This window comes from Mesorhizobium sp. L103C119B0, from assembly GCF_000502235.1.
Classification (GTDB): Bacteria; Pseudomonadota; Alphaproteobacteria; order Rhizobiales; family Rhizobiaceae; genus Mesorhizobium.
This window is the reverse complement of record NZ_AYXE01000028.1, coordinates 1-42,185: the sequence shown is the minus strand read 5'-3', so window position 1 is coordinate 42,185 and position 42,185 is coordinate 1. Positions and strand designations below refer to the sequence as shown.

Sequence of the window (42,185 nt, the reverse complement as noted above, 5' to 3'; positions counted from 1 at the left end):
AATCAGGTGACGTGAACAATCACCAGCCTGCCATGACCGCCCCCTCTCAGCGAATTTGCAGAACTCTCAGCACACTACCTCGCGAAATAGATTATTGCGACGGCCAAGACACCGTAGACGATGTACCTGCGTTCATGGCGGCCGCGTTGGCAGTGGATAGGCGCCTTTGGTGCCGCGCCAGTGGGCGGCGGCAAATCCCAGCAGGACAAGCGCGAAGGCCTGATGGGTCAGCGCCATGTGCAGCGGCACCTGCATCAGCAGCGTGCCGATGCCGATCGAGGCCTGGACCAGCACCAGCAGAAACAGCAGCGTCGCGCGGCGTGCGTGTGTCGTGCCTGGTAAACGCCGGCGTGTCGCGATCATGTGCCAGAGCGCGACGGCAAAGACCGTGTAGGCGCCCAGTCGGTGGACGAACTGCACCGTCTTCGGGTTCTCGAACAAGTTGCGCCAGGCCGGCTCGAGCAGAAGCAAATCTGACGGGATCACCTTGCCGTCCATCAGCGGCCAGGTGTTGTAGCTCAGGCCGGCGTCGAGCCCTGCGACCAGCCCGCCGAGATAGATCTGGACCAGCGCCAGCAGCACGATGAAACCGGCCAGTCTTTGCGTCGACCGGCCGGCGGCAGGCTCCGAATGCGGCGCCAGCCCGCGCGCGACCACCATGGTGGCAGTGAAGATCAGGGCGGCAAGCGTCAAATGCGTCGCCAGCCGGTACTGGCTGACGGAGACGCGGTCGACCAGGCCGGAGGCCACCATCCACCAGCCGATGGCGCCTTGCAGGCCACCAAGCAGCAGAATACCGACCAGCTTTGGCCCAAGGCCGCGCTCGATGCGGCGCGTCGCCCACAAGACCAGCAACGGCAGGCCGAAGACCAGGCCGACACTGCGCGCCAGGATGCGGTGCGCCCATTCCCACCAGAAGATCGATTTGAAGGCGTCCAGGCTCATGCCCTTGTTGAGCTCGGCATATTGCGGAATCTTTTGATAAAGCTGGAATTCCTCCTGCCACTCCGCGTCATTGAGCGGCGGTATCACACCGTGGATCGGCTTCCACTCGGTGATCGACAGGCCGGAATTGGTGAGCCTGGTGGCGCCGCCGACCAGCACCAGCGCAGACAGCACCAGAAGCACGACATACAGCCAGCCGCGCACCAGCGCCCGATTTTTCAAGTCGCGATCGCGGTCAATGTAAGGCGCGGCGGCTGATATGGCGGCCATGGTTGGTCCCGGCAGGTTGACGTGGCGGATTGGTGAACCATCGCAACCCGGCTGACAAGACCGGACGGCGCGGCACGCCGTCGCGCCGCATCTCCCGGGTTGCACAGGCGCGCGGTTGGGCCTAAGCGGAGGCGATCAACGAGAACGCTCATGCCCATCCGCCTGAAAAAGCTGATCGGAACTTTCCTGCTGGTGGCGCTGGTCATCATCTATGCGCTGGTCGCGTCGATCATAGCGGTCGCGCAGCTGTCGCAATCCAGCCCGCTGGTGCACTTCCTGTTCTTCCTGTTCAGCGGCCTGTTCTGGGTGCTGCCTGCGATGGGCATCATCAAATGGCTGATCCTGGAGCCGCCGCCGAAAGGCTGAAGAGCCCGCCCCAGGTTAGATGGTGACCACCATTTTGCCGGCATTGGCCAGCGGCGTCGTTAAGCCCGACAACATGGTGCGGATATGGGCGACGCTCTGGTAGCGGCCGTTGATCGAAATGCGCGGCAGCGCGTGCAGGAAGCCGGCGTGCTCGGCGTGCAGCACGCCGTGGCGAGTGGTCACCGCCGAGGCGTAGCCGGCGTCGCGGGCAAAGCCCACTTCGCGGCAGCCGACAGCGCTGGCGTAACCATAGGGGTAAGCGAGATGACGGGGGTCTTCGCCGAGCTGCGCCTGCAGTTGGCGCCTGACGTCGACGATCTCATGGCGCGCATCGCCTTCGTCGAGCCGCTTCAGATTGCGGTGGTTGACCGTATGCGCGCCGATCGTCACCAGCCTGTGCCCGGCCACGGCGCGGATGTCGTCCCAGGTCATCAGCGTGCTTGGGCGCAAGCCATCGAGGTCGATGCCGTTCGAGTGCGCCAGATCGCGCAGCACGGCGCGCTGATCCTCCTCGCGCACCTCGAGCGTCAGATAGGCATGCAGACGCGCATTGGCGTGGAGTTTCTTGCCGTGGGTCGAGCAGTCTATGGTCACCGGCCCCTTCGGCGTCGCCAGCGTCAAACGCTCCCGCGCGTTGACGATATCCTCGACCACGTCCCACCATAAATCGGCGCTGCCGTCGATCAGACCCGGCGCGACATAGATGGTGATCGGCGCGTCGTGCTTTTCGAGCACTGGCAGCGCTTCGGTCATGTTGTCGCGATAGGCGTCGTCGGCGGTGATGGTGGCGAACTGGCCGTCCTTGCCGCCGGCCTTGATGCGCTCGATCGCCTCGTCGAGGGTGACGAAGGCATAGCCCCTCGACTTCATGTCGGCGACGAGAGCGTCGAGGAATCGCGGGGCGATGTTGAGGTGGCGGTTAACGCCGTCCGGCTTCTCCGGCGTGGCGGTGACCCGATGCAACATGAGGATGGCGCCAATGCCGCCGACAAACGGCTTGGCCAGCGGTGCAAGGCCGGTAAAGCGGGCGATATTAAGCGCCAGTTTCCGAACTGCCTCACCACCGTCGATCATTCATTCACCTTTTGCGCCTAGGCTCGATCCAAGCACGGAACGCGCCGACGCGAACTCCTGATCGCGACGAATACGCCTTAAGGATTGAGGTATGGTTGACGCCACCGCGTCATTTGACGGCAATCGGCTCGCCGCAAGCAAGGCGTCTGCGCGCACGCCGGCTGCCGACCAGACCAGTCTGTTGGTGTCGATCGCAGATGCTGCCGCGCTCGCCTCTTACGGCGAATTCTGCCGTTCGGCGCTGTTTGCGCCGGCGCAAAGCGCGGACTGGGTTCGTGCCTGGACGGCGCAGGCTAATCCCGATGCCGTCATTGCCACGCTGACAATCGAGGACAGGCCGGTCTTTGCACTGGCACTGGAAATCACGCGAACTGGTCCATTCCGCGTCGCCCGCTTCATGGGCGGGCGCCATGCAAACGGCAATTTCGCCGCCGCCGATCCGGCATGGCTGGCAAAGGCAGATGCTGGGGGGATCCGCAGGCTGGTGACGGCGATCGGCAAGGCGCGTCCCGACATCGATCTCGTTGCCTTGGAAAGGCTTCTGCCCGACCTCGATGGTGTTGCCAATCCGCTGGTGGCGTTCTCCAACTTTCCGAGCCCAAACCTGTCGCTCGCCGTCAATCTCGACGGTGGTTTCGATGCGCTGCTGTCGCGTGTGGGCGGCAAGCGCAAGCGCAAGAAGCACCGTTCGCAGACACGAAAATTCGAGGCGGTCGGCGTTCATCGCCGCATCGAGGCGCAGACACCCGAAGACGTGAACCGGCTGCTCGACGCTTTCTTCGAGATGAAGGAGTTCCGCTTCGCCAAGATGGGCATCGCCAATGTCTTCGGCGAGCCGGAGGTGCGGGCTTTCTTCCGTGCCCTCTTCGCCGGCGCGCTGGCCGAGGAGAAACCGGCCTTTGTGCTGCATGGGCTCGAAGTGGCCGGCAAGCTGCGTGCAATCACCGGCTCGAGCCGCTCGGGCAAACGCCTGATCTGCGAATTCGGCGCCATCGCCGAGGACGATCTCGGCCACACCAGCCCCGGCGATTTCCTTTTCTTCGACATCATCGAGGAAGCCTGCCAAACAGGCTTCGATGTCTATGATTTCTCGGTCGGCGACGAGCCCTACAAGCGGCTCTGGTGCGATATCGAGACCCAGCATTTCGAGGTGCTGGCGCCCCTGACGCTGAAGGGACGCGCCCTGGCGTCGGCGCTGCGGCAGGGCGCACGGGCGAAAGCCTTCATCAAGAACAACCCGACGGTCTGGAAGCTGACCAAGATGCTGCGCCGCAAGGCCGCCGGACAGGCAGCGCCCGCTCCCACGGACGACGAAAACTAGCGTTCAGAAATTCAGCGCTTCGCGGAGCGCCGGGCCGGCCCTGACCCGCAGGTCGAGATCTGCCTCGATGTGGTCGATATGGTGCAGCATCAGCCGGCTCACCAACCCGCAATCGCCGCTTTCCAGCGCGCCGACCATTTCCGTGTGCTCACTGTGTCCGCAGGCCGACACGCCGGATCGTCCGTAAAGGGCGATGACCAGCGACGAACGCGCCACCAGCTCCTCCATGAAGCGCTGCAGGATGGCATTGCCGGCGACGGAGGCGAGCAGCAGATGGAAATCGCCCGACGCCTTGATTTCGGAGCGCCGGGCGGTTGGGCCGCGCTCGGCGATGAAGCGGCCTTCCTCGTCGAGCTGCGCGCGGAACGCAGCGATATCGGTGGCTGTGACCCGCCCACAGGCGGCAATGGCTATGCCCGGCTCGATCAGCCGGCGCGATGCGAACACCTGGCGCGCTTCCTCGGGCGAAGGGTTGGCGACGAAGGCGCCACGGTTGCGCTCGGTACGCACCAGCCCCTCGAAGGACAGCATCTGCAGCGCCGCGCGCGCGACGGTGCGCGAGACGTCGAACAGCGTGCCGACCTCGCCTTCCGACAGCTTGGTGCCGGGCGTCAGCCGACGGTCGACGATGGCGTCCCGCAGATTGTCGCGAATCGCCTGGGCGCGATCCTGGTTGGCGCTGTCGGCGGAATGGATCTGATCGGCAATGTTCATGGCGATGATGGTTCCCAGCCTCTTCTAGCGCGACTCGTCGCCTGCGCACGAGAGGCAAAGTGGACACGAAGCCAAAAAAGATTGCATACGATTCTTGTGCAGATCGCGCACAATCGCCCATAATTTGTGCAATGCACAAGATAGCCTACCGGCTAGGCAGTGGGCAAGAACCCCGATTTCGCTGTCGATTCAAACGCTTGGGCCGATTGCCGCCGATTGGCACGCATAATGCATTGGTTAATGCGACCAAACGGGGAAGCCTGAATGTCCAAAGCCGCCGAGATCGACATCGTCTCCGTTTCGAAAGTGTACGGAACGACGACTGCCGTCGAGGCCATCAGCCTGAAAATACCGGCAGGCACCTATTGCTGCCTGCTTGGCCCCTCCGGCTGCGGCAAGACCTCGACGCTGCGCATGATCGCCGGCCACGAAAGCATTTCGTCGGGCGATGTCCGCCTCGGCAACATTGTCGTCACCGACCTGCCGCCGGCAAAGCGTGGCACGGCGATGATGTTCCAGTCCTATGCGCTGTTTCCGCATCTCGACCTTGTCGACAATGTCGCCTTCAGCCTGAAGATGAAGGGCGTCGACAAGGAGCAGCGCCGTGCCAAGGCGCTCGACATGCTCAAGCTGATGCAGATGGAGGCCTATGCGACGCGCCGGCCGGCGCAGCTTTCCGGCGGCCAGCAGCAGCGTGTTGCACTCGCCCGCGCTCTGATCACCGATCCCGAGGCGCTGCTGCTCGACGAGCCGCTGTCGGCACTCGACCCGTTCCTGAAGATACGCATGCGCGCCGAGCTGAAGAAATTGCAGACCTCGCTCGGCATCACCTTTGTCCACGTCACCCACAGTCAGGAGGAGGCCATGGCATTGGCGGACCTGATCGTGGTGATGAATGACGGCCGCATCGAACAGGCTGCGCCGCCACGAGATGTGTTCGAAAGGCCGGCCACCGCCTTCGTCGCGCGCTTCATGGGCGACCACAATGTCATCTCCGGCCGGGTCACCGGCGCGCGCGACGGCATGGTCGTCTTCGACGTCAATGGTGGCGCCTCGCTCGCCGCCCGCGGGCAAGGCCGGGAGGCGGGCCAGGAGGTGGGCACGCCGATCGACATCGCCATCCGCACCGACCATGTGCGCATCGGCGAAGCACCCTCTCCCGGCCTCGGCTTCACCGGCATCGTCTCCAACATCGAATATCGCGGCGCCACGGTGAAGCTGTCGGTCACCGGCGGCGGCATCGACGATTTCACCGTTATCATCGACGATTCCGACTTCTTCGCCAAACCCGTCGCCCTTGGCGACGCCGTACCGCTCGCCTGGGATTCCGAGGACGCCATCGTCCTCGGCCGCCTTCATTCATGAATTCAACGAAGCAAAACAAAAACAGGGAAATAGGAATGACAAAAACAGTAGAAACAAAGACCGGAATTTCGCGCCGTTCGTTGCTCAAGACAGGTGCGGCCGCCGTCGGCCTCGCCGCAGGCTCGGGCGCCATTACAGGCTTCCCGACCATCTGGGCGCAGTCCAACATCACGCTGCGCCAGTTCGGCACCGGCGTGTCGAACCTGAACGCGATCGCCGACAAGTGCAAGGCCGACCTCGGCATCACGCTGGAAATGACGGCGACCGATTCGGACGCGGCCGCCCAGCGCGCCGTGACCCAGCCCGACAGCTATGACATCGCCGACATCGAATACTGGATCTGCAAGAAGGTGTTCCCGAGCGGCGTGCTGCAGCCGATGGATGTCAGTAAGCTTAAATACTACGACGAACTGGTGCCGTTGTTCAAAACCGGCAAGCTGACGCCCGACAGCATCATTGCCCAGGGCACCGCGCCGCACACGGTCGGCTATGTCGAAGCGCAGGACTCAAAGACCTTCGCCAAGGCGCCGACCAAGTGGTTCACCATGGTGCCGACGATCTACAACGCCGATACGCTAGGCATCCGGCCCGACCTCGTCGGCCGCGACATCACCACCTGGGCCGACATCATGAACCCGGCCTTCAAAGGCAAGACCGCGATCCTCAACATCCCGTCCATCGGCATCATGGATGCGGCCATGATCATGGAGGCCACAGGCAACATCAAATATGCCGACAAGGGCAACATGACCAAGGAAGAGATCGACAAGACGATCGACTTCCTCATCAAGGCCAAGCAGGCCGGCCAGTTCCGCGCCTTCTGGAAGTCGTTCGACGAGAGCGTCAACCTGATGGCATCGGGCGAAGTGGTCATCCAGTCTATGTGGTCGCCGGCCGTCGCTGCCGTGCGCTCCAAAGGCATCGCATGCCGCTTCCAGCCGCTCAAGGAGGGCTATCGCTCATGGGGCGGCGGCCTTGGCCTTGCCGCCCATCTCAAGGGCGCCGAGCTCGACGCCGCCTACGAATACATCAACTGGTATACGTCGGGCTGGGTCGGCGGCTATCTCAACCGCCAGGGCTACTATTCCGCCAATATGGTCTCGGCCAAGAAGTTCATGTCCGAGGACGAATGGGGCTACTGGATCGAAGGCAAGCCGGCCAAGGGCGAGATCAAGGCGCCGGACGGCACCGTCATGGAAAAGGCCGGCGCCGTGCGCGACGGCGGCTCTTTCGAAGAGCGTATGGGCAAAGTCGCCTGCTGGAACTCGGTCATGGACGAGGACCGCTACATGGTGAAGCGCTGGAACGAATTCATCGCGGCGTAGAGCGGACGCGTTCACTGTGATGTTGCGATCCTTCGCGCCCCCCTCTGTCCTGCCGGACATCTCCCCCACTTGGGGGGAGATTGGCAGCGTCATGGCCGGCTCTTCGTTAGCAACGTTGGAGTTTGGCGAAGGCCGTTATGAGAGTTCGATCTCCCCGCTCGTGGGGGAGATGTCCGGCAGGACAGAGGGGGGCGCGAAGGATCGCAAGTCATCGCGATCACGCGGAGGATTTTCCCAATGACAGTCGCGCTCGAACGCCCCGCCATCGCAGCAGCCAAGCCCGCCAGACGCCGCCGCGTCTCCCTTGGCGCCGTCACGCCCTATTTGCAATCGGCGCCGCTGGCGGTCATCCTCGGTGCGTTCCTGCTCTTGCCAATCATCATGATCGTCGTCGTCTCCTTCTGGGACTACGACTTCGCCGCCATGTATCCGGATTTCCTGACGACGAACTATTCCGACGTGCTGGGATCATGGGTCACCTGGAAGACCTATCTCAACACCATCAAATTCGCTGCCATCGTCTGGGCTCTGACTTTGTTCATCGGCTTCTGGGTCGCCTATTTCCTCGCCTTCCATATCCGCACCACCGCCATGCAGATGGTGCTGTTCCTTGTCTGCACGGTGCCGTTCCTGACCTCCAACATCATCCGCATGATCTCGTGGATCCCGGTGCTTGGCCGCAACGGGTTGATCAACTCGACGCTGGTGCAATTGGGGCTGGTGCCAAAACCCATCGAATGGCTGCTCTATTCGGAATTCGCCGTGGTGCTGGCCATGGTGCATCTCTACACGCTGTTCATGGTAACGCCGATCTTCAACACGTTGATGCGCATCGACCGCTCGCTGGTCGAGGCCGCGCGCGATGCCGGCGCGTCCGGCTGGCAGGTCTTGTGGAACGTCGTCATCCCGCTGGCCAGGCCCGGCATGGCGATCGGCACCATCTTCGTCGTCACGCTGGTGATGGCCGATTTCTCCACTGTGCAGGTGATGTCGGGCGGCCAGAGCGCGTCGGTCGCACTGATGATGAAGAACCAGATGTCGCTGCTGCAGTATCCCGCAGCCGCCGCCAATGCCGTGGTGTTGCTGGTGTTGGTGCTCTTGATGGTCGCCGGCATCCTGCGCATCGTCGATATCCGCAAGGAGCTCTGAGGTGAGCCACGAAAAACGCACCCTCGAATTCTATGTGCTTGCGGTCTTCTTCACTCTGTTCGTGCTGTTCCTCTATGGCCCGCTGTCGGCGATCCTGATCCTTTCTTTCCAAGGCGAGACCGGCGGCCTCACCTTCCCGCTCAATGGCATGTCGCTGCACTGGTTCGCCAATCTGTTCGAGCGCCAGGCGGTCGGCGATTTCGGCGGCAGCTTCAAGCGCTCGCTCGTGCTCGGCCTCATGGTGATGATCGTCACCGTCGTCGTGTCGCTGTTGGCAGGGCTCGCTTTCCGGCAAAAATTTCGTGGCGCCACCGCTTTGTTCTACCTGGCGGTCGCCAGCCTCGTCGTACCCTCGATCATCATTTCGCTCGGCATCGGCGTCGTCTTCCAGCAGGTCGGCTTCCGCCCGGCCTGGTACACATCGGCCTTCGGCGCGCACCTGACCTGGACCTTGCCCTTCGGCGTGCTCATCATGTTCGCCGTCTTCAACCGCTTCTCGCCCGCCTATGAGGAAGCAGCGCGTGACCTGGGCGCCAACTCCTGGCAGACCTTCGCCCATGTCGTGCTGCCGATGATCGCGCCGAGCCTGATCGGCGTCGGCCTGTTCGGCTTCACGCTGTCCTATGACGAGTTCGCCCGCACGCTGATGACGTCGGGCACCTTCAACACGCTGCCGCTCGAGATCTACGGCATGACCACCAATGTCACGACGCCGGTGCTCTATGCGCTGGGCACGGTCACCACCGTGTTCTCCTTCCTGGTGATCCTGGCCACACTGGGCGCCATCCTCTATGTCGGCCGCAAGCGGGCCAGGGTTTGATCGTGCAGATACTGGTGGTGAACCCCAACACGACGGCGAGCATGACCGAGACGATCGCGGCGGCGGCGCGCGCCGTTGCCGGCGCCGGGACCGAGGTGATCGCGGTCACCTCCTCGATGGGTCCTGCCTCGATCGAGGGCTATTATGACGAGGCATTGGCCGTGCCCGGCCTTTTGATGGAGATCGCCGCCGGCGAACGTGCCGGGGCTCAGGCCGCCATCATCGCCTGCTTCGACGATACCGGCCTGGATGCGGCACGCGCCATGGCCTCTATTCCGGTCATCGGCATCTGCGAGGCCGCACTCAGTGTCGCCTCCTACATTGCCCAGCGCTTCACAGTGGTGACGACCACCGAACGCTCGCGTGTCCCTGTCGAGGGGCTGGTGCACCGCTACGGCATGGCCGGGCGTGCCCGCGTGCGCGCCGCCGACATTCCCGTACTCTCGCTTGAAGACGCTGCTTCCGGCGCTGTCGAGAAACTGCGCGCCGAGATCGCCCGCGCCATAGCGGAAGACCGCGCCGAGGCCATCGTGCTCGGCTGCGCCGGCATGGCCGACCTGGCACACCGGCTGCAGCAAGAGTTCGACCTGCCCGTCATCGACGGCGTCGGCGCCGCCCTCAAACAGGCCGAGGCGCTGATCGCATTGGGCCTGTCGACCTCGAAGCGCGGCTCCTATGCCAGTCCGCTGGCCAAGCCCTATCGCGGCGTGCTGAAATCCTTCTCGCCGGGGGTGGTCGCCGCGGAGTGAACGCTATGAAGCCTACCGTCCGCGCATTGTCTCCGCCGGAACTGACCGTTCTCATCGACTGGGCGGCGGCTGAAGGCTGGAACCCTGGCCTTGATGATGCCGCCGCGTTCCGGCCAACCGATCCTGAAGGGTTCATCGGCGCTTTTGTCGACAACGAGATGACCGCCGCCATCTCGGCTGTCGCCTATGGCGGCAACTTCGGTTTCATCGGTCTCTACATCTGCCGACCAGACATGCGCGGCAAAGGCCATGGCAAAGCAGTCTGGAATGCGGGCATGGCCAGGCTGGCCGGCCGAACGGTCGGCCTCGACGGGGTCGCCGCGCAGCTGGCGAATTATCGCCGCACGGGATTCAGCTCGGCGTACGAAACCATCCGCTTCAGCGGCCGTATCGCGACCCCGCCCGTCCGAAGCGAAGGGGTGCGCATGATAACCACGCAACTCGTGCCCGACATCATCGCCTATGACGCCCGCTGTTTCCCCGCGCCTCGACGAGCCTTCCTGCACCGCTGGGCGCAGCCGCCGCATTGCGGGTTCGCCGCGATCAGTTCACTCGGCACCATAGGCTACGCCGTGGCTCGTCCCTGCCGTTCGGGTTACAAGATCGGCCCGCTGTTTGCGGACGACACCGAGACGGCGATGCAGCTCATGGGCAGTCTGGCTGCCGCATGCGAAGGTGTCGACCTGCATATCGACGTTCCTGCCGAAAATTTCGATTTCACCGCGGCGCTTTCAGCAATTGGTTTCAGGCCGACCTTCACCACCACGCGCATGTACAAGGGCCCGCCTCCGAAGGTCGACTCGCGCCGAATATTTGGCGTGACGACCCTGGAGTTGGGGTAGATCCCGGCGCCGACTGACAGGCTTGGTTTTTTGGGAGCCGGCGGGCGATGGACGAGCCGATCCGTAGTAGCGCCGCCTAAGTCGAATTGTCTGATGTCTCAGGCGGCGCTACGTCGTCCCGGCACGGGGTTACCCGGCGTCTCGTGGCCGATCGGCGTCACCAGAGTGAGGTCGGGATAGCCGCTTTCGATCAGCTCGACGGCGGCCTGCGCCACCTCATCGTCCGCCTGCAGCATGGACATGAAGACCTCAGTGCTGTCGCCGACCAGTCGGCTGATGCCTTGCGCATCGGCCGGTCCGCATTCGACAATGACCAGATCATAGGCGGTGGTCAGCGACTGCATGATGATCGGCAGCCGGTCGGCGGCGCGCATGGCGCGAACCGGATCGGCGGTGCCGACGGGAACGACATGGCAGTCGGAATAGAGGTCAGCGTGAACGACGTCGCTGAACTGCGCTTCCGAAGCCAGCAGATTGGTGATGCCGGGGAAAAGTCCGCTGTCCAGCATCGGCCGCGAGGCGGCACCTGACGCCGTGAGATCGAGCAGCAGCACGCGCAGGCCAGCGTCGGAGACTTCGCGCGCTACCAGCACTGCCGAGGCCGCGGCCTCATCGCCTTCGGGCGAGACGAAGATGGCGCGCGCAGCACCGCTGGCGATCAGCTTCTCCGCCGCCTTCTCGACATCGATCTCGCCAAGGCTGGAGCGGACAGGTTCAGGTTCGGCTTGCGGTTCGGAACCGGCGATCGCTGCGTCCTCCTGCACTGCAGGAGCCGGCTCGGGCTTTGGCGCCAGTTCAGACTCCATGGTCGTCGGCTGATCGTCCACTTCCACGACCTCAGGAGCCGGTTCCGGGTCGACTACCGGCGCCGACATTGCCGGCATCGCAACCTGCTCGATACGCTCGAAGCGCGCCCCTGGGGCCGGACGCATGGCGCGGCCCGAAAACAGCTCCTGCAGCAGCGTGATGACCGACATCAGAACCAGCGAGCCGACGAAGGCGGCGCCGACGATCGGCACGAGCTTGGGGAAATAGGGTTCCGACGGCACGCGCGCCTCGGAAAACACGCTGGCATCGACCGGCAGATAGTTTTTGCGCGAGGACACTTCGCGGAAGCTCGCCATATAGGATTCAAGCTGCTGGCGCCGGACGTTCGCCTCACGCTGCAGCGCATCCAGCTGGACTTGCTCCTCGCCGGCGCGCGACGACGCCGCTTTCAGCTTGTTGACGTCCGATATCAGCTGGTTTTCGCGCGCCTGGGCGGTCTGCGCCTGCGTCAGCAACCCGCGCATGATCTTTTGCGCCTCGTTGCGGATCTGACCGTCGAGATCGGCTAGCTGCGACCTCATCGCCCGCAGGCGCGGATGGTTGTCGAGCAAAGTGGTGGAAAGATCGGCGATGTTGGTTCTGAGCTCGATCTGACGCTCGCGCAGCCGCTGGATCAGATCGGAAGACAGCACTTCGGGTACAGCGTCCAGCGAACCGCCATTCTGCAGGGCCTGGCGCACCCTTTCGGCCGTTGCCTCAGCCGAGGCGCGGCTGGCGCGCACACGCGACAGCTCGCTCGACAGTTCGGACAATTGCTGTGTCGCCAGCACCGAATTGTTGCCAGCCATCAACAGGTCCGACTGAGCGGAGCGGAAGGCCGCGACCTTGGCCTCTGCATCCCTGACCTGCTTCTGCAGATCGTCGATTTCCGGCCCGAGGAAGGCGGTCGCGGCGGCGTTCGACTTGGTCTTGGCGTCCGCCTGATAGGCCAGGTAGGCCTTGGCGATGGCGTTCGGAATGTCAGCGGCAAGCTGGGGATCTTCAGAGGAAAATTCGACGGCGATGACGCGGGTCTTTTCCACGCCATAAACATTGAGCTTGTCGCGCATCTTCGTCAGCACGCGCTCTTCGAGCGGAATTTCTTCCGGATCGCTCTTCAGCCCGGCAATGACCAGGAGCCGGGTGACCGGCGACATGCCGAGCGCATAGTTGAACTCGGGCTTGTCGCCCAGCTTAAGGTCGGCAGCCACCTGCTTGAGAATGTCGGACGAGGAAATGACCTGAACCTCGGTTGCTACACCTTCCGCATCGAGCACAGGTTTGTCGTCTTCATTGGTGCCGGCAGGCCGCGTAAAGGCCGATTCGCTCAACTGGATTTTCAGCTGCGTCGTGGCCTTATAATGCGGCGTGGCAAGCCACGCGAACGCGAAGGCGAGACCAGTGACGAGAAGCGTGATCACAAGAATGCGCAGCCAGTTCCGCGCCAGGCTGGCGAAGAGCTGTCTCAGGTCGACATCGACATCTGCGGCCGCGGACTGGTCAGACATGCATTCCTGCTCCGGACATGAGGCTAGATGGTAGCGTAAACAACTATGGTAACTCAGCCGTTAAGATCGCGGTAAGCAGCTGTTAGGGTTTGCTGACATCCGGTAAACAAAGCCAGCAAAACTATACGGCTTTTTGTCGATTGCCGCCAAATCGGCCGCGTCCCTTTACCGGCCATTAACCCTAACAGGATGATAACGAACCCAGATCCTTAAGGTTTGCCGCCGTGTCCTGGCGGCCATAGCGACGAAGGTGTGTGTCCGATCATGAAAAGCGCTGCTGGTCTGTTTCGCGCTCTGCTGGCCGTGTCGATGCTCGCCGGCTGCTCCAGCTACCGGCCGACGCCGGCGGCCTTCCACGAGGTACTCGACCAGCCCTATCGGCTCGGCGCCGGCGACCGTGTCCGCGTCACCGTGTTCGAACAGGACGGTCTGACCAACACCTACAGTGTCGATCAGTCCGGCTACATGTCCTTCCCGCTGGTCGGCGCGGTGCCGGCGCGCGGCCACACGGCCCAGCAGCTGGAAAAAGCGCTCGCCGACAAACTGCGCCAAGGCTATCTGCGCGACCCCGACGTGTCGGTCGAGATCGATCGCTACCGGCCGATCTTCGTCATGGGCGAAGTGGGCGCCGCCGGCCAGTATTCCTACGTGCCGGGCCTCACCGTGCAGAAGGCCATCGCGATTGCCGGCGGTTTCTCGCCGCGCGCCAACCAGGAAAGCGTCGACATCACCCGCGACATCAACGGCAAGGTGATGACAGGCCGGGTGGTTACCTCCGATCCGCTGCTGCCGGGCGACACGGTCTACGTTCGCGAACGCCTGTTCTGACATCAACGTGGCGGACCAGCTCAGGATCGTCCACTGCTTTCGCTCACCCGTCGGCGGGATCTTCCGGCATGTGCGCGACCTGACGGAGGCCCAGCTCGCCGCCGGACATGTTGTCGGCATCGTCTGCGATTCGACCACCGGCGGCGAATACGAGGAACGCCTGTTCGACCAGATGAAGGACAGCCTGGCGCTCGGCATCCATCGCACGCCGATGCAGCGCCATGTCGGGCCGGGCGACTTCGCCTCGGCCTGGCGCACTTACAGGATCATCAAGGAATTGCAGCCGGACGTGTTGCACGGACATGGCGCCAAAGGTGGCGCCTATGCCCGTCTGTTCGGCTCATTGTTGCGGGTATCTAGGTCTCGCGTAGCCCGCCTCTATTCGCCGCATGGCGGCTCCCTCCACTATGATGAAACGACGACGACCGGGAAGCTGTTCTTCGCGATCGAGCGCTTCATGGCGCGCTTCACCGACTGCCTGCTGTTCGTCTCCGACTATGAGCGGCGCACCTATCGCAGGAAGGTCGGCGAACCGCCTATCCCGAACACGCTGGTCTATAACGGCCTGCGCGCCGCCGAGTTCGAACCGGTGGTCGCACAGCCCGACGCGGCCGACCTGCTCTACATCGGCATGATGCGCGACCTCAAAGGGCCTGACATTTTCATCGACGCGCTGGTGCTGGCCGGGTCCCAGCTAGAGCGCCGCTTGACCGCGGTCATGGTCGGCGATGGCGACGACCTGCCGCGCTACCATGCGCAGGTGAAACGGCTGGGCCTCGGAAAACAGGTCCGCTTCTTGCCGCCGATGCCGGCCAGGGAGGCATTTTCGCTGGCCGATCTGGTCGTCGTCCCCTCCCGCGCGGAAGCCATGCCCTATATCGTGCTGGAGACGCTGGCGGCCGGCAGGCCGATGATCGCCACGGCCGTCGGCGGCATTCCCGAAATCTTCGGGGAGGGATCCCCTGCCCTGATCCGTCCCGATCCGCGCCAACTCGGCGACAAGATGGGTGAAGCGCTGCGCGATCTCGACGCCTACCGGCGCGCCATGCCCGATACGGCCAGCCTCAGGGCGCGATTCGGCGCCGATGTGATGGCCGCCGAAATCGAAAAGGCCTATTTCGCCGCGCTCAACAGATAGACGACCGTCCAAAACCACAAGTTGTCTCAAGGTTTTTTTAGCTCTCTTTCTGCTATCGTCATCGCGGAAGCTTGTGGGAACCCGATGAACGAGACCGACCCCACGCGCCGCTTTTCGGCCGATGCGGTGCGCAAATTCGACAGTCCTGCCGAGAGCCCCACGCCCGGCGGCATGAACAGTGTTGCCCGCCAGGTCGCCTCGCAATACCGGCGCGATACGATGTCGCCGGTCATGGTCAGCGGCGTATTGCGCATCGTCGAATTCGGCTTGCTGTTCCTGTCGGGGCTCGCGCTCTACTTCCACTTTGTCGGCTTCTTCAACTATCTCGCCTGGCAATATCCGCTGACCATTGCCGCGGCGTCATTCGTGGCCGTGGTGCTGCTCGACGTCAGCGATTGCTACCAGATCTCCGCCTTGATGCGACCGATCTCCAATCTCGGCCGCGTGCTGATGGTCTGGGCCGGCACCTTCGCGCTGATGGCGCTGACGGCCTTCATCATGAAAATGTCGGAGGATTATTCGCGTCTGCTGTTCGGCACCTGGTTTGTCGTCGGCCTGCTTCTGCTGTTCGGCCTCAGGCTGGTGATGTCGAAGCTGATCCGGCGCTGGGCGCGCAACGGCCGCATGGAACGCCGCGCCGTCATCGTCGGCGGCGGCAAGGCGGCCGAGATGCTGATCCGCTCGGTCGAGAAGCAGCCAGACAACGACATCCGCATCTGCGGCATCTTCGATGACCGCGGCGACAAGCGCTCGCCGCCGATCGTGGCCGGCTATCCCAAGCTCGGCACCATTTCGGAGCTGATGGAATTCGCTCGCATCGCGCGCATCGACATGCTGATCGTGTCGCTGCCGCTGACTGCCGAAACGCGCGTGCTGCAGCTGCTGAAGAAGCTCTGGGTGCTGCCGGTCGACATCCGGCTCTCGGCGCATTCGAACGCTTTGCAGTTTCGCCCGCGCGCCTATTCCTACATCGGCTCGGTGCCGATGCTCGATATCTTCGACAGGCCGATCAACGACTGGGATTCGGTCGCCAAGCGCGCCTTCGACATCGTCTTCTCGCTGATCGGCATCATCCTGTTTTCACCGGTGATGCTGGCGACGGCCATCGCCATCAAGCTCGACAGCAAGGGTCCGGTGCTGTTCAAGCAGAAGCGGCACGGCTTCAACAACGAGATCGTCGAAGTCTACAAATTCCGCTCCATGTATACCGACCGCTCGGACCCGACCGCCAAGCAGACGGTGACCAAGAACGATCCGCGCGTCACCCGCGTCGGCCGCTTCATCCGCAAGAGCTCGATCGACGAGCTGCCGCAGTTCTTCANAGAACGATCCGCGCGTCACCCGCGTCGGCCGCTTCATCCGCAAGAGCTCGATCGACGAGCTGCCGCAGTTCTTCAACTCGCTGTTCGGCACGCTGTCACTGGTCGGTCCGCGCCCGCATGCGATTGCCGCGCAGTCGCACAACCTTCTCTACAACGAGGTGGTCGACGGCTATTTCGCCCGCCACAAGGTCAAGCCCGGCGTTACCGGCTGGGCGCAGATCAATGGCTGGCGCGGCGAGATGGACACCAATGAGAAGATCCGCATGCGCACGGAATACGACCTCTATTACATCGAGAACTGGTCGATGCTGTTCGATCTGCGCATCCTGCTCATGACGCCGCTGCGGCTGCTCAACACGGAAAACGCCTATTGAGCGCGATTTCCCATGATGTGCCGCAGGCTGCGGTCAATGCCAAGCTGATCGCGCTGATATCCTCGGGCGCGGTGTTTTTCGGCGTCTTCCTGTCAGGCTTCGTCATCGACGAACCGGCGCCCTACGATCTTTTCATGCTCGGGCTGATCGGGGTGTGGGTGCTGTTTGGCCTGCGCATATCGCGCGCCGCCGTGCCGCTGCTCGTGCTGCTGATCACGATGAACATCGGCGGCATGATTGCCATGACGCAGATGGCCGATCTCGCCAACACACCGCTCTATCTCGCCGTCTCGCTGTTTCTCGCGTTCACCGCGGTGTTCTTCTCGTCGGTGACGGCGGTGCAGCCCGGCCTCTACCGGCTGATCTTCATCGCCTATGTCGTCTCCGCGGTGGTGACCTCGCTGCTCGGCATTGCCGGCTATTTCCACGCTTTCCCGGGCGCTGAAATCTTCACCAGATACGACCGCGCCCAGGGCGCCTTCCAGGATCCGAACGTGTTCGGGCCGTTCCTGGTGCTGCCCGGCATCTACCTGCTCTATCTCCTGTTGACCGGGTCGATCGCACGCATGCCGCTTCTGGCGGTGCCGCTGCTGATCATCACCGCCGGCATCTTCTTTTCGTTCTCGCGCGGCGCCTGGGGCATGTTCGCCGTCTCGGCCATCCTGCTCACCGGCGTCCTGTTCCTGCAAAGCAACAGCGGCAAGTTCCGGCTGCGCGTCATCGTCATGACCATTGCCGCCGTCACCCTGCTGGTGGTCGCCATGATCGTCATCCTGCAGCTGCCCGGCGTCGGCGAGATGTTTTCCAGCCGCGCCCAGCTCGAACAGAGCTACGACACGGCGCGCCTTGGCCGTTTCGCCCGCTACACGATCGGCTTTCAGATGGTGCTCGAACATCCGCTCGGCATCGGCCCGCTGGTGTTCGGCACCATTTTCGGCGAAGACACGCACGACATCTGGCTGAAGACGTTGATGGATTATGGCTGGCTCGGCTTCGTCTCGTTCCTGTCGCTGACGCTGTGGACGATCGCCGCCGGCTTCCGCATTCTTTTGCGCGACCGGCCGTGGCAGCCCTATCTGCTCTGCGCCTACGTCGCTTTCATCGGCAATATCGGGCTCGGCACCTTCATCGACATCGACCACTGGCGCCATGTCTACCTGCTGCTCGGCCTAATCTGGGGCGCGATCGCGCTGGAATACAGGCATCAGCGCGGGTTGCGGGCGGTGGCCGCAATCCGAACCGATGGGAAAGCCGCCGAGTTCGGATGACTTCGCCTTCGGAACCGACGATTCGTCTATCTCGCGATACCGGTCACCCGCTCGGGATACCGCACTGCCAGCATCGATTTGTTGGCGTGATCGGCAAAGATGGCGCTGACCTTTTCGGCGTCGAACCGCGCCCTGCGTTTGCGCTTCTCGTCGTTCAACAAGATGCCGCTGATGGCATCGAACTTGCGGCCAAAATTCTTCATCAACCCTCTCTTGAACGGCCAGCTGCGGCTGAAACGTCCGGCCCAGGGGGTGCCTTTCGCCAGGTCGCGATAGACAGCCATGGCGTCGACCTCGACACCGGCTGGCCGAGGCTCCCAAGGTTTGCCCCACGCGAAGTGCCGCGCATAGCACCTGCTGAAAGGGATCTGGCTGCTGTAGTTGGTCATCACGTTCCAGAACGGGTGCATCGTCTGCCATCGGCCTTCGAAGGCCACGTTCAATGCGCCCTGATCCATTCCGTAGACATGCTCGGACGCCAGCTGCCGCGTGCGCTCCAGAAGCCCCTCAGCCCTGAGCAGGGGCATGTTGAAGAGAAGAACGCCGGCGTTGAATTTCGGCGCTCCAGGCTGCATCGGCAGATGTTGCCTGTACTTTGCATCGAAGTAACTCTGCTCGTCGTGAGCCGCCAGCAACGGTGCATTGAGCGGGGTGTTGCAGAGATCGGCTATCGATCGGTTGAAAAGCACGTCGGCGTCTGAATAGGCGATGCGGTCGTATGGCTCGAATTCAGGCAATTGATCGGCAAACAGCCTGATGTAGGTCGCAAGGGTGGGATGCGTTCCACGGTTGAAGTTCGTCGCCTCCATGAATTTCGTCACGTCGATGATGCCGATCCTCCCATCGAGCAAACGCTCACCGGCAGACCGGTCTTCGGCGGAGATCATGCCAGTGTGCAGGATAAAGCCGTCGACCGGTGCCGAAACATCCAGGACGCGGCGAGCCGCCAGACAGGCAAAGGGGAAGAATTTTTGGTCGGCAGCAAAAAAGAAACATGATCTCTGTTGCATGCTACAATGCCCGCCCGTTGACTGTGGCCCGTCGTAGCGGCTCAAGCGAACCCTCCCAGTACTTCTGGGAAACTGACGGCCAGGGCCCCGGAATCAGCTTGCTCCGCATAGATCTTGTGGGTCTTGCGGCCATCATAGTAAGCCCGCCGTTTTTTTCTCTTATCGTTGAGCAGAAGCCCCCGAGCGGCATCGATCCGGCGCCCCAGCCTCTTCAGCACGCCCCGCTCGAATGGAATGCGTTGACGAAAGCGTTGAAGCCAAGGCGTGTCCTTCGCAAGGTCGCGATAGACCGCCAAGGCGTCGAGCTCTACGCCGACCTGGCCTCCCCATGGCTTGCTGCCTGAAAAATGCCGGGCGTATGCCTGAGAGAATCGATACTCTTTCGTGTAGTTGGACATCAAATTCCAGTTCGGATGCATCGTCTGCCACTTGCCTTCGAAAGCGATGTTTAGCGCGTTCTGGTCGTTCAGCTTTTTCTCAATGGCGACTTGACGGGTATGCTCCAAAAGCGATTGGGCACGCACAGATATCATGTCAAACAGCAGCACGCCCGAATTGAAGTACGGAGCTCCCGGCTGCATCGAGAGCTTCTGCCGATAGGTCGGCAGGAAATACATATAATCATCGTGGGCCGCCAGCAGCGGGGCCTGAAGCTTCTGGCCTGTCAGGTCGCCAATGTCTCGGTTGAACAACACGTCGCAGTCCGTGTACGCGATACGATCATAAGCTTCGAATTCAGGTATCTGGTCCGCAAACAGTCGAATGAACGCGGCAATGCCGCTGTCGCGAAATCCGGATCTCACCTTCTCCATGAACGACGAAACGTCGACCAGTTCGACTTGACCCTTGAGCAGGCGCCGCGCCACCCGCATGTCATCGTCGCCTGCGCCAACGTAAAGAATGAAGCCTGGCGTCGTCGCCGCCGAGACGTCCAATATTCTGCGCGCTGTCAAGCATGCATACGGAAAATAGCCCCCGTCAGCCGCAAGAAAAAAGCAGGAGTTCACGTCCAATCCTTTCTCGTCGCTCGAGCGCGAGCCATATCCCCTTGGTGCTTCATCGACAAGTTGGATGTTGGTGCTCACTGTTGAACGTTTGCCTGGATATTTGGGTGCGTCCCACTTTCTCAGCTATCCGCAGAGCCGCCGCGATTCCGCACGGTGTCGCCAAGCGAGGTGATATTCGTTCGGCTCGTTCACATGCGCCGTTTTAGCCCTTGCGCCACAACTCTCGAAAATATAAGGCTTTGCGCGGTCCGGAGTGTAGCGCAGCCCGGTAGCGCACTTGACTGGGGGTCAAGGGGTCGTCGGTTCGAATCCGGCCACTCCGACCAAACAACACAGGCGACTAGCTGCTTCCCCCAAGTGGCCATGCAATTTCTCAGCCCCACTGCAGCGACCAGCAAGATGCGTTCTTACGGTGTCGCACCGGCATGTCGCTCCAAGAAAAATTCGATCGGGCCGGTAAGAAAAGCAGCCTCCTGCTTGATCTTCTCGTCGCTCCATTCCCACCACCGGATCGCCAGCAACTTCCCAATGACATCATCTGAAAAGCGATAGCGGATGAGCTTGGCCGGGACCCCGCCGACGATGGCGTATGGCGGCACATCCCTGGTGACGACGGCCCCGGCCGCGACAATGGCGCCATCGGCGATGTGAATGCCTGGCATGATCAGCGCATCGCGGCCGATCCAAACATCATTGGCAATGGTGATGCCCACGGGTTCGCCACCGTGCTCAGTGGGATCAACTGATTCCATCAAGCGGCTATGGATCGGGAATGTGGTTGCAGCCCAGGGCGTGTGACTTCCCCCCGAACACTCAAAGCTGACATTGCCGGCCACCGAACAGAACGCCCCTATGGTCAACGGAGTGGCGGCAGACGTTCCAAACACCTTCCTCCGGCTCACCCCATAGGTGTGACGTCCGAGGATCACGCTTGAGGGCAGCCTGGATCGAAACGGATTCCTCATGCATAGCCACCCCGTCACAGTGACTTCCTATGCTTCTGATGCCACAAATCCAAGGGCGTCCGCCACAGACGATATCTACCGGCCTTTGCAACCTGCTGGCCGACTGGCACCGAGCCGTAAGCGTTAAAGAACGCATGTACGCGCGGCTCAGCGAACTGCTTTTTGCCTCGGGTGTTGTAGTGCCGGATCGGCAGGCGATGCGGGCTGATGGTTCGGCCATTTTGAGAAAGGGCTACCCCGAGGCAAAACTGCTTCGGCGCCCATGTGTCGGTCACCTCATGAACCACCTTGATAGCGGCGAAAGCGTCAACCATAGCACTGAGGCTTTCTCGGTGAATTCCAACGACGCCGCTGTTCCACATCGGCTCCTGGCCGGTCAAAACCTGGCCGCCGATGCTGATGTTCTTGCCCGGCAGCGCACGTTGATAGATGCGGTGCTTCCCTTCGCACAGGCGCATGATGGAGTGGATCGCAGAAATCGAGTGGAAGCCCTTCGACGGGTCACCCACCGGGTACATGTCGGTGTCCATGAAAAGCAGCCGATCAGCTCGCCGCAAAAGCTCACGCATCGTCCCGGCCTTGATGCCGAAATGATAGCTTCCACCGAAAGACCACTGATCTTTCTGTTCGGTCGTTATAAGCATTGTCTCAATGGGATAACCGCGAAAGAGTTCAGGCCTGTCCGTTGCGACAGTTATTCTGGCGGTCGGGCAATGGTGCAAAAGCTTGAGGGCGCTGAGCAGCGCGCCGCGATGGTAAAGCTCGTTCTCACCATAGGCGATGTAACCAAAAACGTCGTTCATTCCGCCACGTATAATGGGTCGTTCAATCTTCTACTAGCTGCGCTCGCAGTCGTTTTGCTCCCAGAAATCTCCTGCTGAAATCAGCCGACGATTCGCTACTGGCACACATCAACCCATTCGGCGCCGACAATCTGTGCCATGCGCTGCGGGCTGAGCCTTACAGCGGCGTTGGTGGCGCCGGCCGCGGGCACGACTTCATCGAAGGCGCGCAGCGAGACGTCGCAATAGATTGGCAGCGGCGCCGGCAGGCCGAATGGGCAGACGCCGCCGACGGGATGGCTGGTAATCGCGACAACCTCGTCGGCGTCAAGCATGCGCGGCTTGCCGCCGAAACGGTCCTTGAATTTGCGGTTGTCGAGCCTCGACATGCCGCCGGCCACGATCAGCATGGTCTCACCGCCGACGCGCAGGCAGATGGTCTTGGCGATCTGCGCCGGCTCCACGCCATGCGCCTCAGCCGCCAGCGCCACCGTCGCGGAACTCGCTTCGGTGACGAGCACTTCGACATCGGGCGCATGGGCAGCCAGGAAGGCGCGCACGGATTCAAGGCTCATCTCGGCATTGTCCCATTCGAAAACGGTTAGCGTTCACACTGGATAGCTTCACGCTCGGTCGGCGGCAACCTCCCCGCCCCTCGACGGCTGCAGCGGTACCAGGCCGGGCGGGTCGCGCCGCATGTCAGCAACACAAGGCGCATCCCCCGTGCGGGAGATGTGTTCGGGCTGCTGCATTGGTAGGTCGCAATGGATCAGGGCCGGCGCTGATGCTGTGCTCCCACGACCAACCGGAGAGATCATCATGCTCAAGCTCGCCTCGGCTCTGGCGCTGCTGCTTATCGGGACGGCGCCGCTGCTTGCCGACGACATGCCGATAAACGCGGACGCCATCAAATGGGGCCCTGCTCCTGCTGTCTTGCCCGCCGGCGCGGACATGGCTGTCATCGCCGGGGACCCCTCGAAGGATGGCATCTACGTGCTGCGGTTGAAGCTGCCGGCCGGCTACAGGATTGCCGCGCACAACCATCCCACCTCGGAATATGTGACGGTGATTTCCGGCAATTTTCATATCGGCATGGGCGACAAGCTCGACGAGACCAAGGGCATCGAACTGACCGCCGGCGGCTTCGGCGTAGCCCCACAGGGAATGAACCATTACGCCTGGACGACAAGCGCTACGATCGTCCAGGTTCATGGCGAGGGGCCGTTCGCGATCACCTACGTCAACCCGGCGGACGATCCGAGCAAGAAGTGACATTCGCCGTTGGGCGAATGCAACAAGCCCGCCAGGGCAAACCATGGCGGGCTTGTTGAACGACGCTTGGCCGTTGTTTATGAAACGGACCGGTTTTCCACAGGCGCCGTGGGCGCCGGGGCATCGATCAGGGCCGTTTCCGGCAATTGCAATGCTGCGGCGATCCGGCGAAGTTTCGTCGGATCGGTGTCCTTGCCGCTCTCTATGTCGGCAATCTCGCTGGTCGACAGACCGCAGGTCAGGGAAAGCTCTTCAATACTGTATCCCTTTGTCTCCCGGATGGCTTTGAGGCCGGGGTGCTCGAGCGCAACGTCGGCCGCCAGCCTGGAGAAGGGTTCGTGTTTTGCAGTTTGGGGCATTGGCAACTCCATGGGGCTAAAGAGTTTTGGATCAAATGATAGGGTGTTGCCTGAGAGCCGGGACAATGCCCGCTTGACGGCGATTTGCCAAGGCCCAAACCGACCGTCACAGCATCGTGAACCGGCGTCAAAACCGCAGGCGCCAGGGCACATATAGGATCTCCGCCCCGATCTCCCAATCAAGTTCTTTTGAAGGGCCGAACGCCGAAGTGTTCAGCGGTTTTGCGCCGCTCGCGCGTTAGCCTGATGTTGCTGGCAGCCGCATCGGGCCAGCTTTTCCCAAGAGGATCAGATCCATGACATTCAAGACATCAGCCATCGTGCTCGCCACGATTTCAGGCCTCGCTGGCGCGAGCATGGTCGCGGCGCAGGCCGCCGAGGCCGTGCGCATTCGCGGCACGGTGACCGCCTTTGCCGGAGCGACGCTGACGGTGAAGACCCGCGAAGGCGCTACCGACGCCATCGCGCTGGCTGAAGGGTGGAAGATTTCCGGCGTCGCCAAGGCGGATGCCGGGGATATCAAGCAAGGCGATTTCCTCGGCATTGCCTCTGTTTCGAAGGCCGATGGCGGCAGCGGCGCGCTTGAGGTGGTGATCTTCCCGGCCGCGCTGAAGGGCGCCGGCGAAGGCGACCGCCCGTGGGATCTCGAGCCCAACAGCCGGATGACCAACGGCACGGTCGCCGATGTCACCGAGATTGCAGGTCGCACGGTGACGCTGACCTACGACAATGGCCAGAAAAAGCAGATCGCGATCCCGCAGACGACGCCGGTGGTGACCTTCGCGCCGGCGACGCCCGCCGACCTCAAGCCTGGCGCTGTGGTGTTCGTCAACGCCGAGCGCGGCAGCGACGGCAAGCTGACCGCGGGCCGGGTCGTTGTCGGCACCAACGGCGTCATTCCGCCGATGTAAGTTGCCGACGAAGCCGCCATACACAATCCAGAAACAAAATTCTACAGTCCGGAAAAACTGTCGAAAAGTTCGGAGGCGATAGTCATGACTGCGGGGTTCACCGGGACCGATCTTGCTCGGTGACGGTCAAATTCAGCCCGCGCAGAAAAGGAAACGAAGTCATGAAGAAGTCCCTCCTGTCGGCTCTCGGGCTGGCTTTTGCCCTGGCTGTCTCTCTGCCGCTCATCGGCGCCAGCAGCGCCGACGCAGCATCGCTGCACAAGAAGCATCACCATCATCATCATCACAACAAGCATCACCGCCGTCACCATCACCACCACCACCACCACAAGGTGGAGGCCAAGAAGGCCTGACACGGCCGACTTGCCCAACGGGAAGGCTGGCCCTGGAGTCCTCGCCAAGGCCGCCTTCCCGTTGGTTTTTGCCAGGCGACACGTGGAAAAGCTGAAGGCAGGATTCGATGGCGCCGATGCGCCAGATCGCGAGCAACCACAGCGCACCCCAACCAACGTATCAGGCGCAAGGCCGACAACACAGCGGTTGCCAGTTGCAGGACACCTCGGGTCTCTCAATGCTGTCGGAACCCGCTAGGACGGCGCCGCGAACGCGAGCACTATTGCGATCAAAATCAAAAGCGGTCCCATCCATTTGAAATGCTTCGCGACCTGCAGCCACCATGGCTGCTGACCTTTCTGGGCCTGAAAAGGACTTTGGAGCAGCCCAAAACCAACGCCTGTCATCCACAGCCCAGCGCAGAACATGATGAACTCGTCGATGTAATTTGCGACCACGCCCGTCTCCTCCGCCGGTACCTTTGGACTGGCGTTATAGTCGCAGCCGGGAGTGGCAGAAAGCGCGGTGCCAAGTGGCGGCAATGACTGCTGCCGCCACCTGACAAGAGCCGGGCGCGGACTCGGTCTTGGCCGGCCATTTGGGCACGCCACGGTGTGACCTTCGCATGGGATGCCGCGCCGCTACCTCAGCGGCCTTCACGCGAAAATGCATGATCGATGCCGGCCCCGCCAGGCGCCGTCCGTTGGCGAAGGCTAAAAATCGACGTCGCGAAAAAACGCGAAGAAAATTCGAACCACGCATGAACCTTTGCTTTGGAGGCCGCACTAACCGGCATGGACGCCGAGAAGGCGATCCCAACACAGAAGGACGCCATGGTGGCGATCCTCGATCCAGAGAAGGAAATGCTCAAATGACCAACTTCAAGCGCATCACGCTCGCCGCGGCCCTCATCGTCTCGGCCTTCGGTTCGGCTTCCGTTCCGACCTCGGCTTTCGCCAACGGCACGCATCCCACGGGCGACGGCGGCGCGGTTTGCAAGGGCTCCGGTCATTGCCTGGTGCTCTCGATCGAGTGCAAAGGCACCTATACCGACGCCACGGACAAGAATGGCACTGTCTATGGCAAGTGCAGCCAGACCGCGCAGGTTTCACCGCAGGCCAAGATCAAGCTCGCCAAGTAATCGGCCGCAGATCAGGGAAATGGCGGTCGTCCGCGGGACGGCCGCCATTTTCTTTTTGTTTTCGTGAATTGTTTTAGCGCCGGCTGAGCAACAAGCTGGCGAGAAGGCCGACCACGACCAACCCAACAGCAGCGGCTGTTGCCGGACGATCGCGCGCCGTCTTTTCGATCGCCCTGCCCTGCTTCCTGATCGCCGGCAGCGCATCGCTGACAAGGTCGGCAAGCTGCCCATAATAGTCCGAAGCGGCATCGCGCCCGTCCTCGTAGTAAGCACCGCCGCGTTTGGCCACGACTTTGCGCAAGGCGGCGAGCTCTTTGGAAAGGGTCGCGACCTGCTTTTCGAGATCGAGATCGGAGAGGGTCGAAAGCGATGCCATGATTGTTTTCCTTCTTTTTGAGAGAAGGCCAAACGCATGGCCGCAGAACCGGTTCCGGTCTGCTTGCCCGAGGCAGCGGAAAGGTTAGCGCACCTGGTCGAGCAGGCGCTTGCACTCCAGGAGGTCAAACAGCGCCTCCTGCAGCAAGGCCCGGTTGTCGCGCGACAGTTTCGATGCGCCGGGCTGGACCGGACCTTCCTCCTCGGTCTTGCCCAGGCCGAAAAAGCGGCGGCTGGGTTTTACCTTGGGCTGGCCGACCAGCATCTCGTCATCCATGCCGCGCGGCTGGGCGGCTGGCGTCAGCGGCACCTGATCGGCCTGCCTGCGCTGCGAGATCGCTTCGACGGCAGCCATGTCGCCATTGCCGATGGCGACCAGGAAATGGTTGCCGTTCTCGCGCAGCAGTTTCTGCACGCCCTTGATCGTGTAACCCTGGTCGTAGAGCATGTGGCGGATGCCCTTGATCAGTTCGACATCCTGTGGCCGGTAGTAGCGGCGGCCGCCGCCGCGCTTCATCGGCTTGATCTGGTTGAAACGGGTTTCCCAGAAGCGCAGCACGTGCTGCGGCAGATCGAGATCCTCCGCGACCTCGCTGATGGTGCGGAAAGCGTCGGGGCTCTTGTCCATGGGCGAAATCCTCACGCTGGACGGCGATCCGGCCCAGTCTGCCGAATCGGGTATCATTTCAGCGGTTTATGAAACAATATTCAAGCCCGGCGTCAAAACGGCCCGGCGTTTTCAACCGAAGCCTGCGGCAGAACCTATTTGCCGCCCTTGGCCTTGCTGTTCTGGTGCGAGCGCAGGATACGGCTTTTCAGCACGTTCGACGACTTGAAGGTCATCACCCGGCGCGGCAGGATCGGCACTTCCTCGCCGGTCTTGGGATTGCGGCCGATGCGTTCGTTCTTGGAACGGACGTGGAAGGTGGCGAAGGACGACAGCTTCACCGTCTCGCCGCGTACGATGGCTTCACAGATTTCGTCCAGCACCGCTTCGACGAGTTCTGCCGATTCAGTGCGTGACAAGCCGACCTTACGGTAAACAGCTTCGGCAAGGTCGGCGCGCGTAAGTGTCTTTCCCCCCATGCGACCGTCCCATCAGTTCAAAAAACATAAATCGATACAGGTAAAGGCAGAGCCTAAGTAATTGATCCGGCAAGGTCAAGGACCGAAACCGGACCGTTCGGCACTTACCAGCGAACGAGAACCGCGCCCCAGGTGAAGCCGCCGCCCATCGCTTCCAGGAGCACGAGATCACCCTTCTTGATGCGACCGTCGGCGACGGCCACCGAAAGCGCCAGCGGCACGGAAGCAGCGGAGGTGTTACCGTGCAAATCGACGGTGACCACCACCTTTTGCTCAGCAATCCCGAGCTTCTTGGCCGAAGCGTCAATAATGCGTTTATTGGCCTGATGCGGCACGAACCAGTCGAGGTCGTCGGCGGTTATGCCGGCCTGCGAAAACGTCGCCTCGATGACGTCGGTGATCATGCCGACGGCGTGCTTGAACACCTCGCGGCCTTCCATCCTGAGATGGCCGACGGTGCCGGTGGTCGAGGGACCGCCATCGACGAAAAGCTTGTCCTTGTGGGCGCCGTCGGAGCGCAGGCTCATCGCCAGCACGCCACGGTCGGCAATGCCGCCAGTGCCCTCATCCGCTTCCAGCACCAGCGCGCCGGCGCCGTCGCCGAACAACACGCAGGTCGAGCGGTCGCTCCAGTCGAGGATGCGCGAAAAGGTCTCCGCGCCGATCACCAGCACGCGCTTGGCGAGGCCGCCTCTGATGTAGAGGTCGGCGGTGGTCACCGCATAGACGAAGCCCGAGCACACCGCCTGCAGGTCGAAGGCAAAGCCGTGATGCATGCCGAGCCGGTTCTGGATCTCGACGGCGGTCGCCGGAAAGGTGTTGTTGGGTGTCGAGGTCGCCAGCACGATCAGATCAATGTCGGCAGGCGAAAGACCAGCATTGTCGAGCGCTGCGCGCGCCGCCGCCTCGCCCAGGGATGCCGTCGTCTCGTCATCGGCGGCGATATGGCGCTGGCGGATGCCGGTTCGCTGGGCGATCCACTCGTCCGAGGTCTCGACCATGCCTTCGAAATCGGCATTCTTCATGATGCGGCGGGGCAGCGCAGCACCGGTGCCGCGCACGACTGATCTGATCAAAGCTCTTTCCTATTCCTTTTCGTCGACGGTGGCGTCGGATTTCCTGTTTGCCTGGGCATGCGGGTTGCGCGCATGGAACAGGTCGAGATCGGCCTCGATGCGGTCGATCAGATTGTTGCGCACCATGTCGTAGCCAAGCTCGATGGCCGCCGCGAAACCGTCCGAATCGGCGCCGCCATGGCTCTTTACCACGATGCCGTTCAGACCCAGGAAAACACCGCCATTGGAGCGGCCCGGATCGAGCTTTTCGCGCAGGCGGTCAAAAGCGCCCTTGGCGAAGACATAGCCGATCCTGGCCATCAGCGTGCGGTTCATCGCGGCGCGCAGATAGCCTGAGATCTGGCGCACAGTGCCTTCTGCCGTCTTGAGCGCGATGTTGCCGGCAAAGCCTTCGGTGACGACCACGTCGACCGTGCCCTTGCCGATGTCGTCACCCTCGACGAAGCCATGATAATTCATCGAGGCCATGTTGGCCTCGCGCAGCATGCGCCCGGCTTCCTTGACCTCTTCCTGTCCCTTGATCTCCTCGACGCCGACATTGAGCAGGCCGACTTTCGGCCGGTCGATGCCGAACACCGAGCGCGCCATGCCGGTGCCGAGAATGGCAAAGTCGATCAGCTGGTGCGCATCGGCGCCGATGGTGGCGCCGACATCCAGCACCACGCTCTCGCCGCGCATCGTGGGCCAGATCGCCGCGATCGCCGGACGATCGATGGTCGCCATCGTGCGCAGGCAGAATTTCGACATCGCCATCAGCGCGCCGGTATTGCCGGCCGAAATGCAGGCCTGCGCGCTGCCACTCTTGACTGCTTCGACAGCCTTCCACATCGACGACTTCCAGCGGCCGTGGCGCAGCGCCTGGCTCGGCTTGTCATCCATCCTGACCGCGACTTCGCAATGGTGGAACTCGCTGACCTCGGCCAGTTTGGGGAATTTGGCGAGTTCGGGGCGCACCAATTCCTCGCGCCCATAGATGACGAAGCGGATGTCGGGACGCCTGACGGCGACCGTCATGAGTGCCGGGATGACCACGTTTGGCCCGTGATCGCCACCCATGGCATCGATGGAAATCCTGATCACGCTTTCTTTATCTCACTAGCTTGGGCCAGGGCACATGGCCCGCGAAAGAAATACGAAACTCGCGAAATTCAGGGGCTCGCGAAGGTTCGGCGAAAATAGCGGTTTTGGGCTGCCGCACAACCGGCTTTTCTCCGATCGCTTCGTGTTTTAGGATTTTCCAAGCAAGGATCGCAGCTTTTGCTGGAATTCATTCTCGACGGGCTCGTTCGGGCCGGCGGCATCGAGCGAGGCGCCTGCCTTGCGCGGATAGGGATCGATCGCCAGCCCGAAGAACTGTTCGGCGAGCGCGCCGACGTCGATCGTGTCGCCGGAGAAAGTTTCCGGGCTGTCCGGCCCTTCGGCGTCGAGCAGGATCTCGCCGCCGCCTTCGAACCCTTGCCGTCCGAGCTTGGATTGCTCCGGCAGGAACAGCGCCTCGACCTCCTCGTCGATATGGGCCGCGACCGGCTCAAGGGTGACGATGCAGGCCTGGGTGATATCAGCCTCAACGCGGCCGCTGACTTTGACGCCATTGCGCTTCCACGGCGCCACCAAAAGCTCAGCACGGTAGTTTTCGACCGAAAGCAGCTCGTGCTCGCGCGCAAGCATTGCGCGCTGCGCGGCGTCGGCGTCGATCACCACCTGCAAACCTTTGTGCGGCAGGCGGCCGACATTGGCCGCGAATGAGACCGGGCTAGGCGTGTCCACATGTTTCATCTTGGTCTCCCCTCCTCACTCCGCTTTCGCGACGGGAAACGCCACGGCACCGGAAACGATCAATTCGGACGGCTGTGCTTCAAGCTGCCTTGCGGCATCGATTACATAGGACGCCAGCGGCAAGGCTTGCGGCCAGGCGCCGGCATCGGGCCTGACATTGCGCGCCAGGGCGGCAGCAAGCGCGTCGCGGTCGCTGCGTTCCAGCGCGTCGTCATAGGCGGCGGTACGGCCGTAGAACATTTTGGCCAGCCTCTTCATGCGCTTGGGCACGCCGACATCGCCAACGCCCAGTTCCCGCAGCGAATGCTCGACATCGAGAAAGAACTCGTCGATCAGCACCTGCGCGACCTCATGCGCGACGCCCTCTTCGCCGCGGAGCCGGTGCTGAAACAGGAACATATGCAGCGACAGCATCTCGAAACGGCCGAGCGGCGTATCCGGCACATTCCAGTGGGAATAAAACACGGTCTGCCGCGCCGCCGCCACGATTTGTGCGTAAAGCGCCTCGGTGATAGCGCGGTTGGCGTTGCGTTCGCGGCCAAAAAGGCGCTGGAACATTGAGGGTGGTCTCCTGGGGACCGATTGTTTGAATGGGCCTTGTTGCATCGGCAAGCAAGCTGGTTTACCGGTTTTGCCGCCCAGCGCAAGTTGCGGCCAGCTAATGGAGTTGTTGTTGCGCGCGCTGAAATTCAAGTCGACTTTTCTGCCTGGGGCCACCGCCGCGGTTTCGCTGGTGCTGGTGGCTTCCGCGCTGTCGGGCTGCAATTCGTCCAAGATGTTCGGCGACCTTAACCCTAGCGAGACGCTGACGCAGGGCTATGTTATCGACCAGCAGGCGGTCGATTCGGTGCCGGTGGGCTCCAGCCGCGAACAGGTGCTTCTGGCGCTCGGCACGCCATCGACGAAAGCCACCTTCGACAATGAGGCGTTCTATTACATTTCGCAGACGCGCAAGCGCTATGTCGCTTTCGACAAGCCGCGCCTGGTCGACCAGAAAGTGCTCGCGGTCTATTTTGGCGAGGACGGGCGCGTCACCCAGATTGCCAATTACGGTCTGAAGGACGGCAAGATTTTCGACTTCATCTCGCGCACCACGCCGACCGGCGGCAAGGACCAGAACTTCCTCAGCCAGATCATCAAGGGCGCCAGCAAGCTGGCGCCCCCCATTCCTGGCGGCGGCGCCTAAGAAGCGACCGCCTTCCTCAGATTTTTGCTTCCCCCGAAGCGACACCATCTCAGGCGACCAAAAGCCCGCGGGAGCGATCCTGCGGGCTTTTGTTTTGAGGTCATGCGGCCGCAACACCCGTCGCGCTTTGCCGCGCGTGGCCTGTTCGGCCGCCGGGCTCCAGCGAGGCGCGGTGCACAGCCGCACTCTGCCGCGCTTCCGAAGGCGTCATGCCGAAATGCCGGCGGAAGGCGTGGTTGAAGGTCGAGAGATCGCCGAAGCCGGCGTCGAAGGCGATGGCGCCGATGGTGCGGTGTGCCAGGCGCAGGTCGGATAGCTTGCTGCAAACCAGCGCCAGCCGCCGGCCAAGCACGAACTGCGACAGCGAGGTACCCTCACCCTCGAACAGCTTTCTGATATAGCGCGCGCTGACGCGGTGGCGCCCGGCCAGCGCGTCGGACCCGACATCGCCGGAAGCCAGATTGCTTTCGATATCGGCTTTGATGGCGCGCAGCCGCGCGGCGCGTATGCCGCGGCCTGCGGCGACCTCAGTGGCGTCCTGCGTTGCCCCGACCACGACCGCGACAAGGTCCTGTATGTGTTTGGCGGCAAGCCAGCGCAATTCGGATGCGGCCAGGTTCGGCTCCTGCATCAGCAGACGGACATAGCTGGTCAGCAGCAAGAACTTTTCGCCCACGCATGACATCGGCGTCATCAGGGCGGCATCCGCATTCGCAGCCATGGGCCCGAGGGCTGCCTTGGGGATGGTGATGAAGAGATGATGCGACATCGCCCGCTCGATCACATGCGGATCAGAGGAGGACAGAAGGATTGCCTGGCCGGCCTCGATGCTGGCCTCGCGGCCGAGATGCGAGAAGGTGGCAGCGCCCTCCAGACACATGAAGAAAATGTAATCATCGGTCCCCTTGGCCATGGCGCGGGAACGGATGGTGCGGAAGGCGGTGGTCCNGGTGGTCCTCGAATCGGCAATGCCGACGCCCGGCAGCCGCAGGATGGTCGCGTCGACGGAGAGCTTTTCCTCCGTGACGTTAAAATCCATGTCGGTCACCATCCGGCGCAACAGGTCGCAATAGACGTTTCGCCATTCCGCTCGCGGCCACATGGCGGTCGAAAAGCGCGCATACGCAAACTCGGGGGGTCGAATAGTCATGGGGTACTCCCAAGCGATTGTCTTCATTTCACTGTCGTTCGTAGTCGAGGCTCGTTCCATGAACGGCCTCTCATTCCGACGGCGGCAATCGGGGGGCAGTGGATGGCTACAATGATTTGCGCACTTGGACAAAAGACTATTTACGAAGCTATGGATGAGCTTAGTTCATTCATGCTAAGAAACCCAGGGGCAGGATCGGGTAACGGCAAATGACAAGACGGCTTCCACAACTGGAATCCATTCGTGCTTTCGAGGTCATTGCCCGGCTGGGCAGCTTCAAGCGCGCCGGCGATGAGCTGAATGTTACGCCAAGCGCGCTCAGCCACCGCATCGCCGATCTCGAAGCCGATCTCGGCGTGCTTCTGTTCACCCGCCATGTCCGCCGCGTCGAACTAACGCTTGAAGGCGAACGATTGTCCGCGGGCGTGCGACGCGCATTGCTGGAAATCCAGAGCACGGTCGCGAGTGTCGCGCGCAACGAGCGCACGAGGCTGAGGGTCACTGCCATTCCTTCGCATGCCGTACGCTGGCTGGCCCCGCGCCTGCACAGGTTTCGCAAAAAGCATCCCGAAACAGAGATCGACATCAATGCGGATCTTGCAGTCGTCGACCTTTCGCAGCGAACAGTCGACATCGCATTGCGTTTCGGCGGCGGACACTATCCGGCCGTCGAGACCGAATGGCTGATGGCAGATGCGATCTTTCCTGTCGTCAGTCCCGACTATCTCGCCGCCAACGGCCCGGTCAGAGACCAGCACGATGTGCTGCGACTGTTCCGCATCCTCGACACGACGGCCGAAAATGACGAGAGCGGCGCCAATTGGCGCCACTGGTTCGAGAGAAACAATCTGCCGCTGGATACGGTTGGCGACGGCATGAATCTGAATGGCACCTTGTTGGCGGTCGAAGCGGCGGCGAGCGGTCTGGGCGTCGCTATCGCGAGGAAGTCGCTGGTCGAGAGCGATTTGCGGACCGGCAGGCTCGTCCGCCTCCTGACGACGGACATACCGACGAACTGGAACCACTACGTCGTCGTCCACCCGTCCATCTCCGCCTGGGAGCCTGCCAGATCGTTCATCAACTGGCTGAAGGCGGAAGCCGGCGACAACACCGGCGCCGGTTGACCTCGGCGGCCGTCCAGGAGCTCTCATCGGAAGGCGTCGGGGCTCACGGACTCATCGTATCGGCCAGTTGCTCATCCTTGCGGCCCGACTGGTTCGCCGCCTTGGCGGCAAGCGCTGCCGCCATCTGGCTCTCCAGCTCGCGCAGCTTGGCGTCGAGTGTCGCCATGCCGCCCCAGGCGAATGTCGCGCGGTATAGCGGTGCGATCTCGGGCGTCAGGAATTCGACCAGTTTCGTCCTCGACCCAGACCTTGAGCACCTTGAACAGGCGGGCATCGATCAGCTCGCTATGCCAGCCCATGCGGGCGGCAATGCCCTGGATGGTTTCGGTCGAATTGGGCGTGCTGAGCAGCACATGCGAGCCGGAGCGCAGGCGCATGTTCGGGTCGAAGCCGATGCCGAGCGGCGCTTGCTGGTCCAGAACCGTGCCGCACGGCAGGATTTCGATCAGCGAGCCGAAATCGTCGCCGAGGCAGACAAACCATGCCCCCTCAGGAAATGGCGGCGACGGCGCACGAACCGCGGTGGCGACAAGCATTTCGGCAAGGACGCTGGCGACGGCCTGCGGATCGCGGGCGTTGAATGAAGCGTGATGCAGCATGGCAATACTCCTGTTTTCAACGGCGGCGGCCGGCAGAAGTGCCGACCCATGCCGCGGCGTTCCGCAAAAACTGAATCACCGGCTGAGCGTCAGGATGACCGCGGCAAACAGGCAGGCGTATTCGGCCAGTCCAAGCACAAGGCGCAAATTGTGGTTGGCCGCCCAGCTGTCGCGCGTCTGCGCCCAATCATCGGGGATGGTCACCGACGTCCAGCTCTGCACCTGTTTGTTGAGCGGCACCTGACGGCTGACGGTGAAGCCAATGTCGATCACCACCAGCGCCGCGGCGACGATGGTCAGGATGCGCGGCAGGCCGGCATCGACCGCAAACATCGCCATCGCCGCGATCAGCACCAGCGTCGTCAGCCTGACGAACGGCATCACCCGGGTAAACGTCCGGTCGCGCATCTGATGCATGGCCATGTACTGGCCGGCGGTAAGATCATCGATGCGAAAATCGTGGATTACGCCCGAGACGTAGATGCCGGCAATAATTCCAGCCAGCGCAAGCGAAGCCGCCATCAAGAAAATGTCCATGTCTTTTCCCTGCCCGAATGTCGTTTCCCTGGCCAAAATCGCCGCAGAGGCGAGCCCGACACCGCGTCGATCGCAATGTCCTGGCCAATGACCGGGGTATTAAAGCAGGCGAACGGTCCGGGCTTGGGTAGGATGGAACGATGTTTTGGGCAATGCGGCCCTCCGATTGCGTCGGAAACATCAAGTGCCGTGAGATCGAAACCTATCAGCAAACCTTGACGCGTACTTGCCAGCGACCGGTCAAATTCGTATCAGACCGTGCTGGCCAATGGCGCATCACGCTGAATTGGGAGGAGCATCCGTGCCGGAAAAAACCCGGACAAAACCGACAGGCTGGATGGCGACCGGAACGGCTGACGGCCAGGTGGTCACGCCTGACTGGATACCCATCGAGCCGGTGGCGATCGATGGCGTGAGGGTCAAGGAGATCAGGCCGGTCGCAACCTCCACCGGCTATCTGACCGAGATCTTTCGCGAGGAGTGGGAGCTCGATTCGGAGCCGGTCGGCCAGGTCTTCCAACGCACCTTGTATGCCGGCGCGGTGACGGGCTGGCATGCACACGCGGTGACCACCGACCGGCTGTTCTGCTGCGTCGGCAGCGTTCGCATTTCGCTGTTTGACGGACGCAAGGCCTCGCCGACCTTCGGCGCCGTCTGGCACAAGATTATCGGCCCGTTGCGCCCGGCGGTCGTCATCATTCCACCCGGAATATGGCACGGTGTTGTTTCGCTCGGAGCGGAGACGGCGGTGCTGCTCAACCTCGTCGACAAGGCCTATGCCTACGATCAGCCCGACCATTGGCGCCTGCCGCCAGACACCGACCACATTCCCTACAGACTGGTGTAGCGTGGAAGCATCGGCGCAGCGCGATCAGGCCGGCGGCGAACCGCTGGTTTCGATCGTGATCGCGACGCACAACCGGCCGGCAGCACTGCGGCAGGCATTGACCAGCGTCATGCGCCAGACGTTGCAAGGCTGGGAAGCCTTGGTCATCGGCGACGATTGCAGGCCGGATACGGCGGCCGTTGTCGCTGAATTTGGCGATGCCCGCATCGTCTACATCGATCTTCCTGTCAATTTCGGCGAACAGTCCGGTCCCAACAATATCGGCTTTGCCAGGGCGCGTGGCCGCTTCGTCGCCTTGCTCAACCACGACGATCTGTGGTTTCCCGACCATTTGGCGGCGATGACCGGCTGGATCGACGCCTCGGGCGCCGACGTGGTGCTGGCGCGCGGTGCCGTCATCCAGCCGCCGTCGGCGGCCGGCAATCCTGTCAATTCGATCTTCGGGATCGGCAAGGATGGTTTTTACGACCCCGTCACGACGGAAGGATTTGGCTCAGCACACATGTTTCGCCGCGCTTCGTTCAGCCTGCTCGGACCTTGGCGACCCGCCAGCCAGTGCTTTTGCGAAAGCTCGCAGGACTGGCTGTTTCGGGCATGGCGAAAGGGCGCGGTGATCGCGACGATGCCGCACCTCACGGTGATCAAGCTGCATTCCGGCATACGCAAGGGTTCCTATCTCGGCGACAATGCGCAGGAACAGAAGGATCTTCTGGACGCCATGCAGACGCCGGACGCCTTGCGCGTGAAAATCCTTGGCTGCGCGGGCGAACCCATTCGCCTGGCGGCATCGAGTTATCTCAGGCGCAGGCTGATGGCGGCTCTTGGCATCCATCCCCGCGCCCGCGCCTTCCGCCGCAAGTATAAGCGAGGCGCCTTCCTTGCCAAGCTGCGGCGCCTGCGTGGCCTGGCGCCGATGCCTGAGCGCGAACCTGGCGTGAGCGAATTGCTCGATCGCTACAGCAAGCGCGGCGATGCCGGCACCGAGCCGGATGAGGGTTGACTGCCACCAGCGTAAATCTCAAACAAAAACCCGCGGGATCGCTCCCGCGGGTTTGTTCCTGAAGCAGTGGCGTTGCCTTAGCCGTGCGCGAGCACGGCCAGCAGCAGAAGCGCCACGATGTTGGTGATCTTGATTGCCGGGTTGACCGCCGGGCCGGCGGTGTCCTTGTAGGGATCGCCAACCGTGTCGCCGGTGACCGAAGCCTTGTGCGCTTCGGACCCCTTGAGGTGCTTGACGCCGTCCTTGTCGACAAAACCGTCCTCGAACGACTTCTTGGCATTGTCCCAGGCGCCGCCGCCCGAAGTCATCGAGATGGCGACGAACAGGCCGTTGACGATGACGCCGAGCAACGAGGCGCCGAGTGCCGCAAAGGCGGACGCCTTGGAGCCCGAGATCAGCTGCACGCCGAAATAGACGACGAGCGGCGCCAGCACCGGCAGCAGCGAGGGGATGATCATTTCGCGGATCGCCGCCTTGGTCAGAAGGTCGACGGCGCGGGCATAGTTCGGCTTGGAGGTGCCGGCCATGATGCCCGGGTCCTCGCGGAACTGCTTGCGCACCTCCTCGACGATGGCGCCCGCCGCGCGGCCGACCGCCGTCATGGCGATGCCGCCGAACAGGTACGGGATCAGGCCGCCAAAGATCAGGCCGGCGACAACATACGGATTGGAGAGGTCGAAGGAGACATCGCCCATGCCCTGGAAGTATGGATATTTGTCGCCATTGGCGGCAAAGAACTTCAAATCGTTCGAATAGGCCGCAAACAGCACCAGCGCGCCGAGGCCGGCCGAACCGATGGCATAGCCCTTGGTCACCGCCTTGGTGGTGTTGCCGACCGCGTCGAGCGCGTCGGTGGAGTGGCGCACTTCCTTGGGCAGGCCGGCCATTTCGGCAATGCCGCCGGCATTGTCGGTGACCGGGCCGAAGGCGTCGAGGGCGACGATCATGCCGGCAAGGCCGAGCATGGTGGTGACCGCGATCGCCGTCCCGAACAGGCCGGCGAGCTGGTAGGTCGAGATGATGCCGCCGACGATGACGATTGCCGGCAGTGCGGTCGATTCGAGCGACACCGCAAGTCCCTGGATGACGTTGGTGCCGTGACCGGTCACCGAGGCCTGGGCGATGGAGTTCACCGGGCGCTTGTTGGTGCCGGTATAGTATTCGGTGATCACCACGATAAGACCGGTCACAACGAGACCGATCAGGCCGCAGATGAACAGGTTCTTGCCGATGATGGTCATGCCGGCGACGGTGCCGACCTCGCCCCAGCCGACGGTTGCCGAGGTAGCGACGCCGAGACCGACGATCGACAGCAGGCCGGTGACGATCAGGCCTTTGTAGAGGGCGCCCATGATCGAGCCGTTGGAACCGAGCTTGACGAAGAAGGTGCCGACGATCGAGGTCAGGATACAGGCGCCGCAGATGGCGAGCGGATAGAGCATCGCCGCACCCAGAGCGGCGGTTCCGCCGAAGAAGATGGCAGCCAGCACCATGGTGGCAACGACGGTCACCGCATAGGTCTCGAAGAGGTCGGCGGCCATGCCGGCGCAATCACCGACATTATCGCCGACATTGTCGGCGATGGTGGCCGGGTTGCGCGGATCGTCTTCGGGAATACCGGCTTCGACCTTGCCCACGAGATCGCCGCCGACGTCGGCGCCCTTGGTGAAGATGCCGCCGCCCAGACGGGCGAAGATCGAGATCAGCGAAGCGCCGAAGCCGAGCGAAACCAGCGCATCGATGACGATGCGGTCATTGGGCTGCAGGCCCATCGGGCCGGTCAGAATATAGTAGTAAATCGACACGCCGAGCAGCGCCAGGCCAGCCACCAGCATACCGGTGATGGCGCCCGACTTGAAGGCGATGTCGAGACCGGCGGCGAGGCTGTTGGACGCCGCCTGCGCGGTGCGCACATTGGCGCGCACCGAGACGTGCATGCCGATGAAACCGGCGGCGCCCGAAAGCACGGCGCCGATCAGGAAGCCGACCGCGGCGGTGATCGAGAGCAGCCACCAGGCGAGCACGAGCACGACCACGCCGACGATGGCGATGGTGGTGTACTGGCGCGCCAGATAGGCTTGCGCGCCTTCGCGGATGGCGGCGGAGATTTCCTGCATGCGTGCGTTGCCCTGATCGGCTGCAAGAACCGATCGTGTCGCCCAGATGGCGTAAAGGATTGAAAGCAAGCCGCAGGCGATGACGGCAGAAATGATGGTCATTGCCGAATTTTCCTCGATTGATGGCCCAAAAGAACCCCTCCCTGGGCCGTTGGTGCGGGGAGCGGAAAGCCTAGGCGGAATCCGTCCTTCGCAGCGGTGTATGCGAAACAGGGCTCGGAACGTCAAGATATTGTTCGGTTTTTGCCCCGCTTTCAGCCAAAAGGTTTAGGCCACAACATTCCCGTGGCCGATGCCTTGCTATTAGATCGGTTGAAATGACGCTGCGTCGGTCAATGCTTTGCCCGCAGTCCAGCGAAGGTCAGTCGCCAGTCTCCTGCCCCATCTTGCGCGCCGTGTAGCGCTCGATGGCGGACAGTCCGTCATAGATCAGCACCGCCAGCGCCGCGACGATCAGGCCGCCTTGCAGGACGAAGGCGAGATTGTTGGACAGCAGGCCGGCGATGATCACCTCGCCCAGCGTCTTGGCGGCAACCGTCGAACCGATCGTCGCCGTGGCCAGGCTGATCACCACCGACAGCCTTATGCCGCCCAGAATGATCGGCGCACTCAGCGGCAATTCAACCTTGATCAGCCTTTGCCAGCCGGTCATGCCGGCGCCGCGCGCGGCCTCCATGATGTTGCCCTGCAGCGTCGTGAGGCCGGTCAGCGCGTTCTCGAAGATCGGCAGCAGGCCGTAGAGAAACAGCGCAATCAGCGTCGGCTTCTCGCCGAAACCGACGGCGGGCACCGCCAGCGCCAGCACCGCCACCGGCGGAAAGGTCTGGCCGATATTGACCAGACTGCGCGACAGCGGCAGGAATTCGGCGCCCGCCGGCCTGGTCACCAGGATGGCAAGCGCCACGGCAACGATGGTTGCGGCGACGGTAGCGATCAGCACGGTCCTGAGATGCACCAGGGTCAGCGTCAGCAGGCTGCCCTGATTGTAGATCGCCGGCGCATTGTTTTCGGTCAGCGGCTTCAACAGCGGCTCGAACCAGCCGGGATTGGTGACGAAGGCTATGAGAAGCACCACCAGGGCAAGCCTGAGCAGCGAAGGCAGCCAGGCTTTTAGACCGGCCCCTTTCATGCCGGTCTCGCCGCGCGCTTCACCAGCCCGTCGACGGTGACGCGGCCGAGAGGCTTGCCGTCTTCGCCCTTGACCGGCAGCGCCGGCCGGCCGGACCACAGAAGCTCGGCCAGCGCGTCGCGCTGGCTGGCGTCGCCTGGGATCGCCTCGCCTTCGGCAGTCCCCTTTTCCACGGCCTCGCGCACGCGGCCGAGCGACAAGAGCCGGAACGGCTTTTCGCTGGCGCCGACCAGGGTTTCGACGAAGGCGTTCGCCGGCCGCGCCAGGATCTCTTCCGGCTTGGCGTATTGCACCAGCTTTCCGGCATCCATGACGGCGATCTTGTCGCCCATATGGACCGCCTCCTCCATGTCGTGGGTGACGAGGATGATGGTGGTGCCGAAGCGCTTCTGGATTGCCAGCAGGTCCTCCTGCGCCTTGGTGCGGATGATCGGGTCGAGTGCGCCGAACGGTTCGTCCATCAGAAGCACATTGGGCTCGGCGGCGAGCGCGCGGGCGACGCCGACACGCTGCTGTTGCCCGCCGGACAGTTCGTGCGGGTAGCGCGGGCCATAGGCCTCGGGGTCGAGCTGGTAGAGTGTCATCAACTCATCGACGCGGGCCTTGATGCGGTCCTTGTCCCAGCCCAGCAGGACCGGCACGGTGGCGATGTTCTGCGCAACGGTGCGGTGCGGGAACAGGCCGTGGCCCTGGATAGCGTAGCCGATGCTGCGGCGCAGCTCGTAGCCGGGCAGCGTGCGGTTGTCGTTGCCGTCGAGCTTGATGACGCCGGCGGTCGGCTCGACCAGCCGGTTGATCATTCGCAGCAGCGTCGTCTTGCCGGAACCGGAGGTACCGACAATGACGCAAACCGTGCGCGGCTCGACGACCATGGACACGTCGTCGACCACGGTCGTCGCGTCATAGCGCTTGGTAATGCCTTCGATCTCGATCATGCCGTTTCAACCCTGCGCCTAGTGGCGGTCATTTCGATCACTGCGTCGAGGATGATGGCCGCGGCGAAGGCCAGCGCCACCGTCGGCACGGCGCCGAGCAGCACCAGGTCCATTGCGGTCTGGCCGACGCCCTGGAAGACGAAGACGCCAAAGCCGCCGCCGCCGATCAGTGCGGCGATGGTGGCCAGGCCGATGTTCTGCACCAGCACGATGCGGATGCCGGTGAGGATCACCGGAAAGGCCAACGGAAACTCGATGCCGAACAGGCGCTGGCCATCGGTCATGCCCATGCCGCGCGCTGCATCATTGGCCGCGCGGGGTACGCCGGCAAGCCCGACCACGGTGTTGGCCACCACCGGCAGCAGCGAATAGAGGAACAAGGCAACGAAGGCGGGCGCGGTGCCGATGCCTCTGATACCGAGCGCTGCGGCACCCGGAACATGGGTGGCGACCCAGCCGAGCGGTGCGATCAGCAGGCCGAACAGCGCGATCGAGGGTATGGTCTGGACGATGTTGAGCACGTTGAGCACACCGGCGCGCAACCGTTCGACGCGATGGCATAGAATGCCGAGCGGCAGGCCGACGATCACCGCCGCCGCCAGCGACCCCAGCGCCAGTGTGATGTGCTTGGAGCCTTCGGCCCAGAAACTATCGGCGCGGTTTGCATATTCCTTGAGGATCGACAGGCTGTCCCACTGCCCCGATATCAGCAACAAGCCGATGGCCAGCGCCGCGAGGACGAGCACGCCGATGCGGGCCGGTGGCGACAGGTTGAGCCTGGTCAGCACGTCGGCGAGCAACAATGTGAAGGCAAAGATCAACAGCCAGAAGCCGGAAGCCGGCGAGATGCGGGCGAAGGTGTTGCCGGCCGGCATCAGGAAGGTGCCGGCGACACCGATCAGGATGGCAAGGGCGGCGAGCGCCACGACGCTTGCAGCCAGGCGCAGGACAAGCGGGGTTTTCAGCAACGCAACAATTGCGGCCACGACGACGACCGCCAGCAGCAGCGGCCCGACTGTGGCCGGCAGCGCCTCGAGGATCGAGCGCGCCTGACCGGGAACGATACGATTGGCGCGGAAGGTGGCGAACGGGGCCAGAAACGCCGCATAGGCAACGATCGCCGCGATAACCACGCCGAGCTTGTCGAAACGCAGGGTCATGGATGCCCCTCATGAGGAGCGATTTTCCACGTTGCGCAGACTACGCCGGTGATCGGCGAAAGCCGACGCGAAATCCGATCTCCCCCCTTGCGGGGGAGATGGCCGGCAGGCCAGAGGGGGGTG

44 protein-coding genes, 1 tRNA gene and 1 pseudogene are annotated in these 42,185 nt (G+C 62.7%); 21 read left to right on the top strand and 25 right to left on the bottom strand.

Annotated elements, in window-relative coordinates; translation table 11 throughout:
- Positions 1–132: 132 nt before the first annotated feature.
- Positions 133–1,215: a COX15/CtaA family protein gene (locus tag X728_RS138235; RefSeq protein WP_023833096.1), complete on the bottom strand. Its 1,083-nt coding sequence runs from the start codon at positions 1,213–1,215 to the stop codon at positions 133–135.
- Between the two features lie 150 nt (positions 1,216–1,365).
- Here X728_RS138235 and X728_RS138240 point away from each other — a divergent pair, with 150 nt between their 5' ends.
- The gene (locus X728_RS138240) at positions 1,366–1,581 is read left to right on the top strand and encodes a DUF2842 domain-containing protein (protein WP_023669401.1); all 216 of its coding nucleotides are present in this window, start codon (positions 1,366–1,368) and stop codon (positions 1,579–1,581) included.
- A 15-nt stretch (positions 1,582–1,596) separates the two neighbouring features.
- Here the strand turns inward: X728_RS138240 and X728_RS138245 are convergent, their stop codons facing one another.
- Complete coding sequence (locus X728_RS138245; protein WP_023669400.1) at positions 1,597–2,655, bottom strand: polysaccharide deacetylase family protein; 1,059 nt, start codon at positions 2,653–2,655, stop codon at positions 1,597–1,599.
- A gap of 91 nt (positions 2,656–2,746) precedes the next feature.
- Between X728_RS138245 and X728_RS138250 the strand changes: the two genes are divergently transcribed.
- Positions 2,747–3,976 (top strand): GNAT family N-acetyltransferase, encoded by a 1,230-nt coding sequence (locus tag X728_RS138250; protein ID WP_023833095.1) that lies wholly within the window; start codon positions 2,747–2,749, stop codon positions 3,974–3,976.
- A 3-nt stretch (positions 3,977–3,979) separates the two neighbouring features.
- On the opposite strand, the gene X728_RS138255 is transcribed toward X728_RS138250, so the two are convergent.
- Positions 3,980–4,690, bottom strand: coding sequence for a GntR family transcriptional regulator (locus X728_RS138255; RefSeq protein ID WP_023669398.1), 711 nt, complete (start codon positions 4,688–4,690; stop codon positions 3,980–3,982).
- A 264-nt stretch (positions 4,691–4,954) separates the two neighbouring features.
- Between X728_RS138255 and X728_RS138260 the strand changes: the two genes are divergently transcribed.
- The 6 genes from X728_RS138260 to X728_RS138285 all read left to right on the top strand — a co-directional run bounded on the left by X728_RS138260 (position 4,955) and on the right by X728_RS138285 (position 10,940).
- Positions 4,955–6,055 carry an ABC transporter ATP-binding protein gene (locus tag X728_RS138260; RefSeq protein ID WP_023689478.1) on the top strand — a complete coding sequence of 367 codons (1,101 nt, stop codon included), beginning with the start codon at positions 4,955–4,957 and terminating at the stop codon, positions 6,053–6,055.
- A 35-nt stretch (positions 6,056–6,090) separates the two neighbouring features.
- Positions 6,091–7,380, top strand: coding sequence for a PotD/PotF family extracellular solute-binding protein (locus X728_RS138265; RefSeq protein WP_023833094.1), 1,290 nt, complete (start codon positions 6,091–6,093; stop codon positions 7,378–7,380).
- A 237-nt stretch (positions 7,381–7,617) separates the two neighbouring features.
- Positions 7,618–8,529 carry an ABC transporter permease gene (locus tag X728_RS138270; RefSeq protein WP_023826058.1) on the top strand — a complete coding sequence of 304 codons (912 nt, stop codon included), beginning with the start codon at positions 7,618–7,620 and terminating at the stop codon, positions 8,527–8,529.
- Between the two features lies 1 nt (position 8,530).
- Entirely contained in the window at positions 8,531–9,349 is an 819-nt protein-coding gene (locus X728_RS138275; RefSeq protein ID WP_023682326.1) for an ABC transporter permease, read from the top strand.
- A 2-nt stretch (positions 9,350–9,351) separates the two neighbouring features.
- Positions 9,352–10,098 (top strand): aspartate/glutamate racemase family protein, encoded by a 747-nt coding sequence (locus X728_RS138280; protein WP_023682327.1) that lies wholly within the window; start codon positions 9,352–9,354, stop codon positions 10,096–10,098.
- A 5-nt stretch (positions 10,099–10,103) separates the two neighbouring features.
- Complete coding sequence (locus tag X728_RS138285; protein ID WP_023833093.1) at positions 10,104–10,940, top strand: GNAT family N-acetyltransferase; 837 nt, start codon at positions 10,104–10,106, stop codon at positions 10,938–10,940.
- A 98-nt stretch (positions 10,941–11,038) separates the two neighbouring features.
- Here the strand turns inward: X728_RS138285 and X728_RS138290 are convergent, their stop codons facing one another.
- Entirely contained in the window at positions 11,039–13,255 is a 2,217-nt protein-coding gene (locus tag X728_RS138290; RefSeq protein ID WP_023833092.1) for an exopolysaccharide transport family protein, read from the bottom strand.
- A 264-nt stretch (positions 13,256–13,519) separates the two neighbouring features.
- Between X728_RS138290 and X728_RS138295 the strand changes: the two genes are divergently transcribed.
- From X728_RS138295 to X728_RS138305, 4 genes and pseudogenes are all read left to right on the top strand, one after another.
- Positions 13,520–14,083, top strand: coding sequence for a polysaccharide biosynthesis/export family protein (locus X728_RS138295; RefSeq protein WP_023669390.1), 564 nt, complete (start codon positions 13,520–13,522; stop codon positions 14,081–14,083).
- A gap of 7 nt (positions 14,084–14,090) precedes the next feature.
- A complete protein-coding gene (locus X728_RS138300; protein WP_023833091.1) occupies positions 14,091–15,221 on the top strand; it encodes a glycosyltransferase in 1,131 nt (376 codons plus the stop codon).
- An 84-nt stretch (positions 15,222–15,305) separates the two neighbouring features.
- Positions 15,306–16,917: pseudogene (locus X728_RS01000000167320) on the top strand (sugar transferase).
- Positions 16,914–18,185: an O-antigen ligase family protein gene (locus X728_RS138305; RefSeq protein WP_023833090.1), complete on the top strand. Its 1,272-nt coding sequence runs from the start codon at positions 16,914–16,916 to the stop codon at positions 18,183–18,185. The pseudogene X728_RS01000000167320 and the gene X728_RS138305 overlap by 4 nt, the downstream one beginning before the upstream one ends.
- A gap of 26 nt (positions 18,186–18,211) precedes the next feature.
- Here X728_RS138305 and X728_RS138310 read toward each other — a convergent pair whose 3' ends face one another.
- Together X728_RS138310 and X728_RS1000000168005 are read right to left on the bottom strand one after the other, a co-directional pair.
- A complete protein-coding gene (locus tag X728_RS138310; protein WP_155924046.1) occupies positions 18,212–19,240 on the bottom strand; it encodes a glycosyltransferase in 1,029 nt (342 codons plus the stop codon).
- The gene (locus X728_RS1000000168005) at positions 19,237–20,280 is read right to left on the bottom strand and encodes a glycosyltransferase (protein WP_155924045.1); all 1,044 of its coding nucleotides are present in this window, start codon (positions 20,278–20,280) and stop codon (positions 19,237–19,239) included. The genes X728_RS138310 and X728_RS1000000168005 overlap by 4 nt, the downstream gene beginning before the upstream one ends.
- A 171-nt stretch (positions 20,281–20,451) precedes the next feature.
- Between X728_RS1000000168005 and X728_RS138315 the strand changes: the two genes are divergently transcribed.
- Positions 20,452–20,528, top strand: a tRNA-Pro gene (locus tag X728_RS138315).
- An 81-nt stretch (positions 20,529–20,609) separates the two neighbouring features.
- Here the strand turns inward: X728_RS138315 and X728_RS1000000171870 are convergent.
- From X728_RS1000000171870 to X728_RS138330, 3 genes are all read right to left on the bottom strand, one after another.
- Positions 20,610–20,915 (bottom strand): CatB-related O-acetyltransferase, encoded by a 306-nt coding sequence (locus X728_RS1000000171870; protein ID WP_050587086.1) that lies wholly within the window; start codon positions 20,913–20,915, stop codon positions 20,610–20,612.
- A gap of 266 nt (positions 20,916–21,181) precedes the next feature.
- On the bottom strand, positions 21,182–21,970 hold the full coding sequence (locus X728_RS138325; protein WP_023833087.1) for a hypothetical protein: 789 nt from the start codon (positions 21,968–21,970) through the stop codon (positions 21,182–21,184).
- 95 nt (positions 21,971–22,065) lie between these two features.
- Positions 22,066–22,524, bottom strand: a complete 459-nt coding sequence (locus X728_RS138330; RefSeq protein WP_023833086.1) for a YbaK/EbsC family protein — start codon at positions 22,522–22,524, stop codon at positions 22,066–22,068.
- A 244-nt stretch (positions 22,525–22,768) separates the two neighbouring features.
- On the opposite strand from X728_RS138330, the gene X728_RS138335 reads away from it, so the two are divergent.
- On the top strand, positions 22,769–23,221 hold the full coding sequence (locus X728_RS138335; protein ID WP_023730864.1) for a cupin domain-containing protein: 453 nt from the start codon (positions 22,769–22,771) through the stop codon (positions 23,219–23,221).
- A gap of 77 nt (positions 23,222–23,298) precedes the next feature.
- On the opposite strand, the gene X728_RS138340 is transcribed toward X728_RS138335, so the two are convergent.
- On the bottom strand, positions 23,299–23,580 hold the full coding sequence (locus X728_RS138340; RefSeq protein WP_023689492.1) for a helix-turn-helix transcriptional regulator: 282 nt from the start codon (positions 23,578–23,580) through the stop codon (positions 23,299–23,301).
- A gap of 296 nt (positions 23,581–23,876) precedes the next feature.
- On the opposite strand from X728_RS138340, the gene X728_RS138345 reads away from it, so the two are divergent.
- Together X728_RS138345 and X728_RS1000000169690 are read left to right on the top strand one after the other, a co-directional pair.
- Positions 23,877–24,491, top strand: a complete 615-nt coding sequence (locus tag X728_RS138345) for a hypothetical protein (protein WP_023669379.1) — start codon at positions 23,877–23,879, stop codon at positions 24,489–24,491.
- A gap of 161 nt (positions 24,492–24,652) precedes the next feature.
- On the top strand, positions 24,653–24,844 hold the full coding sequence (locus tag X728_RS1000000169690) for a hypothetical protein (RefSeq protein ID WP_081732515.1): 192 nt from the start codon (positions 24,653–24,655) through the stop codon (positions 24,842–24,844).
- Positions 24,845–25,078: 234 nt separating this feature from the next.
- Here X728_RS1000000169690 and X728_RS138350 read toward each other — a convergent pair whose 3' ends face one another.
- Entirely contained in the window at positions 25,079–25,282 is a 204-nt protein-coding gene (locus X728_RS138350) for a hypothetical protein (RefSeq protein WP_023669377.1), read from the bottom strand.
- A gap of 413 nt (positions 25,283–25,695) precedes the next feature.
- On the opposite strand from X728_RS138350, the gene X728_RS138355 reads away from it, so the two are divergent.
- On the top strand, positions 25,696–25,965 hold the full coding sequence (locus X728_RS138355) for a hypothetical protein (protein ID WP_023669376.1): 270 nt from the start codon (positions 25,696–25,698) through the stop codon (positions 25,963–25,965).
- A gap of 73 nt (positions 25,966–26,038) precedes the next feature.
- On the opposite strand, the gene X728_RS138360 is transcribed toward X728_RS138355, so the two are convergent.
- The 7 genes from X728_RS138360 to X728_RS138390 form a co-directional block, all read right to left on the bottom strand.
- Positions 26,039–26,341 (bottom strand): hypothetical protein, encoded by a 303-nt coding sequence (locus X728_RS138360; protein ID WP_023705060.1) that lies wholly within the window; start codon positions 26,339–26,341, stop codon positions 26,039–26,041.
- An 84-nt stretch (positions 26,342–26,425) separates the two neighbouring features.
- Positions 26,426–26,968 (bottom strand): MerR family transcriptional regulator, encoded by a 543-nt coding sequence (locus tag X728_RS138365; protein ID WP_023669374.1) that lies wholly within the window; start codon positions 26,966–26,968, stop codon positions 26,426–26,428.
- A 134-nt stretch (positions 26,969–27,102) separates the two neighbouring features.
- Positions 27,103–27,426 carry an integration host factor subunit alpha gene (locus X728_RS138370; protein ID WP_006201891.1) on the bottom strand — a complete coding sequence of 108 codons (324 nt, stop codon included), beginning with the start codon at positions 27,424–27,426 and terminating at the stop codon, positions 27,103–27,105.
- Between the two features lie 104 nt (positions 27,427–27,530).
- Complete coding sequence (locus tag X728_RS138375; RefSeq protein WP_023697439.1) at positions 27,531–28,502, bottom strand: beta-ketoacyl-ACP synthase III; 972 nt, start codon at positions 28,500–28,502, stop codon at positions 27,531–27,533.
- A gap of 9 nt (positions 28,503–28,511) precedes the next feature.
- A complete protein-coding gene (plsX, locus tag X728_RS138380; RefSeq protein WP_023669372.1) occupies positions 28,512–29,582 on the bottom strand; it encodes a phosphate acyltransferase PlsX in 1,071 nt (356 codons plus the stop codon).
- Positions 29,583–29,729: 147 nt separating this feature from the next.
- On the bottom strand, positions 29,730–30,278 hold the full coding sequence (locus tag X728_RS138385) for a DUF177 domain-containing protein (RefSeq protein ID WP_023715400.1): 549 nt from the start codon (positions 30,276–30,278) through the stop codon (positions 29,730–29,732).
- A gap of 15 nt (positions 30,279–30,293) precedes the next feature.
- Positions 30,294–30,836, bottom strand: coding sequence for a ubiquinol-cytochrome C chaperone family protein (locus X728_RS138390; RefSeq protein WP_023833084.1), 543 nt, complete (start codon positions 30,834–30,836; stop codon positions 30,294–30,296).
- A gap of 115 nt (positions 30,837–30,951) precedes the next feature.
- Here X728_RS138390 and X728_RS138395 point away from each other — a divergent pair, with 115 nt between their 5' ends.
- Positions 30,952–31,464 carry an outer membrane protein assembly factor BamE gene (locus tag X728_RS138395; protein WP_023669368.1) on the top strand — a complete coding sequence of 171 codons (513 nt, stop codon included), beginning with the start codon at positions 30,952–30,954 and terminating at the stop codon, positions 31,462–31,464.
- 100 nt (positions 31,465–31,564) lie between these two features.
- Here X728_RS138395 and X728_RS0136370 read toward each other — a convergent pair whose 3' ends face one another.
- Positions 31,565–32,614 (bottom strand): helix-turn-helix domain-containing protein, encoded by a 1,050-nt coding sequence (locus X728_RS0136370; protein WP_196815117.1) that lies wholly within the window; start codon positions 32,612–32,614, stop codon positions 31,565–31,567.
- A gap of 209 nt (positions 32,615–32,823) precedes the next feature.
- Here X728_RS0136370 and X728_RS138400 point away from each other — a divergent pair, with 209 nt between their 5' ends.
- Positions 32,824–33,738 (top strand): LysR substrate-binding domain-containing protein, encoded by a 915-nt coding sequence (locus tag X728_RS138400; protein WP_023700544.1) that lies wholly within the window; start codon positions 32,824–32,826, stop codon positions 33,736–33,738.
- Between the two features lie 71 nt (positions 33,739–33,809).
- On the opposite strand, the gene X728_RS138405 is transcribed toward X728_RS138400, so the two are convergent.
- Both X728_RS138405 and X728_RS138410 read right to left on the bottom strand, forming a co-directional pair.
- Entirely contained in the window at positions 33,810–34,337 is a 528-nt protein-coding gene (locus X728_RS138405; protein WP_023700545.1) for a hypothetical protein, read from the bottom strand.
- A 75-nt stretch (positions 34,338–34,412) separates the two neighbouring features.
- The gene (locus X728_RS138410; protein ID WP_023833082.1) at positions 34,413–34,874 is read right to left on the bottom strand and encodes a DUF1772 domain-containing protein; all 462 of its coding nucleotides are present in this window, start codon (positions 34,872–34,874) and stop codon (positions 34,413–34,415) included.
- A gap of 301 nt (positions 34,875–35,175) precedes the next feature.
- Between X728_RS138410 and X728_RS138415 the strand changes: the two genes are divergently transcribed.
- Both X728_RS138415 and X728_RS138420 read left to right on the top strand, forming a co-directional pair.
- Positions 35,176–35,721 carry a dTDP-4-dehydrorhamnose 3,5-epimerase family protein gene (locus tag X728_RS138415; protein ID WP_245259899.1) on the top strand — a complete coding sequence of 182 codons (546 nt, stop codon included), beginning with the start codon at positions 35,176–35,178 and terminating at the stop codon, positions 35,719–35,721.
- Position 35,722: 1 nt separating this feature from the next.
- The gene (locus X728_RS138420; RefSeq protein ID WP_023833081.1) at positions 35,723–36,721 is read left to right on the top strand and encodes a glycosyltransferase family 2 protein; all 999 of its coding nucleotides are present in this window, start codon (positions 35,723–35,725) and stop codon (positions 36,719–36,721) included.
- A gap of 77 nt (positions 36,722–36,798) precedes the next feature.
- Here X728_RS138420 and X728_RS138425 read toward each other — a convergent pair whose 3' ends face one another.
- The 4 genes from X728_RS138425 to X728_RS138440 all read right to left on the bottom strand — a co-directional run bounded on the left by X728_RS138425 (position 36,799) and on the right by X728_RS138440 (position 42,062).
- On the bottom strand, positions 36,799–38,940 hold the full coding sequence (locus X728_RS138425) for a sodium-translocating pyrophosphatase (protein ID WP_023689501.1): 2,142 nt from the start codon (positions 38,938–38,940) through the stop codon (positions 36,799–36,801).
- 259 nt (positions 38,941–39,199) lie between these two features.
- On the bottom strand, positions 39,200–39,967 hold the full coding sequence (locus X728_RS138430) for an ABC transporter permease (RefSeq protein ID WP_023833080.1): 768 nt from the start codon (positions 39,965–39,967) through the stop codon (positions 39,200–39,202).
- Positions 39,964–40,902, bottom strand: a complete 939-nt coding sequence (locus X728_RS138435; protein WP_023833079.1) for an ABC transporter ATP-binding protein — start codon at positions 40,900–40,902, stop codon at positions 39,964–39,966. The genes X728_RS138430 and X728_RS138435 overlap by 4 nt, the downstream gene beginning before the upstream one ends.
- Complete coding sequence (locus tag X728_RS138440) at positions 40,899–42,062, bottom strand: ABC transporter permease (RefSeq protein WP_023833078.1); 1,164 nt, start codon at positions 42,060–42,062, stop codon at positions 40,899–40,901. Before X728_RS138440 ends, X728_RS138435 begins: the two co-directional genes overlap by 4 nt.
- Between the last annotated feature and the right edge of the window lie 123 nt (positions 42,063–42,185).

Coding starts and splice junctions, on each gene's coding strand:
- X728_RS138235 (WP_023833096.1), bottom strand. CDS start 1,215: ATGGCCGCCATATCAGCCGCCGCGCCTTACATTGACCGCGATCGCGAC.
- X728_RS138240 (WP_023669401.1), top strand. CDS start 1,366: ATGCCCATCCGCCTGAAAAAGCTGATCGGAACTTTCCTGCTGGTGGCG.
- X728_RS138245 (WP_023669400.1), bottom strand. CDS start 2,655: ATGATCGACGGTGGTGAGGCAGTTCGGAAACTGGCGCTTAATATCGCC.
- X728_RS138250 (WP_023833095.1), top strand. CDS start 2,747: ATGGTTGACGCCACCGCGTCATTTGACGGCAATCGGCTCGCCGCAAGC.
- X728_RS138255 (WP_023669398.1), bottom strand. CDS start 4,690: ATGAACATTGCCGATCAGATCCATTCCGCCGACAGCGCCAACCAGGAT.
- X728_RS138260 (WP_023689478.1), top strand. CDS start 4,955: ATGTCCAAAGCCGCCGAGATCGACATCGTCTCCGTTTCGAAAGTGTAC.
- X728_RS138265 (WP_023833094.1), top strand. CDS start 6,091: ATGACAAAAACAGTAGAAACAAAGACCGGAATTTCGCGCCGTTCGTTG.
- X728_RS138270 (WP_023826058.1), top strand. CDS start 7,618: ATGACAGTCGCGCTCGAACGCCCCGCCATCGCAGCAGCCAAGCCCGCC.
- X728_RS138285 (WP_023833093.1), top strand. CDS start 10,104: ATGAAGCCTACCGTCCGCGCATTGTCTCCGCCGGAACTGACCGTTCTC.
- X728_RS138290 (WP_023833092.1), bottom strand. CDS start 13,255: ATGTCTGACCAGTCCGCGGCCGCAGATGTCGATGTCGACCTGAGACAG.
- X728_RS138295 (WP_023669390.1), top strand. CDS start 13,520: ATGAAAAGCGCTGCTGGTCTGTTTCGCGCTCTGCTGGCCGTGTCGATG.
- X728_RS138325 (WP_023833087.1), bottom strand. CDS start 21,970: ATGAACGACGTTTTTGGTTACATCGCCTATGGTGAGAACGAGCTTTAC.
- X728_RS138330 (WP_023833086.1), bottom strand. CDS start 22,524: ATGAGCCTTGAATCCGTGCGCGCCTTCCTGGCTGCCCATGCGCCCGAT.
- X728_RS138335 (WP_023730864.1), top strand. CDS start 22,769: ATGCTCAAGCTCGCCTCGGCTCTGGCGCTGCTGCTTATCGGGACGGCG.
- X728_RS138340 (WP_023689492.1), bottom strand. CDS start 23,580: ATGCCCCAAACTGCAAAACACGAACCCTTCTCCAGGCTGGCGGCCGAC.
- X728_RS138345 (WP_023669379.1), top strand. CDS start 23,877: ATGACATTCAAGACATCAGCCATCGTGCTCGCCACGATTTCAGGCCTC.
- X728_RS1000000169690 (WP_081732515.1), top strand. CDS start 24,653: ATGAAGAAGTCCCTCCTGTCGGCTCTCGGGCTGGCTTTTGCCCTGGCT.
- X728_RS138355 (WP_023669376.1), top strand. CDS start 25,696: ATGACCAACTTCAAGCGCATCACGCTCGCCGCGGCCCTCATCGTCTCG.
- X728_RS138360 (WP_023705060.1), bottom strand. CDS start 26,341: ATGGCATCGCTTTCGACCCTCTCCGATCTCGATCTCGAAAAGCAGGTC.
- X728_RS138365 (WP_023669374.1), bottom strand. CDS start 26,968: ATGGACAAGAGCCCCGACGCTTTCCGCACCATCAGCGAGGTCGCGGAG.
- X728_RS138370 (WP_006201891.1), bottom strand. CDS start 27,426: ATGGGGGGAAAGACACTTACGCGCGCCGACCTTGCCGAAGCTGTTTAC.
- X728_RS138385 (WP_023715400.1), bottom strand. CDS start 30,278: ATGAAACATGTGGACACGCCTAGCCCGGTCTCATTCGCGGCCAATGTC.
- X728_RS138390 (WP_023833084.1), bottom strand. CDS start 30,836: ATGTTCCAGCGCCTTTTTGGCCGCGAACGCAACGCCAACCGCGCTATC.
- X728_RS138400 (WP_023700544.1), top strand. CDS start 32,824: ATGACAAGACGGCTTCCACAACTGGAATCCATTCGTGCTTTCGAGGTC.
- X728_RS138405 (WP_023700545.1), bottom strand. CDS start 34,337: ATGCTGCATCACGCTTCATTCAACGCCCGCGATCCGCAGGCCGTCGCC.
- X728_RS138410 (WP_023833082.1), bottom strand. CDS start 34,874: ATGGACATTTTCTTGATGGCGGCTTCGCTTGCGCTGGCTGGAATTATT.
- X728_RS138425 (WP_023689501.1), bottom strand. CDS start 38,940: ATGACCATCATTTCTGCCGTCATCGCCTGCGGCTTGCTTTCAATCCTT.
- X728_RS138430 (WP_023833080.1), bottom strand. CDS start 39,967: ATGAAAGGGGCCGGTCTAAAAGCCTGGCTGCCTTCGCTGCTCAGGCTT.
- X728_RS138435 (WP_023833079.1), bottom strand. CDS start 40,902: ATGATCGAGATCGAAGGCATTACCAAGCGCTATGACGCGACGACCGTG.
- X728_RS138440 (WP_023833078.1), bottom strand. CDS start 42,062: ATGACCCTGCGTTTCGACAAGCTCGGCGTGGTTATCGCGGCGATCGTT.